This window comes from Mesoterricola sp. MK458, from assembly GCF_055384935.1.
In genome coordinates this window covers 2,626,813-2,682,114 of the sequence record NZ_AP045075.1, presented here as the reverse complement: position 1 = coordinate 2,682,114, position 55,302 = coordinate 2,626,813, and the positions used below count along the sequence as shown (strand labels likewise).

Genomic DNA, 55,302 nt, shown 5'->3' with positions numbered 1-55,302 from the left:
TCCCGCCCTTCCTGCGGGCTAGGTAATACCGGGTGCGGGAGGTCGTCCGATCAACGTCGGTCAAGTGCCCGAACAGTTCCACGAATAGCCCCGTTTCCTCGAACACCTCCTTGAGGGCCGTGCCGCGAAGACCACTACCATGGGTCTTCCCCTTCGGGAAAGTGGTCTTGTAGCCACCGAAAGCATTGGTCGGGGAGACCAGCCACAGTCGGCCGTCAGGCTCGACCACGACAGCCCCAGCGGCGGTCTCCAGTCCATTTGGCTCGAACGGAGGTTCATCAAACCGGGCCTCGGTGCTCATCTGCTCCCATTGGTCCCTGCCAGGCGGAAAGAGCCATGGCAGGCCAAAGGATGTCCCATTCACGGCCTTGGGGACGGGCCCGTCAGGGATCACGATGGCAATCCCTAGGGGGTCTCCCCAGGCCCCGAGTGGTGAGGGAAAGTGTGGTTTAAGGATGGGGACAGTCTGGCCTTGGTCGTTCTTACGAGGATGGATGACCATCGGGTGAGGCTCCGGGTTGGTTGGTGATTTATATATCCAACTGGAAATGCCCCCAAATTGCATTAGGAAAGTTACTAAAAATCGACATTTACTGTCGACAGTCGTGATTTTTACCGCTGATTGACTGTCGACAGTATTAGGGCCACCTTGCCCAATGCCAGGGCGGGGCCTTTAATGCCTATGGACCCTTCAGGGGCATGGGGGAGGGCCCGTGATTGAAGCTTTGAAGGTTCGAACGGAACGGTCTGACGTCCCCCAGGGGCTTCCTCAATTGGTTGCGGCAAGATAGAAGTCCGATACCTTCCGGGGTGTCATCGGGGAGGTGCACAGCCCGGCGGCGACGCGGCGGAAGACAGTCTCACTGAGAGGATCATGCCGGACCAGCGCCCCGCTCTGGATGCCGCGCTCAATGGCCGCAGCGGCCTCAATACGGCCCCTTCCGTAGTCAACCCAAGTCGGGTGCTTGATGAACCGGTGGTCCCCCTTATCCAGGAGGCAGGTCCGGTCAAAGGGCAGGGCAGGGTCCACGGACCGGAAGGAGACCATGGCCACTGATGGGACGCCTCCCGGCTGGCAATAGGGCGCGGTGAGCACCACAAATAGATGCTTGCGGTCAGGATCGTGCTCCGGGCCGGATGGCACCAGGACGGTGAGTCGGGGCAGGATCAGGAGCATCCGCTAGAGCGACGCGAAGAAGGCGTCGACGGCTCTGTCCTCGTCCAGGCGGGCCACCATGCCCTTGATAGCTTCGGCCTTCTTACCCAGCGCCTTGAAGATGTCCTGGGTCGCGATGGGGAGGGAGCTTCCTTGGGGGTCGGCCCACTCCGGGAGGGAGTGGCTGAAATCCCTGATCTGCCATTTGCCCATGTGGCCATACTTCGCATATACATGGTCGAGAATTTCGATTTCTGCGTCGCTCAGTTCCCCTAGCGAGGGCCGGTCCACGGCGCGATTGAGGGATAATTCATTATTCTCTTTGTCGGAAATCCAATAGCACCAGCCATCAGGAGCGGATTCCACATCCCCGTCCATCAGGTTGAGTGTTTGCGAGAGGACAGGACCATGGGGCATGGAAACGGCGCGGTCCCCGCTGATAGGGCGGCCCAGGCGGTCGAAGGCTTCTCGGTCCGAAAGGTACATGAGCTTCATAAGTTTCAAATGCGGCATGCGCCCACCCGGCTTGTCTAGCAGGTAGGCCGCCATCTGGGCCACTTTGTGCTCGTTGAAGGTCATGTATCGCATGGGTGGGGTCATAGGGGAGGGACCGTGCCTCTGAATTATGCCATTTTATCGAGCCATGCCAAGGCCCGGATGCAACTATTCCAGGCCCAAAGAAGGCGACGCTTTCCCATCCCGTGCGGAATCAGAATGTTTTGTCTCAAATTCTCCTATTCATGAATTAATTAAAATTGAGGTGGGGTGAAGCCGGAGGTTGGAGGCGTCCTGATTTAATCCCTGGGAAGCCACCATCAGGGGCGGATCCTTTCCGGGCAGCCAGGCAGCAGGTATGGTACTTGTCTATGCCCCCCTCCTTGGACGCCTTTCTAACCCTGTGGCGGGGTTCTGCTGGAAATGAGCGGGCCAATTTCCCACTGTTCCTGCGGGACTTCTGCGAGGCCCTGGAACTCCCTCCCCCGGAGCCCAAGGGGCCGGGGCCCACCTACTGTCTTGAAAAGGATCTGAAGATCACCCACCTGGATGGCTCCACCAGCACGGGCCGCATCGACCTCTACAGGGAAGGGTGCTTCGTTCTTGAAGCGAAACAGGGGCGCACGAAGGAAGTACCGGGCGCTGCCCCCATCAGGGGCACCCGCGCTTATGACCAATACCTGGAGAGGGCCTTCGGGCAGGCCGTCAACTACGCCAGGAACCTCCCCTCGCGGCCCCCCTTCGTCATCACCTGCGACATCGGGCACGGCTTCCACGTCTGGAACGGTTTTTCCGGCTCCTACGGAGGCTACGGGGCCCGGCGCAGCTTCACCATGGACGACCTCAAGGACGCCAAGGTACGCGACTACTTCCGAGCGATCTGGCTTGACCCTCAAAGTCTGGACCCCGCGCGGGCTCGGACGACGGTGACGCGGGAGGTCGCCGTGGCGCTGGGCGGTCTCGCGCGCAGCCTGGAAGGCCGATTCCAAGCTGACGTGGTGGCCCGTTTCCTCATGCGCGTCGTTTTTACATTTTTTGCCGAGGACGTGGGACTGCTTCCGGAGAAGCTGTTCCAGAACGCCTTGGAGGGTGCGTGGCGGGAACACCCCGACGCCTTCCCCCAGGGGCTTGAGACCCTGTGGGCGGCGATGAATACGGGCGGATTCTGGGGACCGCTCAAGGTGCTGAGGTTCAACGGCGGGCTGTTCCAGGAGAGCAAGGCCCTCGCCCTCACACCGGAGGAGATCGCACGCCTGGCTTCGGCTTCCGCATTTGACTGGTCCGAAGTGGACCCAAGCATATTCGGGACGCTTCTGGAAAGTGCCCTCGACGCTCGAGAACGCCACCGTCTCGGGGCCCACTACACGCCCCGCGCCTATGTGGAACGATTGCTGCGCCCCGCCCTGGAGGAGCCCTTGCGGGCGGAGTGGGAGCTGGCCCAGGCCGAAGCCCTGGCCCTCTTGGGGGTGGAGCCCACGGAGGCCGACCGCGCCAAGGCCCGGCAGACAATGCACGACTTCCAGCGCCACCTCGCGCATGTGACCGTCCTGGACCCCGCTTGCGGCAGCGGAAACTTCCTTGCCACGGCATATGACGTGCTCAAGCGCCTAGAAGGGGAAGTCCAACGACGCCTGGAGGACCTGGGCGAAACGGGCCGCTCCCTGGCCCTTGAAGGCGTCCTGGTGACGCCTGGGCAGTTCATTGGTCTGGAGGTCAAGCCCTGGGCCGCCGCAATCACGGACCTGGTTTTGTGGATCAGCCATCTGCAATGGTTCCACCGCATGCACCCCGACATGGCCCCGCCGGAACCTGTACTTCAGGCAAACGGCAATATTGAATGCCGCGATGCCGTGCTGACCTGGACAGGCAGACGGGACACCGGCCGGACCCGCTGGGATGGGCGGGCCACCAAGCTTCATCCGGTGACCGGCCTGGAGGTCCCCGACGAGACGGGTCGTGTGCCCATCTTCGAACTGGTCAACCCTATGGCCGCCGAGTGGCCCGAAGCCGACTTCATTGTGGGGAACCCCCCCTTCCTGGGGAACGCCCGAATGCGCGACGCCCTCGGCGATGGTTATACCGAGGCCCTGAGGGCCGCCTACCCCGATGTGCCCGACACCGTGGACTTCGTCCTTTACTGGTGGCACAAGGCAGCCCTGGCGGTCCGTTCCGGCCGCACACGGCGCTTTGGCCTCATCACTACCAATAGCCTGCGGCAGGTAAAGCAGCGTGGCGTCATCGTCCGCCATGTGAATGGGAAGCCACCCCTGAAGCTGTTGTGGGCCGTTCCCGATCACCCCTGGACCGATGAGGGTGCCGCTGTACGGATCGCCATGACCGTGGGTGGTCTGGAGGGCCAGTCCTGGCTTGGACGGGTGGTTAAGGAAGCGGGCGGAGAATCCCCGGAAGCAGAAGCCGCCGCCGTCCAGATCATGGGAAGCACAGTAGACCTCATCAATGAAGACTTGAGTGCTGGGGCCAATGTCGCCGAGGCCCGCGCTCTGAAATCCAACGACAGGTTGGCCTGGGCGGGGGTTCAGCTCTACGGTGCGGGGTTCATCGTCAGCCCTGAGAAATGGGAGGCATGGGGTAGGCCACCGGTTGTCCACCCCTATGTCAACGGGCGAGACCTGATGGATCGGCCTAGGGGAGTCATGGTCATCGACTTCTATGGCCTGACTGCCCTAGAGGCCCAACGCCGCTTTCCTGGGCCATACCAACATGTCTATGAACACGTGAAGCCAGAGCGTGACCAGAACCGCCGCGACCCCATCCGAAACAACTGGTGGCTCTTCGGCTGGGTCCGGGAGGGCCTTCGGGTTTCGACAAAGGGCATGCGGCGTTTCATTGTCACTGTTGAGACAGCCAAGCACCGGACCTTCCAGTTCCTCGAGGCGGAAGTTCGCCCGGACAACATGCTCATCGCGGTCGCTTCCGACGATGCCTTCCACTTGGGGGTGCTTAGCAGCAAAATTCATGTTTTCTGGACGTTGGCCTCGGGTGGTGTCCTAGAGGACCGCCCCCGCTACAACAAAACGCGTTGCTTCGACACCTTCCCCTTCCCGGATGTTACCGAACCACAGAAGGCTGTTATCCGAGACCTTGCCGAGCGCCTGGACGCCCACCGCAAATCGGCTCAGGGTCGGGGCGCTACACTCACGGGAATGTATAACCTATTGACCAAGTTGAGGTCGGGGGAGGTGTTCACTCTCCATGAGCGGGATCAGCACGACTTGGCCCAAACCGAAATTCTCCGCCAGCTCCACGACGATCTTGACGCTGCCGTGGCCGATGCCTATGGCTGGCCGGTGGACCTCGCCGAGGCCGACATCCTTGGGAACCTCGTGGCTTTGAACAAGGAGAGGGTCGCGGAGGAGGCTCGGGGGTTCGTACGCTGGCTTCGGCCTGAATACCAGGCCCCCGAGACCATCCAGCCCGTGGCCACCCGCGTCCTCGACCTGGAACCCGAGGATGAGGCCCCCGTCGCCATCGGGGGTCTGGAGCCCCGGCCCTGGCCCAAGGACCTCAAGCCCCAACTCGCGGCTCTCCGCGAGGTCGTGTTCTCGACAGGAAACCTCTGGTCCTTGGAGGCTATTGCCCAGGTATTTAAGAGCCGGGGCCGCTTCCGCGACAGAATCACCGCCCACCTGGACCTCCTCTCCGACCTCGGGATGGTCAGCCGCGTGGAAACCGCCAATGGCCCTCGTTGGCACCGGCCCCAGGCACTGGGGGCATAGAACGGGACCAATAAATTTCAATAAGGGAGTGGGGACATGCCAGAAGTGATTGTTCACATGAGTGGCGGGGACCCCCTGTGGTTGAAGTGGGTGGTCCCGTTCATCTCCACTCTCGGCGGTGCATTGTTTGCTTTGGCGGTCAATTGGTTCTTGATGTATGTCGCGGAAAGAAGGCGAAGAATTGCATCGGGTAATTATGCCTTAATGGTGCTTGTACAACATGTTAACGACCTGCTAAACACCGAACGGCAAATTGCCTCGTGGCGAACGCCGGGGATCAGGGATCACGGATGGTTCACACAGAGGGCCTTGGTCGGGTTCTCGGAGGTTCCCAGCCTTCACATTGAGGATTTGGGGTGGCTGCTCGCAACAAAACACAGGAACCTTGTTGGGGAAGTAATTGCGGCGCGGAACGGATATAGAACTGTCGAAGGACTGATCACCCTCCGGACCAAGGTCAAGGCAAGGGTCGATGACCACTTGGAGGCATTCTTTTCTGCCAATAAAATCCGGCCAGACACTTATATTAGCCATGACCTGCTGATGAACGTCCTCACCCCCCGCGAGATTGCCGAACTTCAGACTGTCTTTGACGAAATTTTGGAGACAAACCAAACCGTGGTGATTTCCCAGTTCGACCTTGTGCATCGGCTATCCACGACCCTTAAGGGTATTTGGCCCAGGCAGTCATTCATACATTTTGACTCCATGGAGGCCCAGTTATCACGATTTGATCTTGTTTTTGAGGGAGGGCGAATCCTTCCGAAGGGGTGGCGGAGGGAACCGGTCCCCGTCGCGGTCAAATTCTGGTTCACCGTCTCCCTCCCCATTTCTGGTCAGTAGCAACCTGACCAGAGTTCAGCGGACGGTCACTCTGAATTAGGGTCGACCCCCAGATTCGGTACTTTCATGGCCTAGTGGTCGGGAATGGGGATCGGGGACGAGTCTAAGAGTGTTCGCCAATGAACGATTCGGGACCCATTTGGATTAGGCTTCAAAGCAGGAATGCCGGAAATTTGCCGGAAGTGCAAAGAGAATTGAATAAAAACATTGATAAAAAAGAATTTAAGTTAATTTCTAACGCCCCCGCCTCGGGGCGTTTCACTGTACGGGGATGTTCCGGATGGTCCGGTCCGACCGTTCCCGTCGGAGAAGGGCTGGATGATCGAACCGAAGGCCTTTCGGATCGCGGCCCTGGAGCCTCTTCCGGGTTCGCACCTTTTCCACGTCGTTGGCCAGGAATTGTGCGACCTCTCCGGTCTTCTTGTGAGCTTTCGGTGGACGTGAGGGGGCCTGAACGCTCACGAATTTTCAAGCTATTCTGCTGTTTCTAGACCCTGGGAGTTCACATGTCATTCGCCTTCCTCCTCCGCCAGGCAGCCGTGCCGGTGTTGGTGGTGGGTATGCCGTTGACGGCTCAAGCACCCAGGCGGGAGGAGCAGGTCGCCTCCCCCCTCCCCGTCCATTCCGCAGTCCCGAGCGATACGGAAGTGCCAGGGGTCATCAACTTCGCCCGGGTGTCCGACGCCTTGTGGCGTGGGGCGCAGCCCACGGCAGTGGGCTTCAGGAATCTGGAGAAGCAGGGGGCCAGGACCGTCATCAGCTTCAGACATGACCACGACGACTTCAAACTCCTCAAGGGGACCGGGCTGAAGTACCTCCGCTTTCCGTCCTTTTCCTTCATCCCGGCCGAGGAAAACATCGCCAAATTCCTTCGGGTCGTTCAGGACAAGGCAAACTGGCCGGTGTTCATTCATTGCGCCCAGGGAAGGGACCGCACAGGGTATAACGTGGCGGCCTACCGGATCATGGTCCACGGGTGGACGCCGGAGCAGGCCATCGAGGAAATGCACGCCTTCCAATTCAACAAGGTCTGGGTCTTCAATCCGGCCTTCGTGAAAAGCCTGAAGGCCGATGATCTCAAGGCCCGCGTTGACAAGGAGCCCCAGCCGGTCTTCATGGCCTGGGTGAAATAGGTATTCAGACAATCCTGGCGCTTGGGGGAATGCCCCTGAGGACCATGCCGAAACCTGCACGGGATTGAATTCGGGATAGCAGCCGAACAACCAGGTATACAATCCGTCCTATCCATCCCATCGGAGGCCCCATGCTCCATCGATCCTGGGTCGTACTCCTTCTCATGCTCGGCGCCGTCGCCGTGGCGGCCCCGCCCGCAGCGGTGGTGTTCCGGAACGTGCGGATCTTCGACGGCCGCAGCGCCTCCCTTTCGGCGCCCTCCCAGGTCCTGGTGCGCGGCAACCTGATCGAAAAGATCACCACCGCTCCCCTGGGCGCAGAAGAGATGGCCGGCGCCCAGGTGATCCAGGGCGGCGGCCGCACCCTCATGCCGGGCCTCATCGACGCCCACTGGCACGCGTGCCTCGCGCCCGTGCCCATGGCCATGATGGGCGCGGATCCCGGTTTCCTCTTCTCGGTGATCGGCAAGGAGGCCCGCGCCACCCTCATGCGGGGCTTCACCAGTGTGCGCGATGTTGGGGGCCCTGCCTTCGGCATCAAGCAGGCCATCGACGCGGGCATCATCGACGGGCCCCGCATCTGGCCCGCCGGCGCCCTGATCTCCCAGACCGGCGGCCACGGCGACTTCCGCATGCCCTACGAGGTCCCCCGGGCCCCCGGGGCGCCCCTGTCCCAGAGCGAGGTGAGCGGCATTTCGGCCCTCGCCGACAGCCCCGACCAGGTGCGGATCCGCGCCCGGGAGCAGCTCATGCGCGGCGCGGTGCTGCTCAAGCTCTGCGCGGGCGGCGGCGTCTCCTCCAACTACGATCCCCTGGACGTGGCCGAGTACACCGAAGCGGAAATCCACGCCGCGGTGGAGGCCGCGGACAACTGGGGCACCTACGTCACCGTCCACGCCTACACGCCCAAAGCCATCCAGACCGCCGTGCGTGCCGGAGTGCGATGCATCGAGCACGGCCAGCTCATGGATGAAGCCACCGCGAAGCTCCTGGCCGAAAAGGGCATCTGGCTCTGCCTGCAGCCCTTCCTGGACGACGAGGACGCGGCCGTCTATCCCCCCGGATCCGACAACGAAGCCAAGGAGAAGGCCATGCACCGCGGCACCGACGCCGCCTACGCCCTGGCCCGGAAGTACAAGGTCAAGACCTCGTGGGGCACCGACGTGCTCTTCGATCCCAGGCAAGCCGCCCGCCAGGGCGCGCAACTGGCCAAGCTGGTTCGCTGGTACACCCCCGCCGAAACCCTCGCCATGGCCACCAGCACCAACGCCGAGGTGCTGGCCCTCTCCGGCCCGCGCAACCCCTACCCGGGCCGCCTCGGAGTGGTGGAGCCCGGGGCCCTGGCCGACCTGCTGCTGGTGGACGGAAATCCCTTGGCCGACATCAACCTGGTGGCGGATCCCGACCACAAGTTCATGGTCATCATGAAGGGCGGCCGCATCCACAAGAACACGCTGCCCTAGCCAGGGTCCATGCAGGTCACTCGGATCGAAGGGCCACTGCGGGCTGGGTCCGGGCGGCGCGCAGGGCGGGGGTGAGCCCCGCCACCAGGCCCGTGAGTCCCAGCGCCAGGATCGCGGACGCGAGGATGGCCGGGTCCGCGGCCTCGACGCCCAGGAACTGGTGCTGCAGGATGCGCGACAGCCCCCAGGTCAGGGCGCCGCCCAGGGCCAGGCCCGAACCCAGGAGCAAGGCGACCCGGCGGAACACCAGTCCGAACAGCTGGACCGGCGTGGCGCCAAGCGCCATGCGGATGCCCCATTCCCGTTTCTGCCTCGCCGCGGCCTGGGCCAGCGTGCCGGCCAGGCCTACGCCGGCCAGGAGGGCGGCCAGCAATCCCGCCGTCAGTGTCTGCCCGCCAACCCTCCGCGGCTCCTCGCCTTCCCGGGCCGCCCGGGCCGCGAGGTTCTGGAATTCCCGGAAACGGGCGTTGCCGTTCGCCTGGTGAACCACCCGTTTCACGATGTCCTGGAGCGCGGCTGCCGGGGCGGAGCTGCGCACATAGACCGTGAGGTAGCCGGCGCCCTGGAGGGCAAGGGGCGTGTAGACCGCCGGGAGGGGTTCCCGGACCAGGCGGCTCATGCGGGCTTCCCCCACGACCCCCACCACCTCGAGGGCGGGGCCGTTCGCACCGCCCAGGTGGAGGGTCCGGCCCAGGGCCGGCGCCTCGCCCCAGCAGCGCCGGGCGAATTGGAAGCTCACCACGCATGCGCCCGTCTCCCGCTCTCCCACATTCCTGCCGGCCAGGAGGGGGATTCCCAGGGCCTGGAAATACTCCGGACTGACGGCATGCTGGCCGGCCTCCAGGCACCCCTGGCCTCCATCCGGCCAGACGTTGCCGCTGTGGCCCTGGTCGACCAGGGGCCGGGTGTTGGACATGGCGGCCGCCTGGATGCCGGACGTCTCCTTCAGGGACTGGAGCACCTGGCGCTGGAAGGCCAGGCCCCGGTCCACCCCGTCGCCGCCGCCCCCCAGCGTCACGATGGCCACGCTCAAATCGGTGAGACGGTATCCGGGATCGATGTTCCGCAGCCGCTCCAGGGCCCGGAGGCTCATGCCGGCGCCCACCAGCAGGGCGAAGGCCAGCGCGAACTGGATCACCGCGAGCCACCCCCGCAGGAAGGTGCTGCCCCTGGATGCCGAGGCCGTGCCTCCCTCCCGCAGGGCCTCGTGGAGATCCAGGCGGGATGCCCAGCGGATGGGGAGGAAGGCCGTGAGGAGCACCGCGGCCGCCAGGGCCCCGGCCATGAGCCCCAGGACCGGTCCTCCCAGGGCTTCGCCGGGCAGGGCATCCAGGGCTCGGAGGCCCGCCAGGAACCACCAGGCCAGAAGGCCGCCGAATCCGCACAGCACCGCCGCCTCCACCAGGATGGGCCGGCCCATGCCGAAGGTCCCGGCCCCGAACGCGGAGCGCAGGCCCCATTCCCGGGTGCGGTCGAGGTTCCGGGCCAGCATGAGGTGGGCAACGTTGGCGCAGGCCAGCAGCAGGATCAGCAGCCCCGAAAGGACGGTCATGGCCAGGGCCGGCGCCTGGCGAGCCCGCCAGTACGGGAGCAGGCCGCGGGCCTTGATCCCCCAGGAGCGGTCACCCCCGGGCCGGGCCGGCCCCAGGGTGGGCGCCAGACGGTCCAGTTCCAGTTGCAACGCGGCCAGGGAGGCCCCCTTGGCCAGTCGTCCGTAGACCCAGCAGCTCGGAACGGTCCGCCCCTGCTCCCCCGGGCGGAAGGCCAGCGGCTGGAACGCGACGGCATCGCCCAGGAAGAAGGGAAGGCGGCGCTGGGGCGCCAGGACCCCGATGATCTGGTGCGGGACGCCGTCCAGGACGAGGCTTCGGCCCACGGCGCCCGGGTCGCCGCCGAAGGCTCGCCGCCAGAACCGGTCGGTCAGGATGAGGACGGGGGCCGCGCCCCGGTGCGAATCGTCCGCGGTGAAGTCCCGGCCTTGGCCCAGCGGCATGCCGAGCACCCCGAAGAATCCCGCGCTGACCAGGGCCGTGCGCACCTGCCGGCTCCCTTCGGGGGTGTCCAGGTCGAGGGTGCTGTCCCTGCAGGCGGCGAGGTCCGCCAGGGAACGGACCTCCCTGTGCAGGTCCCCGAAATCCGGCGCGCTCAGGGGACGCAGGAAGGCCGCGCCCTCCGGACCTTCCCCGGAAAGGCAGACCACCCGCCCCGGCTCCCGGAACTGGAAGGGATGCCCCAGCAGGTCCCAGGCCGGGGCCAGGGCCGCGAGGGCGCCCGCCAAGCCGATGGCCAAGGTGAACACCGCCGCCGCGGCATACCCCGGCGCGCGCCGGAGGGACCGGAGAACCTGCCCAAGCTGTCGGAAGAGTTCGGTCACCACGTGCCCCCCGGGTCGAACGATGCGTTTTGAGGTGAACCCGGGGCATCGCCAATCCCATGCCAACATGGGAATCGTCCTCATATTAACAACTACGGGCAGCCCGCCGGCCGCGGGACGGGTTCCGCGTCCCGGATCCGGGATGGGCCGTCCCAGAACCAGAACCCAGGACGGTGCAACCGGATCCAGGATCGCGACCGGCCATGGGGGGATCACTCGTACGCCCGTCCGTTACCTTCTCTCGCTATGATCAAGTCATCCCATAACTGGAGCCTGGCCGTGCAGAGCTTTTCCGAGTCCGTGATACGTTTCGCCAAATCCCTGTTCGCCACCTTCCTGGGCCTGGTCATGGCCCTGGGGCTGAACAACTGGAACCAGGCCCGCATACAACGGCAGGCCGCCCAGGCGGCACTGGCGTCCGTGCTCCGGGAAACCGAAAGCAACCGGCAGGCACTTCACAAGCTGGCCCTGGCGAACCAGGATCTGCCCCGGAACCTCGGGCTGACCATCGCCGCCCTGGAGAGCCTCCAGGAAGCCCGGAGCAGCCACCGGCCCTGGGTCATGCCCCAGGCGTTCGGAGACCTTTCGATCCACCACACCGCAGGCAACCTGAAGAGTTCCGCCTGGGGCATGGCGCTGGCCGACCAGTCGGTGCAGCTCTTTCCCAAGGCCCAGGCCGAGGACCTGGCCAACTTCTACCAGCAACTGGGCCGCCTGCAGGCCTTCCTGGACCAGCCCGTGGACTACACGCCCATCTCCGCCCTGGGGGGAATCACCACCGCCGAGGGCGCAAGGCGCCGGCTGGAGCGGTTCAGCCCCGCGGAACTGGAACGGATCCTCTGGAACCTTCGCGAGCTCAAGGTGCGCTTCGAGCTGGCCGCCATGTGGGCCGAAGGGGTGGGCGAGGTCTCGTTGCCGAAGGGCGCTTCGGCGAACCCCAGCAAGTCCTGATCAGGCCTCGCCTGTCCACCGCACCGCAACCAGTGTGAGGTCGTCCTGGCGGGGCGCCCCCTCCAGGAACCGGTCCAGGGCAGCCCGGCAGGCCGCAAGCAGCTCCGGCAGGGGCAGATGGAAGGATTGGCCCAGGGCAGCGGCGGCCCGGCCGACTCCGAACTCCTCCTCGTCCTTCGTCCCCTCGGTCCAGCCGTCGGTGTAGAGGAGAAGGGTCTGTCCGGGACCGAAGGCCAGGTCCTGGCGGGGAAAGACGGAATCGGGAAAGAGCCCGAGGGGGAGGCCGCCGCCCGCCACGGGCCGCACGCCCTGGGCGTCCGCCAACAGGGGCTGGGTGTGGCCGGCGTTGGCCAGTTCCGCCTCGCCATCGGAAGCGAGGCGGAGGGCGGCCAGGGTCGCATAGCTGGTGGTGAGGGTGGCCTGGGCGAAGAGCCCGTTGGCCTGGGCCAGCAGGTCCGGCAGCGGCTGGCCCGCGGGGGCCAGGGCCCGGAACAGGGCATGGAGGTGGGCCTGCAGGAGGGACGCGGCCACGCCCTTGCCGGCCACGTCGCCCAGGAGGAGGTGAAGCGGGTCCCCCGGCCGCAGCGGACGGATGAGGTCCACGTGGTCGCCCGAAACGGCGCCCTTGGGTTCCCAGAGGTGGGCCACCTCCCAGCCACCGCAGCGGGTGAAGGGGGCGGGGAGGAGGGCGCGCTGGACACGGCCGGCCGTCTCCAGGTCCCGCTCCAGGGCACGGCGGGCTTCGGGGGTGAGGCACTCCAGGCACACCTGCAGGAGCGGGTCCTGGGCCAGCTGGTCAGGGGCGACGGGTTGCCGGCACACGCAGCAGGTGCCCCACCGGCCGGTTTCCAGGGCGCCGATGGCGCCGTCCACCCGGCGGAGCAGGTCCGCCAGCCGCTCCTCGTGGGCCGCGGAGGCCAGGTTGGCCAGGTGGTCCCGGCCGGCGGTGAGGCGGTCCAGCAGCAGGGTCTCGGTGGGCGTCATGGTAACCTCCTCGCGCTTTCGTGGCGGTTAAGATAATTCCCGGACAATAACCTGTCAAGGGTCGTTTATGGGTTATATTGGGGGCATGGACGCCCTCCTGGAAACGCCCTCCTTTGCCCTGTCCGCCGGTTTCCTCTGCCTGGATTTCGCCAACACCTGGCCGGATCGGGGGCGGGAGGAGGGCGACCAGCTCCCGTCCATGGACCACGTGGCCGCCTTCGCGCGGCAGGCCGGCCTGGTGGACGATGCCTGGGAGGAGGCCCTGGCCCGGTGGGTAGGGGAGGATCCCGGGGCCGCCCGGGCGGCCCTGGCCCGGGTGCGGGAGGTGCGGGAGGCCATCTTCGGGCTCTGTTCGGAAAGCGCGGCGGGGCGGCCGGCACGGCCGGGCGACCTCCGGGTCTTCAACCGGGCCTTGGCGGAAGCCCTGGGCCACCTCCGGCTTGAACCCACGGTGGACGGATTCCGGTGGGGCTGGGAAGGGACCGCCCTGGACGCTCCGTTGTGGCCCATTGTTCGCTCGGCGGCAGACCTGCTGGCCTCGGAGGACCGGGGGCGGATCCGGGAATGCGCGGGCCCCACATGCACCTGGCTGTTCATGGACCGGAGCCGGGCGGGCACCCGGCGCTGGTGTTCCATGAGCAGCTGCGGCAACCGGGCCAAGGCCCGGCGCCACTACCACCGCAACGCGGGGGGCGGCGCCCTGCCGGAGGGGTGACGAAGGCGAAGGAGGCTTCGCGGTGCGAGACCGCCGTCAGTCGACGCCGACGATGACGTTCGAGGCCTTGATGATGGCGTGGGCCGTGTCGCCGGCCTTGAGCCCCATGCCCTCGGCCGAGGCCTTGGTGATGGTGGAGACGATCTCCACCCCGGGGCTGAGCTCGATGACGATCTCCGATTCCACGGCGCCGTGGTTCACCTTGGTGATGCGGCCGGTCAGGACGTTGCGGGCGCTGAGTTTCATGACCACCTCCGCGGGGCGGCCGCCCCGAGGGTCCGATTATGCACCGGGAGGGTCCTCGATGGGCACCACCTGGATGGCGCTGGCCTTGATGAGGGCATGCACCTTCTGGCCCGGGGCCAGGTCCAGGTCATGGGCGGCCCAGGTGGTGATGAGGGCGTGCAGGGGGAAGCCCGCGTCCAGGTCCACCCGTGTGAGGGCGCCCAGGGTCCCCAGGCCGGTGACGGTGGCGGCGAGGCGGTTGCGCTGGGTCATCAGGCCGTGGGGGCCGCGTTCCAGGGACACGCCCTCGCCCCGGATGCAGGCGTAGGCCTCCCGGGTGGCGCCGCCCGGGTCCGGGGCGAACAGTTCCACGGACCCCGCCGCCAGGCGCAGGAGGCCCTCCTGGGTGCCGGTCACCCGGGCCCGCACCACGGCTCCGACCTGGTCGCCCGGGACGCCGCCGGCGCTCGCGAGGACGGCGGCGGGGGCGCCGTCCCGCACGATGCGGCCCCCGTCCATGAGGAGTATGCGGTCGCCCAGGGCCAGGGCCTCCACCGGGTCATGGGTCACCAGGACGGCGGGAACGTCAAGGGCGCGCAGGATCTGCCGGAGGTTGTGGCGGAGGAGCTCCGCGGCGGGGCGGTCCAGGGAGGCGAAGGGTTCGTCCAGCAGGACCAGGCGGGGCCGGGGCGCCAGGGCGCGCGCCAGGGCAACGCGCTGCTTCTGCCCCCCGGAGAGTTCGCGGGAGCGCCGGCCCTCGAGGCCCTGGAGGCCCATGAGCTCCACCAGTTCCTCCACGCGCCGCCGGCATTCCTCCCGGGGGCGGCCCAGGAGCCCATAGGCGATGTTGCCCGCCACGGTGAGGTGGGGAAAGAGCACCGAGTCCTGGAAGACGTACCCGATGCCCCGTCGCGCAGGGGCGACGAAGGGGCCCGGGCCGAACCAGGTCTCGCCCCCGGCGCGGATGGAGCCGTCGTCGGGGGTCTCGAGCCCGGCCAGGCAGCGCAGGAGGGTGGTCTTGCCGCAGCCCGAAGGGCCGAAGAGCACGGTGAGGCTGAACCGGCCCAGCTCCAGTTCCAGGTCGCCATGGATGGCGGGGCCCTGGGGGAAGGCCCGGGTGAAGGACGCCGTCAGGCCCATGGGCGCTCCCGGGAGCGGAGCCAGGCGGTGCCCGAGAGCACCGCCAGGGCGAAGGCCAGGAGGAAGAGCGCGGTGCGGTTGGCGCCGGCCATGTCGAAGGCCTGCACCTGGTCGAAGAGGGCGATGGAGGCGGTGCGCGTCGTCCCGGGCAGGTTGCCGCCCACCATCAGCACGACCCCGAATTCCCCGATGGCGTGGGCGAAGCTGAGGATCAGGGCCGAGAGCAGCCCGCGCCAGGCCAGGGGCAGGGCCACCCGGAGGTAGACGCCCAGGGGGCGGGAGCCCAGGGTCGAGGCCACCTCCAGGAGCCGCCGGTCCACGCCCCCGAGGGAGGCCACCAGGGGCTGCAGGAAGAACGGCATGTTGGTGACGGCCTGGGCCAGGAGCAGCCCCTGGAAACTGAAGACCAGCCGCGCGCCGGTGAGGTGCTCCCAGGCCGCGCCGATGGGGCTGCGGGGTCCCAGGGCGACGATGATGTAGAAGCCCAGCACCGTGGGGGGGAGGATGAGGGGCAGGGAGGTGAGGGCCTCCAGGATCACCTTGCCCCGGAAGCGCCCCAGGGCCAGGGGCCACGCCAGCAGGATGCCGATGGGCAGCAGCAGCCCCACGGAGCAGGCCGCAAGTCGAAAGCTCAGGCGGATGGCTTCCCAGTCCATGTCAGGGGGTTCCGGTGGGGTTGGGCATCGCGGGGCGGCCGGACAAGGAGACTCCAGGGATCGATGTCTGTTATCGCATACATCGACCAGAAGGAGAACCCCCGGGCCTCAGGCGCGGATGGGCTCCAGCAGGCGGATCTCCGCGGTGGCCACCAGGGCCTTCTGGCGCCCGCGGGAGGCGGCGAACGCGGGCGTGCCCAGGTGGGACTCCAGGTCGCCTTGGCTTGCCCAGGTTTCCAGGAAGGCCAGGGTGGCGGGATCGGCGGGGTCCCGGTGCAGGTCGTAGCGCAGGCAGCCCACCTCCAGGCGCGTGGGGACCACCATGGACGCGAGTTCCTGGGCCAGCGCGGCCTCGCGGCCGGGGAGGGCGGTGACCAGGGCGAGGACAACCACGGGGCCGGCGCCATCGGGGCCGGGATCCCCCAGGGGTTCCAGGGTACGCACGTCGCGGTTGGCGACGAGTCCGGCCGAGGCCGCGCGCCAGGCCTGGATGTGGGGGCTTGCGCGGTGCGCCTCCAGGCCCGCGGGGCTTTCCCAGGTTTCCAGGAAGGCGATCCCGGCGGGATGGCGGAAGAGGTCGTAGCGCAGGCAGCCCGGCTCGGCGCGGGTGGGATCCACCATCCGCGCGGCTTCGGCCTCCAGGTCGGCCTGGCGGCCGGGATGCGCGGTGAATGTGGCGGCGATTACGACCTGGGGCATGGGATTCTCCAGGTTCAACGATACCCTTTCGAGGCTACTGGGCGGTGATCCCCGAGACGGCGATGGTAATGGGCGCCAGGGTGCCGTCGGCGAGCAGGACTTTGCAACGGGCGGCGTCGGGCGTGAGGGTGGCCGCTGCGCCGGGGGCGAGGCCGGGGTGGAGGTCCAGGGCCAGGCGCAGGAGGGCCTTGTCCAGGGCCTTGGGGGCCGACGTGCCCTTCTCGGCGACGGTGGCGGCGAGGACGGGGCCGGTGACCTTGGCCTTGAGGATGGGCGCGCCCGGGCCCAGGTCGAAGGCGGTGCCGTTGGCCACATAGGTGCCGGCGGCGTCCGCGGCGTTCACGTTGTGCCAGGAGGCCGCGGTGCCGCCCAGGGTGAAGGCCGCCGTGACCCCGCAGCCGGTGGCGCCGGCGGGGCCCCACAGCTCGAGCACCAGGTGGCCCGGGGTGCTGAGGGAGGCGTTCTTCTTCAGGAGGTAGGAGGTGGCGACGGGATCGGCGTAGGCCAGGGAGGTGGCGGTGGCGGGGGCCTTGGAGCCGCCGCCCCCCCCGCAGGCGAGGAGGGTGCCGAGAAGGACCGGAAGGAGGATGCGCGTGTTCATGGGTGCCTCGGCGTTCACTGCAACTGGGTGAGAAGGGTGTCCAGGTCGGTGCCGTCCACGGTGCCGCTGCCCTTGAAGTTGGCGGAACTGGCGGCGTCCTTGCCCCACTGGCCGGCGAAGACCAGCAGGTCGCACAGGCCCAGGGCGCCGTCGCCGTCCAGGTCCAGGCCCTTGACCGTGACCAGGGCGGTGGCCTTGGCGGTTGGGTCGAGCTTATGGGTGGCGGTGAGGGTGTAGGTGGTGGTGGCCAGGGGTACGGTGGCGGGCACGGTGACCGTGGAGGCCAGGCCCGCGTCGGCGTGGGAGGCGGGGGCCGTGAGGGTCCAGTCCACGCCCAGGCCCAGGTCGCCGGTGGCGGTGAAGGTGGCGGTGCCGCCCGGGCGCAGGGTGGCCGCGGGCGGCGCCACGGCCAGGGCGACCGAGGCCAGGTCCACCACCCGCACGGTGGCGGAGGCGGACCGGGAGGGTGCGCCGCTGCTGGTGGCGGTGACCGTGTAGGTGCCCGCCGCGGCCGAGGACCAGGTCGCGGAGGTGCCGTCGTGGGCGCTGAAGGCGCCGCCGGTGGCGGTCCAGGTCACCGACGCGTCCGTGAGGGGGGTGACGGTGGAGGTGAAGGTCACGCCCTGGCCAAGGCTCGCGGTGGGGGTCAGGGGCGCCAGGCCCACGGCGACGTCCCCGGGGGCCACCAGGGTCAGGGTCGTGCTGGCCGCGGTGCCGTCGGTCTCCACGGGGGTGGCGGTGACGGTGCAGGTGCCCGGGGCGGCGCCCGCGGTGAAGAGGGTGGCGGTGCCGTCCCCGGGGGTCCGGGCGACGCTGAAGGTGCCGAAGGCCGGGGTCACGGTCCAGTCCACCCGGTTGTCGGCGGAAAAGCCCGTGACCGAGGCGGAAAAGGTGGCCTGGCCGCCCGTGGCGAGGGTGCGGGGGCCCTGGGCCAGGGACGCCTTGGCGCCGGCGCCCAGGGTGAGGGTGACGTCGTCGACCGCGAAGATCGTGCCGGTGTCGGTGATGCCGGGCTGCGTGGATTCGATGCGCAGCCGCACGGTCTGACCCTTCCACGCGTCAAGGCTGAAGGGCCCGCAGGGAACCCACACGACCTTGCCCGTGCCGTCCACGGCGGCCGAACCGTTGTCCAGGGTCTTCAGGGTGGCCAGGGTGTTGCCCGCGGTGTCGAGGACCATCACCTTGAAGACGTTGGTTCCGGCCGCGGCCGGGGTTTTCGGCTTGTTGGCGATGCCCACCCAGAAGCCCAGCTCCATGGATCCGGTGGACGGGAGCGGGATGTCCTGCATGGCGAAGTCCGTGCAGGGCGTGGCCCAGTCCCCGATGCAGAGCCATTTGGAACCGCCGTGGGGAGCCACTTCCGCGTAATCGGTGGGGCCGAGCACGACGCCGTCGTTGAAGAGCGTCCAGCCGCTGTTGCCCGCCTCGAAGTCGCCGTTGAACAGGCGCAGGACGGTCAGCGTCGCGGGGGCGCTTTCGGCGGTGCCCCGGGAGCCGGTCACGCGCACCTTGATGCTGGACTGGTCATCGGCGAGGGAGGCGGGGGCGAGGGTGTAGGTGGGGCTGTCGGTGCCGACGGCCGTGCCGTTGCGGGTCCACTGGAAGCTCAGCGGCCCCATGCCCGTGGCTCCGGCCACGAAGGTGGCGGACCCGCCGATCTTGGCGGACCTGGAAGCGGGCTGGGGCGAGATGACCGGCGTGGCGCCGGCGTCCTGGACGAGGTCCACCCCCCAGACGTTTCCGGTGATGGCGCCGTCCCTGGAAACCCCCTCATGGACCAGCACCGCCTGGGGGAAGGCCAGGCCCGCCTTGGAGGCGGTAACGGTCGTGGCGCCCGGGGCGATCCCCTTCAGGGCGTAGATCCCCGTGGAGCCGGTGAGGCTCGTGAGGGCGCCGTCGGTGACCGTCACGCCGGCCACGGGTTTGCCGGAACCGTCCGTGATCCGCCCGCTGAGGATCTCGCCGGTGCCCGCGGGGAACACGTTGTAGGTCACGAGGTCGATCAGGTTGAAGGCGTAGGTGGTGCCGATGTCCGGAAGGTTGTACCAGGCGTCCTGGCTCCCGCCCCAGCCTAGGTTCAGGTGGTGGTAGGGGACGCCAGCCTCGAACCCGTACCCGTCGCAGACGATGCTGTGGCCGCCCTTGCCCTCGATGCCGAGGAGCACGGGGTAGCCCGCGTCCAGGTTGGGCTGGACCATCTGGGCCAGGCCGTTGCCGGTCATCTCCAGGAGGTCGGCGCCGTTCCAGCGGTAGCCGCTGATGGCGTTGGCGTACTTGAAGGTGTCACGCAGGGCGTTGTCGATGAGCAGGGCGTTGGCGCCGGACCCGTCGCTGGCGTAGGCCATGTTCACCGACAGTCCTGCGTCGTAGGTCAGGGAGCCGATCATCTGCCGTTCGGCGTCCGGGGTGGCGCTGGTGGGCTTCAGGGGCATGGAGGCCCAGCCGTAGGGGCCGCCCTTGCCGTCTCCGCCCCGGGTGGACAAGGTCTGGGAGACGGTATCCACGGTGACCTTGAAGGGGGTGACGCCGATGCCGGCGGTGGGCCACTGGTGGAAGCGCATGAGCTGGGCCATGGAGGTGGCCACGCATCCGCAGACGTAGGCCGACGGCGTGAAATAGTTGAAGGTGTTCTTGCCGCCGGCGGTGGATTGGTTCCAGGTGCTGGTCACCAGGGGCGCCACCCGCAGGTCGGAGACGCTGCCCACGGACGACATGAGGGCGTCGTCGGTGCCCAGGAGGGCCTTCCACCGGGCCTGGGCCTTGTGGGCGGCCGCCTCCACGGCGCCGGGTCCCTTGGCGTCGCGGGCCTTGACCATGACGTCCAGCCGCCTGCGGAGATCCTTCGACAGAAGGAGGTAGAGGTGGTTCTCGGGGTCGGGGTCCAGGCTGCCCTGGGCGGCGAAGGCGATGACCGGCTCCAGCGTGTCGTCCGGGGCCAGGACGAGGAATCCTCCGCCGTCCAGCTTCACCTGGTGGTAGAGGACCCGGCCGTCGGTGTCCGTCCGGCTTTCGATGGCGGTGAAACTCTGCTGCAGCGGGGTCTCCAGGGGCCTGCGGGTGCGCTGCAGCCAGGCTCCGGCGGCGATGCCGGCCTGGGTCGCGGTGACCGGGGCCGCCAGCGCCGCGGTGCCCGCCGCGAGGAGAAGTCCCAGGGCCGTGAACCGGGAACGGGGGGGCAGCAGTCGCATGGGTCCTCCAGGGCACTTCGCGTGGCGTCAGGGGGAATCCGGAAACCCGGGGGCTCCCGTCTTCGTTCGCGGGTGGATGCGGACGAAGACGATTCCGCCCACCCGGCGGGAACCATGGTCGCGCCTCCCGCGCGCCGCTCGAAGTTAATTTAAGTTAAGTGCTGAGGTGGGTTTCAGAACTCCAGCTCCACTTTTTCCTCCACCGCGGCTCCCGGTTCACCCAGGGTGCCGACCCGGAGGTGGAGGACGATGCCCGAAAGGGATTCGGGACGGATGCGGGCGTCCCGGCCGTTGAAGGCGGCCACGGTCCTCCCTGCGCGATCCTTGACGAGGTAGCGGATGGCCTTGAGGGTGCGGGGCCGCTCCATGGGGTCCAGGACGAGACCGCTCCTCCAGGTGCGGAGCAGGGGCCGGGCCGGGTCCTCCCAGGCCTCCTGGCCGTTGAAGGTGACCACCCGGAGCCCGGGGTTCTCCACGACGAAGGCCAGTTCCACCCGGAGGGGCAGGGCCAGGCCGGCGGCGACGGCCCGGGGCGCGTCCACCCGCAAGGTGACGTCCAGCGCGCGCCGGGCCGGGGCGGCCAGGACCGGGAGGGTGGCCAGGAGAATGGGGAGGAGGCGCACGGGGGGGGGATCCGGGAGCTACTTCTTCTTCCGGGGCGGAACGGCCTTCTGTCGCTCCGTGTCGGCCTTTTCCGTGGCGCTGGAGAGCACCACGATGGAGATGCGGCGGTTCTGGGGATCCTTGGGGTCCTTGTCCTCCAGGGGCTGGGTGGCCGCGTAGCCGGTGACGCGCTGCACCTGGCCCGGGCGCAGGCCCGAGGATTCCAGGACGCGCCGGGCGGAGTTGGCGCGGTCGGCGCTCAGCTCCCAGTTGGTGTAGGCCTGGTTGGGGTACTGCACGGCGTCGGTGTGGCCTCCGATGAGGATGTGGTTCGGGAGCTTGCCCAGCTCCTGGGCGATTTCCTTGAGGATGGCCAGGGTGTAGGGCTTGAGGGTGGCCGAGCCGGAATCGAAGAGCACCTGGGAGGCGCGGTCCTGCACCTGGATGCGCAGGCCCTCGGCGGTGAACTCGAAGGTGATCTGGTTGGAGAAGGCCTGGAGGAGCTTGTCCTCCCGGAAGGCCTTGTCGATGGTCTGGGCCGTCTCCTCCATGGTCTTGCGTTCCTTCTCCCCGTCGTCGTCCTCGAGGACCACGGTCTCGGGGCCGCTGCCCCCGTCCCCGGTGCCTTCCTTCATGCCGCGGCCGCCGGGAAGGATGCCGGACTTCTCCAGCTTGTACGCCTCCATGATGGCCTTGCCCTTCTCGGTGTTGAAGAAGTTGGGATCCTGGAAGCTGCCGGCGATGCCGGCCTTGGTGTTGGAGGAGGCGCTGGCCAGGAGCCACATGAGGAGGAAGAAGGCCATGAGGGCGGTGACCAGGTCGGCGTAGGCCACCTTCCAGGCGCCGCCGTGGGCGGCGGCGTGACCGCCCTTCTTCTTGACGAACTTGATTTTGACTTCGGGCTGCTGCTCGGCCATCTGGGGTTACCGGGGCTTGATCTGGCGGACCACTTCTTCCAGTTCCTGGGAGCCGGGGCGCTCGGGGGTGGGGATGTTGCGGCGGGCGAACTCCACGGCGGTCACGGGAGCCGCGCCGTTGCCGAAGGCCACCAGGCCCGCGCGCAGGGCGTTGAAGAAGGCGCCCTCGGAGGCAAGCACCTGGTCGATGTTCTTGGCAAGGGGCTGGAAGACGCCGTAGGCCAGGAAGATGCCCAGGAAGGTGCCCACCAGGGCCGAGCCGACCTTGCCGCCGATGACGTTGGGGGGCTGGTCCAGGAAGCCCATGGTGATCACCACGCCCATGACGCAGGCGCAGATGCCGAAGGCCGGGAACCCGTCGGCCATGACGCCCACGGCGGCGCCCGGGGCGGCGGACTCGGCGTGATGCACGTCAAGATCCATGTCCATGACCTGGTCGATCTCGTCGATCTTGGCTGAACCATTAATAAGGAGCTTCATGGAATCGCAGAAGAAATCCATGGCGTGGTGGTCGTGCATCACGGCGGGGTATTTCTTGAAGATGTTGGAACTGTGGGGGTCGTTCACGTCCTGCTCCAGGGCGAGCAGGCCGCCCTTCTTGATGTTCACGTAGACCTCGTACTGGAGCATCAGGGATTCCATGTATACGGCCTTGGTGTATTTGCTGCCTTTGATGGGTTTACTGAGGTTACCCACGACGGATTTGATGGTGTTCATGGTGTTGCCGGCCAGGAAGGCGCCCACCGCCGCCCCGAAGAGGATGGTGCCTTCGGCGGGCAGCGGCTCGAGGAGGACATGAATCTTTCCTCCTTCCATGAGATAGCCGGCCAGGACGGCCCCGATCACCACCACCAGACCAATTATGAAAAACATGTACAAAGCTCCCACTTCGTGTTTCGGAAACCCGAGCCGCGACCTTAAATCTAGCTTAGAAAGGTCCCCGCTCTGCCAAGATGAAATACATAATATCGGGCCCTGTGGATGCCCCTGGGTCCGACGGAGCAACCCAACATGACCAGACGCAGACCTTTCCAGTCCTTCGGGGAGGATTCCCCCGTGTTCTTCCAGGGTTGGCATCCCTTCTCCACCGATGCCCTCGCGGCCGCCTTCGCGGGCGCGGGAGGCGTGGGGGTGATCCGCATGCCGGCCTTCCCGGATACCGAGGCCCTGATCAAGCGCTTGAACGAATTGCGCCAGGGCGGGGAACTGGGCCTGGACTTCCGGGGCGTCCTGGGGGACGTCTCCACCCGCATGGAAACCGCCGCCCAGAACCTGGCCGCCTTCGTCATGCACGGATCCGAGCTCCTCCCCGAGCGCCTGGAGGCCCTGCGGGCCTGGGGGCTGCCGCGGGTGGTGGAAGTGCGGGACGAGGACGAGGCCGTGCGGGCCGAGGCGGAGGGGGCCGCCGCCCTTCTCGCGGCCGAAGGGGAAGGCCTTTCCGAACGCCTCCGCCGGATGATCCGTTCCACGAACCTCCCCTGCTTCGCCCCCGCGGGCGCCGAGGGGGAAGCCCGGGCCCTGCTCACCGAGGGCGCCGCCGGCCTGCAGTTGCGGACCCCCGCCCTCCTGCGGGAAGGGGCGGCCGATTTCCTGGCCTCCTTCCGCAAGCGCCTGGCCGAGGTCCTGGGCGAGCCCGCCCTGGAGAAGCTGGTGGACCACCCCGCCCCCGAACTGCCGCGCCTGCGCATCCGGAACCTGGACATCCCCTATCCGGTCATCCAGGGGGGCATGGGCATCGGCGTGAGCTGGGACCGCCTGGCGGGCAACGTGGCCCGCTGCGGCTGCGTGGGCATCGTCTCGGCCATCGGCACCGGCTACCGGTACCCCGAGACCGGGGCCCAGGTGCAGGGCCGGCCCCTGAAGGCGGAGAACCTCAACAGCACCCCCGCCCTCAAGCGGATCCTGCGCAGCGCCCTGGACATCGCCGGCGGCCACGGGGCCGTGGGTGTGAACATCCTTTGCGCCATCAACGAATATGAACGCGTGGTCCGGGACTCGGTGGAGGCCGGGGCCCAGCTCATCATCTCCGGGGCGGGCCTTCCCCTGGCCCTTCCCGAGTACGTGGGCGACGCGGACGTGGCCCTGGTGCCCATCGTGTCGTCGGCCCGGGCCCTGAAGCTCATCTGCAAGACCTGGCAGCGCAAGTTCAACCGGCTCCCCGACGCCGTCGTGCTGGAAGGCCCGGAATCCGGCGGCCACCAGGGCTTCTCGCTGGAACAGTGCGCCGATCCGGCCTACAGCCTCGATTCCCTCCTGGCCTCGGTCGTGGAGGAGCGGGACCAGTGGGGCGACTTCCCCGTCATCGCCGCCGGCGGCGTGTGGGACCGGGAGGACATCGACCGCCTCATGGCGCTGGGCGCCGGCGGGGTCCAGATGGCCACGCGGTTCATCGGCACCTTCGAGTGCGACGCCCATCTCAACTTCAAGGGCGTGATCCTCAAGGCCGACAAGGACACCATCGCGCTCCACGGTTCCCCCGTGGGCATGCCGGCCCGGGGCGTCAAGACCGCCCTCCACCGCCGCATCGCCGAGGGGGTGGCCCCCCGCATCCGGTGCATCAGCAACTGCGTGTCCCCCTGCGAACACGGCAAGGGCGCCGAGCGGGTGGGGTACTGCATCGCCGACAGCCTCGGGGACGCCTGGGGCGGCGACACGGAATCCGGGCTCTTCTTCACCGGGAGCAACGGCTGGAAGCTCAATGAGCTGGTCCACGTCCGGGACCTCATCGGCGAGATCACCCAGGACTACGGGCTCACGCGCCTCCAGGCATAGACTGTAGGCTCGGAGGCGGGCCATGGCAGCTGAAGTGGTCGTCGTGGGCAACGTCGGCATCGATACGAACGTGTACCTCCCGGGCCGGGACATCGACTTCAAGGTCGAGGCCAACTTCACCCTGGACCTGGACTACGTGGGGCAGGCGGGGGGCTACACCTCCCGCGGCTACGCCCGGCTGGGGCTGGCCACGGCCTTCATCGGGTGCGTGGGCGACGACTTCAGCGGGCGCTTCATCCGCGAGGAGCTGGCCGGGGACGGCATCGACCTGCGGGGGCTCTTCCTGGACCCCGAGGGCACCAGCCGCAGCGTGAACCTCATGGGCCTGGACGGCCGGCGCAAGAACTTCTACGACGGCAAGGGGCACATGCGCCTGCGCCCGGACCTGGCGCTGTGCCGCTCGATCCTCCGGGGGGCCCGTCTGGCCCACGTGCACCTTCCCAATTGGGCCCGGGAGCTGCTTCCCGTCGCCCGGGCCGAGGGGCTTACGGTGGCCTGCGACCTGCAGGACGTGGTGGACCTGGACGACCCCAACCGCCAGGACTTCATCGACGGGTCCGACATCCTCTTCCTGTCCGCGGCCAACCACCGGAGCCCCGGACCCCTCATGCGCAGGCTCCTGGCCCGGAACCCGCGGCAGATCGTCGTGGCCGGCATGGGGGCGCGGGGCTGCGCCCTGGGCGCGGCCGGGAAGGTGAGGTATTTCCCGCCGGTGGCCTCAGGCATTCCGGTGGTCGACACCAACGGCGCCGGGGACGGCCTGGCGGTGGGGTTCCTGGTGAGCCGCGTGCTGGAGGGGCGGTCCCTGGAGGAATCCATCGTCCGGGGCCAGATCGTGGCCCGCCACACCTGCGGCCAGAAGGCCTGCTCCAGTGCGCTCATCACGCGGGACGGGCTGGAGCGGGCCTTCCGGGCGCTTTGATCACCAGATGCGGATGCAGTCGGCCGGGGAGCGCCACATGGCCTGGCCTTCCTTCACCCCGAAGGCCTTGTGGAACTCCGGAATGTTGGAGAGGGGGCCGATCACCCGCCACTTGGCGGGGGAGTGCACGTCGCTGAGCAGCCGGGTCCGCAACACCTCTTCGTGCTGCTGGGTCATCCAGCCCAGGGCGTAGCCCAGGAAGTAGCGCTGCATGGGGGTCAGGCCGCCGATCTTCTCGCCCTTGCGGAACTGCTCGGTCTTCTTGAATGCGTCGATGCCCAGGAGGATCCCGCCGAAGTCGGCGATGTTCTCGCCCAGGCTGGCCTTGCCGTTGATGTGCAGGCCCGGCAGGGGCTCGTAGGCGTCGAACTGGCGGATCATGCCCGCGGCCCGGGCGTTGAACTTCTCCCCGTCCTCCTTCGTCCACCAGTCGGAGAGGTTGCCCTTGGCGTCGAACTGGCGGCCCTGGTCATCGAAGCCGTGGGTGATCTCGTGGCCGATGGTGGAGCCACCGGTGTAGCCGTACACCAGGGCGTCATCCAGGTCCGCGTCGGCCGCGCCGGGGACCATCATCTGGGCGGCGGGGAGCACGATCTCGTTGTTGGAGGGATTGTAGTAGGCGTTGTAGGTCTGGGGGGTCATGTGCCATTCGGTGCGGTCCACGGGCTTGCCGTACTTGGACAGCATGTCCGCGTAGCGCCAGCGGGAGGCGTTCATCATGTTGGTGCAGTAGGCGTCCCGGGCGACCGTCAGGGACGAGAAGTCCTTCCATTTGTCGGGATAGCCCACCTTGGGGGTGATGCCGGCCAGCTTGGCCTGGGCCTTGGCCTTGGTGGCCGGGCTCATCCAGTCCAGGCGGTCGATGCGTTCCTTGTAGGCCTCGCGGATCCGCTCGACCATGGTCTCGTAGCGCTGCTTGGCCGCCGGCGTGAAGTAGGCCTTCACGAACAGCTTGCCCAGGAGCATGCCCATGGCCCGCTCCTGGGCGTCCAGGACGCGCTTCCAGCGGTCCCGGGGCTGGCGCTGGCCGGAAAGGGCCTGACCGTAGAACTTGAAGTGCTCCTCCTGGAAGGCCTTGCCCAGGTAGTCGGAATACGTGTCCACGAGGCGCAGGCGCAGGTAGTCCTGGAGGACCTCCACGGGGGTGGCGGCCAGCAGGGTCTCCAGCGCCCCGAAGAACTCGGGCTGGCCGACGACGACGGTGGCCGGGCTGAGGTTCCAATCCTTGAAGCGGTCGGCCCAGATGATGGAGGGCGTGCGCGAGGCGGTGAGCTCGGCCGGGGTCATCTTGTTGTAGTTCTTCTCGGGGTCCCGGAGGTCCTCGAGCTTGCGGGAGGTCTTGGCCAGCGCGGTCTCGAAGGCCATGACGCGGATGGCGGCGTCTCCGGACTTCTCGCGGCCCAGGAGGTGGAGGGTGCGGTCCAGGTGGGTGAGGTAGGCCTCCCGGATCTTCGCGACGCCCTTCTCGGGGTTGAAGTAGAAGTCCCGCTCGGGCAGCCCGAGGCCGTCCTGGTAGAGATGGAGGGTCATCTCCTCGCTGTTCTTCTCGTCCTGGTCCACGGAAACGGCGAAGAGGGCGCCGGTGCGCAGCGGGCTCCAGGCGAAGGCCAGGTTCGCGGCGTCCCGGGCGGTGCGGATGGCGTCCACCTTGGCCAGCTCGGCCTGGAGCGGCTGGAGGCCCTGGCGCTCGATGCGGGCCTCATCCATGGCCGCCGCCCAGAAATCCCCGACCTTCCGTCCATCGGCGTCGGCGGGATGGGCCGCGGCCTCCTGGTTGATCCGGCGGAGGTTGGCGTAGGTCTGCTCCCGCAGGACCTTGCCGATGCCCCAGGCGGATTCCGAGGGGGGGATGGGGTTGCGCTTGAGCCAGCCGCCCACGGCGTAGGTGAAGAAGTCCGCGCCCGGGTTCACGGTGGTGTCCATGACCCCGGCCAGATAGTCGGCCTTGGGGGCGGGGGGCGGCGCCGCCACGGCGCAGGCGGTGAACGCGCAAAGCGCGGCCAGATGTCGGGGGAAGGTCATGGGCAGCTCCATGTCTATGGGTCGATCCTACCGGGTTCCGGGCCGGATGGGGGCCCTTCCATGCGGTACGCCAGCAGGCAGGCATCCTTGCGGCCCGGAAGGGGGATCCGGAAGGTGGGCGCCCGGCCGGGCACCTCGAAGGTGTTGCTCACGAACAGGGTTCCCGGCCGCATTTCGCCCCGGGCCTTCTCCCACAGTCCGGGCATGGGGGCCGGGCTGAGGAAGGCGTAGACCACCTCGAAGCCCGAGAGGTCCTGGTTCCAGAGGCTGCCCCAGTGCACCCGGCAGTTGCCGCGCACGGGCAGGGTGCGGAGCCAGGCCACGGCGAAGGTGAGGGGCGAGGCCTCCACCCCCAGGAAGAAGCCGTCGGGGCGCCTCCGGGCCAGGAAGGCCAGGGGCCCGCCCAGGCCCGCGCCGAGGTCGGCCAGGCGCGTGAGCCCCGGAGGGCACAGGGAGAGGAGCGCCTCCCAAGCCGCCCGGTTGGAGTTGTACAGGGGGACCCGGGTGAGGATCCCTCCGCCATAGACCAGGAGAAGCGCGGCCAGGGCCGCCGGCCACACCCAGGTGGGCGGCATGTGGCGGAGCAGCAGGTCCAGGAGGTAGGGGAAGAACAGGAGCCCCGGCACCCACCGGGCCCCCAGGCCCAACCCCAGGCCGGAACCCGCGGCCAGGATGCCCATGAGCAGGACCGCCGGCCGCCCCTGGAGGGCGGCCGGCAGCAGGCCCGCGCGGGCCACCGCCAGGAGCAGCACATAGGCTGCCGCCAGGGCAAGGACCGCCCTGAGGATGGGGGACCGGGAACGCATCCCTGGATTATGGCTCAGGCCGTCAGAAAGCGTATCCGGCCGGTGACGCCCGCTTCCCATTCACGGCCGTCCGTCCTGGCGAAACCGCCCAGGTTAACCTTCGGCGAGGGGGTCAGCGTGGTCTGGAAGCCGCCGACCCAGGTGCGGCCGTCGGTGGAGAGGGTTCCCCCCACCGAACCGCGGGGACCGGTGTGGGTCAGCCCCACCTGGCCCCGGAAGGGGGGGGTGGTGAAGGAGAAGTCGAGGGCACCGCCGGAGCCGCGCACGGTGGCGAGCTCCTCGGGGGTCAGAACGGGCAGGGGAGTACTGGGGCCGTAGGCCATGGATAGTCCTCTCTAAAAGGGTTTGAAAGCCTCCCGGATGCGGGAGTGCCTTCATTGAACCGGGAATCCGGGGGGCTGCCAAGTGGGAAAATTCATAAAATCGATATGGTTTTTTCCCAATCCTTTCATGGCCTCACAGGTATCCTGGAACTATGGCATGCACCGGCCGCTTCGCTCCGTCCCCCACCGGGGAACTCCACCTCGGCAACCTCCGCACGGCCCTGGCCTCGTGGCTGTCCGCCCGGGCCGGGGGCGGGCGTTGGCTCATCCGCATGGAGGACGTGGACACCGCGCGGTGCCGGTCCACCCTGGGGGAGGCGCAGCTGCGGGACCTGGCGGCCCTCGGCCTGGAGAGTGACGGGCCCGTCCTCTGGCAGTCCCGGCGCGGGGGCGCCTACCAGGACGCCCTGAGGCGGCTCTTCGGGGCGGGGCTGCTCTATCCCTGCGTCTGCACCCGGAAGGACCTGGCCGCCATGGCCTCGGCGCCCCACCTGGACGAGGGCCTCCGGCCCTACCCGGGCACCTGCCGCCACCGGCCCCTGCCGTTCCTGAGACCCGACGCCCTGCGCTTCCGGGCGCCGGCGGGGGCCGTGGCCTGGGACGACCTCCTGCTGGGGCCGCAGCGGGACGACCCCGCCTCCCTCACCGGGGATCCCCTCCTTCATCGGCGTGACGGGTGCTACGCGTACCACCTGGCGGTGGTGGTGGACGACGGCGGCCAGGGCGTGACCGAGATCGTCCGCGGGCAGGACCTGCGCGGGGTCACCGCCACCCACATCCGGCTCCAGGAGGCCCTGGGGCTCCCGCGCCCCGCGTACGGACACCTGGGCCTGGTGACCGCCCCCGACGGGTCCCGGCTGGGCAAGCGCGACGGGGCCCTGGGCCTGGCGCTGCTGGCCCACCGGGGGGTGGACGCCTCGGGGGTGCTGGGGTGGCTGGGGTGGAGCCTGGGATGCCTGGAGCGGCCGGAGCCGGCGCGGCTGGAGGACCTGCTGCCGGGGTTCAGCTGGGCCAAGGTGCCCGCGGGGCCGGTGGCCGTGCCGGCCGAATGGGTCTAGGGTACGCGCAAAAGCCCGGCCGAAGCCGGGCTGTTGCGGAACCGGGCCCGAAGGCCTAGGCCAGCGCGTTGACCTTGAGGGTCAGGCGGCTCTTGTAGCGGTTGGCGGCGTTCTTGTGCAGCACGCCCTTGCGGCAGGCCTTGTCGACCACGCCCAGGGTCTTGGGCAGGAGCGTGGTGGCTTCGGCCTTGTTGCCGGTCGCGACCGCCGTGAGGAACCGCTTGATGGCGGACTTCATGGTGGAACGGTTGGCGCGGTTGCGCAGACGAGCTTCCACGTCGTGGGCGGCTTTCTTGGCGGCGGACTTGTGATTGGCCATGAATCCTGACTCCTGGATACCTGATAATTCGACCCGCAGGGCGTACGAACGAACTTGATGTCGCCCATGGAGGCGAAGAATCATCATACCTCCACCAGCCCTCAATTCAAGGGGAAAGACCTGCACAAAGGGCAAAGTTGGGGCTTCCCGCCAGCCCCGGGTTCCTTCATCCTGGTTGGAGGCCCCTGGCTTCCGGTTGGTGGATTGTCATGGAGCGGGCATGGAGCAGGTGAAGAAGGCGTTCAGTGGGGCCCTGGCGGCGGCGTTGCCCGGGCAGGAGATCATCCTGGAGCGGCCGCGCTCCGGGGAGATGGGCGACCTCGCCTATCCGTGCTTCAAGGCGGCCAAGGCCCTGGGAAAGAATCCCGCCCAGGTCGCCAAGGAGCTGGCGGCCTCCATCAGCCTGGAGGGCGCCGAGGTGCTGGCCGCGGGCCCCTACCTCAACCTCCGGCTGGAGCCCGCCACCCGGGCCCGGATCCTGCTGGAGGCCCTCCTGGGCGGCCGGCCCTACGGGTCCGCGGAGCCCACCGGGGAGACGGTGATCGTGGAGTACAGCTCCCCCAATATTGCCAAGCTGTTTACCATCGGGCACTTGCGTTCGACCATGATCGGCCACGCCCAGGCCCAGGTGAACAAGTACCTGGGCTGCGACGTGGTCCGGCTCAACCACCTGGGCGACTGGGGCACCCAGTTCGGGACCCTGCTGGCCGCCTACAAGCACTGGGCCGAGGCGGAGAATCCGGACCTGGAGCTGGACTTCCCCTGGGCCGAGGAGATCCCGGAGAAGATGCGGAGCCCGCTGTACCGGCTCTTCCAGCTCTACGTGCGCTTCCACGGGGCCGAGGAGGAGGATCCGGCGCTCCGGGAGGAGGCCCGGGACTGGTTCCGGCGCCTGGAGGAGGGGGACCCCGAGGCCCGGCGCCTGTGGTCCTGGTTCCGCGAGATCAGCCTGCGGACCTTCAACCGCATCTACCTGCGCCTGGGGGTGGCCTTCGACCACCTGGAGATGGGCGAGGCTTTCTACCAGGACCAGCTGGTGCCGGCCATGCGGCGCCTGGAGGACGCGGGCCTGCTGGTGGAGGGGCAGAACGGCGCGCGCATCGTGGACCTGGAGGATGTGGGGATCTCCACCCCCTGCCTGGTCCAGAAGGCGGACGGCGCGAGCATCTACGCCACCCGGGACATCGCGGCGGCCATGTACCGCAAGGCCACCTTCAACTTCGACCGCTGCATCTACGTGGTGGGCGCGGACCAGATCCTTCACTTCCAGCAGATCTTCGCGGTCATGACCAAGCTGGACCCCTGGTACCGGGGCCGCATGCTCCACACGCCCTTCGGCATGATCAACCTGCCCGAGGGCAAGATGTCCACCCGCAAGGGCAACGTCATCTTCCTGGAGGACGTGCTGGACGAGGCCGTCGCGCGCGTCACGGCCATCATCGACGAGAAGAACCCCGACCTGCCCGCCAAGGCCGAGGTGGCCGAGATGCTGGGCCTGGGCGCCGTGGTCTTCTTCAACGCCCTCAACGACCGGGTCAAGGCCATCACCTTCACCTGGGACCGGGTGATCGCCCTGGACGGGGACACGGGTCCCTACGTCCAGTACGCCCACGCCCGCATCTGCTCCGTGCTGCGCAAGGCCGGGGGGGGCTGGGCGGACCTGGCCCGGCCCACCGGGCCCCTGACGCCGGACTCGGCGGTGGTGCCCTACGGGGACGCGCCGGTGCCCGGGGACCTCGCGGGCCTCGCGGACGCCCCGGCCCAGGCGCTGCTCTTCGAACTGGCGGGGCTGCCCGACGCCCTGCGCACCATGGCGCGGGAGAACATGGCCACGGCCCTGGCGCGCCAGCTGCTTTCGGTGGCCAAGGCCTTCTCGGGCTTCTACACCAACTGCCCGATCCTCTGGGCTGAAAACACGGCGGAAGTCCGGGACGCGCGGCTCGCGCTTTGCGTGGCCACGGCCCGGGCGCTGCGGCAGGGGCTCTTCCTCATGGGCATCCAGGCCCCCGAGGAGATGTAGTGACGACTGGAATTTTGCCACCGGGGGGGGTGCGACGATGACGAAATGGGTGTTCGTGACCGGCGGGGTGCTTTCGAGCCTCGGCAAGGGGATCGCCGCGGCGTCCCTGGGGGCGCTCCTGGAGGCCAGGGGCCTCAAGGTGACCCTCATGAAGATGGATCCCTACCTCAACGTGGACCCCGGCACCATGAGCCCCTTCCAGCACGGGGAGGTGTTCGTCACCGACGACGGCGCCGAGACGGACCTGGACCTGGGCCACTACGAGCGCTTCACCTCGGTGCCCGCCACCCGGAACCACACGATCACCACCGGGCGCATCTACAACACCGTCATCCAGAAGGAGCGGCGCGGCGACTACCTTGGCAAGACCGTCCAGGTGATCCCCCACATCACCGACGAGATCAAGGCCACCATGCGCAAGGTGGCCAAGGAGGTGGACGTCGTGCTGGTGGAGATCGGGGGCACGGTGGGCGACATCGAGAGCCAGCCGTTCCTGGAGGCCATCCGGCAGTTCAAGCTGGAGGCGGGCCACGGCAACGCCATCAACATGCACCTCACCTACGTGCCCTACATCAAGGCCGCCGGCGAGCTGAAGTCCAAGCCCACCCAGCACAGCGTCAAGGAGCTCAGGGCCCTGGGCATCCAGCCCGAGGTGCTGGTGTGCCGCGCGGACGTGGAGATCCCGCGCTCCCTCAAGGACAAGATCGCCATGTTCTGCTCGGTGGCCCCCGATGCGGTGTTCAGCTGCAAGGACGCCAGCACCATCTACGAGGTGCCCCTCAACCTGCACCTGGAGGGCCTGGACGCCAAGGTGGCCACCCTCCTGGGCCTCCCGGACCGCCGCCCCGACCTCACCCCCTGGCACGACCTGCTCCAGCGCATCCGGAATCCCAAGGGGTCGGTGCGCATCGGCATCGTGGGCAAGTACGTGGAGTTCAAGGAGAGCTACAAGTCCCTGATCGAGGCCCTCCACCACGCCGGCTACGGCCTGGAGACGCAGGTGGACCTGAAGTGGATCGAGGGCGAGGAGCTCGAGCACGGCAACCTGGACGAGTTCCTCGGGGACTGCCACGGGATCCTGGTCCCCGGCGGCTTCGGCGTGCGCGGAACCACCGGGATGATCAAGGCCATCCAGTACGCCCGCGAGCGCAAGGTGCCCTTCTTCGGCATCTGCCTGGGCATGCAGATGGCCTCCGTGGAGTTCGCCCGGAACGTCGCGGGCCTGGAAGGGGCCGATTCCACGGAGTTCGAGGACAACCCCAGGCACCGTGTCATCTTCAAGCTGCGCGAGCTGGTGGACGTGGAGGAGCTGGGCGGCACCATGCGCCTGGGGGCCTACCCCTGCGTGCTGGTGGAGGGCAGCCAGGCCGCGAAGGCCTACGGCTCGACCCAGATCAGCGAACGCCACCGCCACCGGTACGAGTTCAACCAGGCCGAGTTCCGCGGGCCCCTCGAGCGCAACGGGCTGGCCTTCACCGGGCTGAGCCCCGACGGAACCTTCGTGGAGATCGTGGAGATCCACGACCATCCCTACTTCCTGGGGTGCCAGTTCCACCCGGAGTTCAAGTCCAAGCCCCTCGCGCCGCACCCCCTCTTCACGGCCTTCGTGAAGGCGAGCCATTCCAACCGCCCCTGAATCGAGCCCGCCTTTCCAGGCGTGAGACAATCTGATCATTCCATGAGGTACATCTTGACCTTTGCGGCCACGAACATCGACAAACTCTGCATCGACACCATCCGCTGCCTGGCCATGGACGGCGTCCAGAAGGCCAACAGCGGCCATCCCGGGACCCCCATGGCCCAGGCCCCCGCGGCCTACGTGCTCTGGACGAAGTTCCTGAAGCACCACCCGGCCAACCCCCTCTGGGCGGACCGGGACCGCTTCGTGCTCTCCTGCGGCCACGTGTCCATGCTCATGTACTCCCTCCTGCACCTGGCGGGCTACGGCCTGCCCCTGGACGAGCTCAAGGCCTTCCGGCAGTGGGGCTCCAAGACCCCCGGACACCCCGAGTTCGGCCACACCGCCGGCGTCGAGACGACCACGGGCCCCCTGGGCCAGGGCATCGGCAACGCCGTGGGCATGGCCATCGCGGAGCGCTGGCTCGCGGACCGCTTCAACCGGCCCGGCTTCAAGGTGGTGGATCACCACACCTTCGTATTCGCCGGGGACGGGGACGTCATGGAGGGCATCGCCCAGGAGGCCGCCAGCCTCGCCGGGCACCTGGCCCTGGACAAGCTGATCCTGCTCTACGACAACAACAGCATCACCATCGAGGGCCGCACCGACCTGGCCTTCACCGAGGACGTGGGCCGCCGCTTCGAGGCCTACGGCTGGCGCGTGCTCCAGGTGGCCGACGGCGAGAACATCGAGGCCCTGGCCCGGGCCTACGACGAGGCCCGGACGCCCTGCGGCAAGCCGACCCTCATCGACTGCAAGACCGTCATCGGCTTCCCCGCCCCCACCAAGAAGGACACCCACGGCGCCCACGGCGCCCCCCTGGGCGAGCCCGAGATCCGGGCCACCAAGGAGATCCTGGGTTGGGATCCCGACGGCCACTTCGTCGTGCCCGCCGAGGCCCAGGCCCACTGGAGCGAGTGCGGCACCCGCGGCGCCGCGCAGGAGGCCGCCTGGAACGAGCTGTTCGCTTCGTACCGCAAGGCCTTCCCCGAGCTGGCCGCGGAGTTCGAGGCCTTCATGAAGGGCGAGCTGGCCCCGGACTGGCAGGAGGCCCTGCCGGTCTTCCAGCCCGGGCAGGACCAGGCCACGCGGGAAGCCGGCGGAAAGGTGCTCAACGCCCTGGCGCAGAAGCTCCCCAACCTCATCGGCGGCTCCGCCGACCTGGCCCCCTCCAACAACACCCACCTCAAGGACGGCGGCGATTTCGGCGCCACCACCAGCGGACGGAACTTCCACTGGGGCATCCGCGAGCACGGCATGGGCGCGATCCTGAACGGCATGGCGCTCCACGGCGGCCTGCGGGTCTTCGGGGCGACCTTCCTGATCTTCTCCGACTACATGCGCCCCAGCGTTCGCCTTGCGGCCCTCATGGGCCTGCCGGTGGACTACGTGTGGACGCACGACTCCATCGGCGTGGGCGAGGACGGCCCCACCCACCAGCCCGTGGAACAGGTCATGACCCTGCGCATGATCCCGAACATGACCCTCATCCGCCCCGCGGACGCCAACGAGACCGTGGAGGCCTGGCGCGAGGCCATCCGCCACACCTCGGGCCCCGTGGGCCTGGCCCTGACCCGCCAGAAGCTCCCGGTGCTGGATCCCGCCAAGGCCCGGGGCGCCGCCAAGGGCGCCTACGTCCTGGAGGAGGCCAGCGCCGCGCCCCGGCTGATCCTCATGGCCACCGGCAGCGAGGTGCACCTGGCCCTGGCCGCCCGCAAGGAGCTGGAGGCCCAGGGCGTGCCCACCCGCGTGGTGTCCATGCCCAGCTGGGAGCTGTTCGAGAAGCAGTCCGCCGCCTACCGCGAGGAGGTCCTCCCCAGGGCCATCACCGCCCGCGTCTCCATCGAGGCCGGCGTCACCTTCGGCTGGGAGAAGTGGGTGGGCTTCCAGGGCGCCTCGGTGGGCCTGGACCGCTTCGGGGCCTCGGCGCCCGCGGAGGTGCTGTTCGAGAAGTTCGGCTTCACGGTGGAGAACGTCGTGAAGACCGCCAAGGCCGTGCTTTAGAGCTCCTTCATGATCTCCGCCTTCTTGGCCTTGTAGTCCTCGGCGGAGATCAGGCCCTTCTTCCGGAGGGCCTCCAGCCGTTCGAGGCGGTCCTCCACCGAGGCGCCGCTCCGGGCGGCCACCGGCTCCGGGGCCCGCGCGGGCTCGGCCCTGGGCGCGTCCAGCTCCACCTTGGCGCTGCGGGCGTCCACCCTGCTCATCTCGTCCATCAGGCCCACGGCGCGGAGGCACTCGGTCTCAGCGTTCGCGAAGATCTTGTGGGTGGGGTCGGTCTCGCGGGCGGCCTTCAGGTAGGGGATGGCGGCGGCGTAGTCGCCGAGGATGAACTGGCACATGCCGACGTTGTAGTTGGTGCGGCCCAGGTATTTCGGCTTGCACTTGGGGTCCGACCGGGCGGCTTCCAGGGCCTCCAGGGACTTGGCGAGGGCGCCGCGGCCGTCCTGCAGCTGCAGACGCTTGTAGGCGTCCTTCATGCCGTAGTCCTTGTCGTCGTAGAAGATCAGCTTGCGCCGCTCGGTCCAGGACAGGAGCATCTTGTGCACCTGGTCCCGGGCCAGGTTCACGGCCATCTCCCGCACCTCGGTGTCGGAGGGGTACTCGGGCCTGCCCTGGGTGGAGGACGCCTCCAGGCTGGGGGAGACGGCGATGCGCTGCTGGCTGTAGATGCGGCCCGTGGCCAGGTCCACGGCCTGGATGGACCCGTTGAACTCCACCTGGGTCTTGGAGGTGTACGTGGTGACGGCGGGGTGGTACTCGCCCTTCTTGTCCGTCCAGGACGGATCGGTCTTCTGCAGGGGGATGTGCTTGACGTCGGACCGCTGCACCTTCACGAACAGCAGCACCGGGGATCCCAGGAGCTTCCCCAGCTCCACCGCGGTCTTCTCGTCCACGAGGCCCGAGTTGCTGAATTTCTGTTCGCCCAGGACCCGCTCGATGTTGCCCCGGTCCAGGACCTCCAGCTGCCCCGAGGACGTGAGGTCGGCGATGCAGGCCGAGAGCAGGTCCTCGGCCGCGGGGCTGGCCACCGGAGCGAAGGCCACGCGCTGGACCTTGATGCCCAGGCCCGGGGGATGGGTCAGGGTCACCTGGACGTCGGGGTTGATGAGGGCGTCCCAGAACTGGGCATGGGCGGGGAGGGCGAAGGCGCCCGCGGCGAGGACGATGGCGACGGGGCGGAGCTGCATGGCGGTTCCTTTTGCGGGGCTGGACAAGGGCAGTTTATCCCAGGAGGCCTCAGAAGAGTCCAGGCTGGTTCGTCTGGGCGACGGTGGGCCGGCTGCCGTCGATCCACCGGGTCACCACCTGGTTCGCGGGATCGTCCAACCCCGCCGGGGCGGAATCCGAGCGGATGTCTTTGCCGCCGGACAAGGCGAAGATGCCGAGAAGGGAGAGGAGAAAACGGACGTGCACGGGCGGGCCTCAAAAGGTGCTCTTCAAACCCAGTAAGATAAATAAACAATAAAATAGCCTCCCCGTCAAGATAGATTTTATTTGTTGTTATCAAGGACTGGGATCACATTTTGATAAAAAATAAATCAATTCAGCGAAGGCCTCAGCCCCGGTGGACCACGTGGATCGCGTCCAGCCGGAGCCGGGCTTCCCGCAGGTGAGTGTCCAGGGCCGTCTTCTGCTCGAGGAGACGGGCCAGGTCCTCCTCGCCGACGCCGGCGTTCACCCGGCGCAGGGCCTGCAACCGCCCATATTCGCCGTCCAACTGGGCTGCCATGTTCTCCCGGGCCTTGGCCAGGAGGCCTGGCGCCCGGCTTTCGACCCATCGGCCGGCCTGGGCCAGCATGCGCGGGAGCAGGTCCTGGCGCACCTCGGGCCGGGACAGGAGGCCATGCCCGGGGACGGACTTCGCGCTGCGGGCCAGCAGGGCACGGGGGAGGGTCCGGGTGAGGTCGCGGCCCTGGGCGTCCACCACCACGCGCAAGGGTGTGGGGGGCAGGAAGCGGTCCACGTGGAGGTGGGGCGGGGCGGCGCAGGCCAGGACGTAGACGGCTTCCAGGTAGAGGCCCTGGCCCTTGGGATCCGGCCACCGGCTGAAGCAGGTGGAGCCCCGGGCGCCACCCAGCAGGAGGTCCAGGGCCCCGCGCGCCAGGGGGTGGTCCCAGGTGAGGAACTGCAGGTCCTCCCGCGCCAGGGCCCGCGCCCGGTCGAAGGTGACGGTGAGGCCGTCGGCGTCGAGGCCGGGCAGGGTCTCGGCCAGGACGCCCATGGAGCCCAGCTGGTAGGTGCGGGGACCCAGGTCCTCCACGTCCACGGGGAGGTGCTCGAACACCGTGAGCAGGAAGTCTTCCAGGGTGCGGTCCTCGTCCTGGCGCCGGAGTTCGGCCACCAGGTCCGCGCAGGCCGCGGGGCGGAACGAGTTCAGCTCCAGCAGCCGGTCCCGGCCCCGCTCCAGGCGGTCCCTGAGTTCCTCCCGGGCGGCGCGGGCGGCCTCCACCAGCGCCTCCACATCGCCGGGCCGGGCCAGGCGGTCCCGGAAGCGTTCCAGGAGCTCCCGTCCGCCGTGGAGGTGCGAGCGGAAGGCGTCCAGGCCCTCGTGGTACCAGCGCGCCAGCACCTCGTGGGCGCCGCCCGTGGGGTAGGGGACGTGGATCTCCACGTCCCGGGTCTGGCCGATGCGGTCCAGGCGCCCGATGCGCTGTTCCAGCAGGTCGGGGTCCAGGGGGAGGTCGTAGAGGACGAGGTGATGGGCGAACTGGAAGTTCCGGCCCTCGCTGCCGATCTCGGAGCACAGGAGGAGCCGCGCCCCCTGGGGCTCGGCGAACCAGGCGGCGTTGCGGTCCCGCTGCACCAGGGTGAGGCCCTCGTGGAAGACGGCCATCTTCACCTGCACGCGGAGCTTCAGGGCCTGGTGGACGGCCTCGGCCTGGGCCCGGGTTGAGCAGATGAGCAGGATCTTGTCGGGGAGGGTGCGCAGGAGGTCCGCCAGCCAGTCCAGGCGAGGATCGCGGGGGGCGGGGGCCAGGGGGGCCATGTGCACGACGCGGCCCGGGAAGCCCTCCACGGCGGCGCGGGTGTTGCGGAACATCACGCGGCCGGTGCCGTGGCGGTCCAGGAGGGCATCCAGGGCCTCGGCGCGGGCGTGCTCCAGGCGCGAGCCCAGGTCCGCTCCCAGAAGGGCGGTGAGGTCCGTCGCCAGGGCCGGGGGCAGGGGGCCGGGGGCCAGGAGGCCCGCGGCCAGGTCGGCGATGGCGCGGTAGTCCGCGGCCTCGCGCAGGTAGGCGTCCAGGTCGTGGAAGCGGTCCGGGTCCAGGAGCCGCAGCCGCGCGAAGTGGCCCGGGACGCCCAGCTGCTCCGGGGTGGCGGTGAGGAGCAGGAGCCCCGGGACGGCGGCCCCCAGGGCTTCCACGACCCCGTAGGAGGCGCCCTCGAGGTGGTGCGCCTCGTCCACCACCAGCAGGTCCCAGCCCGCCTCCAGGGCCTGCCGGGCCCGGTCCGGGCTGCCGGTGAGCAGCCCCAGGCCGCACAGCACCAGCTGGTCGTCCAGGAAGGGGTTGGCGCCCCCGGCCTCCAGGGCCACGCAGCGCGCCTCGTCGTAGATGTGGAACCAGAGGTTGAAGCGCCGGTACAGCTCCAGGAACCACTGGTGGACCAGCGAGTCCGGCAGGAGGATCAGGACCCGCGCGGCGCGGCCCGTGAGCAGCAGGCGGTGAAGGATCAGGCAGGCCTCGATGGTCTTGCCCAGGCCCACCTCGTCGGCCAGGAGCACCCGCGGCGAAAGGCGCGCCGTCACTTCGGAGGCGATGTGGAGCTGGTGGGGGATCAGCTGGATGCGCCCCCCGGCGAACCCGCGCGACGGGGACCGGCGCATGCGGTGCTGGTGCCCCAGGGCGGCGACCCGCAGGGCGAAGGCTTCGGGACCTTCCAGGCTTCCGGCCAGGAGGCGCTGGAGGGGGTCGCTGAAGGCCAGGCGGTCCTCCAGGTCGGCCTCGGGCAGCTCCCGGCCTCCGCCCAGGTACACCAGGAGGCCGGCCCTCTCGGCCACGGCTTCCACCTTCAGGGTCCGGTCCAGGCGGTCGCGCACCGTGTCCCCGGGCTGGAACGCCACCCGGCGCAGGGGGGCGTGTTCGCGGGCGTACTCCCGTGTCTCGTCCGAGGCGCCGAAGTGCACCGTGACCGTGCGGCCCGAGGCCTGGCGCACGGTGCCCAGGCCCAGGTCGGGCTCGGTCTGGCTGATCCAGCGCTGGCCGGGGAGGAAGGCCGGCGTCATGGGGTGGGCCCGCTGCGCATGCGAAGGGGTTCCGGCGGCTCGGCCCGGAGGTCCAGGGCCAGGCCCGTGACGGGGTGCGCGAAGGCGAGGCGCTCGGCGTGCAGGAGGTAGCCCAGGTCCCCCGGCACGGCCACCAGGTCCTCCCGGGGCAGGCCCCCGGGGCCGTAGAGGGGGTCGCCCTCCAGCGGGTGGCCCACGGAGGCCAGGTGGATGCGGATCTGGTGGGGGCGCCCGGTGTGGAGGTCCACCTCCACGAGGGTGGCGTCCTCGCGCCGTTCCAGGACCCGGGCGACGCTTCGCGACGCCTTGCCTGCGGGGCTGGCGGCGAAGATCGTCCCCAGCCAGGGGTGGGGCACGGGGCCGATGGGGGTGCGGATGTCCAGCTCATCCCAGCCCGGGTCCCCCGCGGCCAGGGCGCGGTACCGCTTCTCGACGCGGTGCTCCCGCCAGGCGGCCTGCAGCGCCGCGCCGGCCTCCGGGGTGCGGGCGAAGAGCACGAGTCCCGAGGTGCCCCGGCCCAGGCGGTGCATGGGGCTGCACCCGGGGCAGCGGGCCCGCGCCAGGGCCAGGAGCGTGTTCTCCAGGAACCCGCCTCCTGGCAGGGTGGGAAGGCCGGAGGGCTTCGCCACGACGAGGAGGGCGGCGTCCTCGTGGATCACGCGCAGGGTGGTGTCCACCTCCGGCTCCTCCCAGGGGGGGCGGTGCCAGGCCAGCTCCTGGCCCGGGGCGAGGGGGGCGGCGGGATCGGGAAGGTGGCCGTCCAGTTCCACCTCCCCCGCCTCGATGCGTGCGCGCCAGCATTCGGGGGTGGAGTGGGGGTGGTTCCGCACGTAGTGCTCCAGGACCGTGAGGCCGCCCTGACGCACCCGCTCCCGGTAGCAGAATCCGGCGTTCACCGTCACGGGCCCACCATGCGGTGCATGAGGATGGCCCCGGCGGCGGCGACGTTGAGGCTGTCGACGCCCGGGGCCATGGCGATGCCCACCCGGCGCCCGCACCGGGCCAGATCCGCGGCCGACAGGCCCGGACCCTCGGGGCCCAGGACCAGGGCGGTGCGGTCCGCGGGGCGCCAGGCCCGCACGTCCTCGCCCCCCAGGGCCGCGGCGACCACCTCGCCGCCTTCGGCCTTCCAGCCCTCCAGGGCCTCCCAGACGTCGTCCCGGCGCCAGACGGGGAGCTTCCAGGCCGTTCCCATGGACACCCGGATGACGCGGCGGCTGAAGGGGTCGGGGCCGGGTCCCAGGAGGACCCCGTCCAGGCCCAGGGCCGCCGCGGTGCGAAGCACCTGGCCCAGGTTCTCGGCGTCGGAGAGTGCGGGCAGGACCAGCAGGCGCCGGCAGGCCCGCAGGCGGTCCTCCCCGGGGGGATCGGGCACCCGGGCCGCGGCCATGAGGCCCCGGTGGAAGGGGAACCCCGCCAGGGCCTCCACCTCCGCGGGGGTGGCCACGATGAGTTCGGCGCCCATGGGCAGCAGCGGGCGCACCGCGTCGGCCGACGCGGTCTCGGCCAGCACGGCCACCACCTCCACCCGGCCGGCGCGGCCCCAGGCCAGGAGGTCCTCCACGAGGATGCGGCCCTCGGCCACGAAGCAGGCGCCACGGGGGTGGTTGCGCTGGCCGGCGAAGCGGAGGTCCTGGAAAAGGGGCCAGGGGTCGGGAAGGCTCATGGCTTCATCATAGCGGTTCCCCGGGAGGGCCCGTCCTGGTCCAGAATCTAGGGATGACCGAGGCCCCTCCCCCGAGAAGACGACGCGTCCGCTACAAGGGCACCCACCCCAGGCGGTTCGAGGAGAAGTACAAGGAATTGAACCCGGACCTCCATGCCGAGGAACTCCGCAAGGTCATGGACCGCGGCCAGACGCCGGCCGGCACCCACCGGCCCATCTGCGTCGCGGAGATCCTGGAGTGCCTCGCCCCGCGGCCCGGCGAGGTGGGCCTGGACGCCACCCTGGGCTACGGCGGGCACGCCCGGGAGCTCCTGGCCCGCATCAGCCCCGGGGGCCGGCTCTTCGGGGTGGACGTGGACCCGCTGGAACTGCCCCGCACCGAGGCCCGCCTGCGGGCCCTGGGCTTCGGGGAGGACCAGCTGGTGGTCCGGCGCATGAACTTCGCCGGGCTCCCTTCGCTCCTGCCGGAAACCGGCGGGGGCCTGGATTTCGTCCTGGCGGACCTGGGCGTCTCCAGCATGCAGATCGACAACCCCGCCCGGGGTTTCACCTACAAGAGCGACGGGCCCCTGGACCTGCGGCTCAACCCCCACAAGGGCCGGTCCGCCGCGGCCCTGCTCAAGGCCCTCGCCCGGGAGGACCTGGAGGCCCTGCTGGTGGAGAATTCCGACGAGCCCCACGCCGGGGCCATCGCCGCGGCCCTGCACGGACAGGAGGTGGCCACCACCACGCAGCTGGCGCGCCTGGTGCGGGGCGTCCTGCCCGAGGACGAGGCCCGGGCCAGCCTCCAGCGCACCTTCCAGGCCCTGCGCATCGCCGTGAACGACGAGCTCAAGGTGCTGGACCAGTTCCTGGCGCTCCTGCCCATGGCCCTCAAGCCCGGCGGGCGCGTGGCCATCCTCACCTTCCATTCGGGCGAGGACCGCCGCGTGAAGAAGGCCTTCCTGGAAGGCCACAGGACCGGCGTCTACCGGGACGTCGCCCCGGAACCCATCCGGCCCTCGTTCCAGGAGCGCCACGACAATCCCCGGTCCACGTCGGCCAAGCTGCGTTGGGCGGTCCGGGCGTAGTACCCTGGGTGGACCTCCTTCGGAGCCCGCCATGGCCATTCCTTTCCACCGGATCCTACCGGCGCTGATCCTCGCCCTCCCCCTGGCCGCCCAGGCGGACATCGACCGCGCCGTGGAGCGCACCCGCGCGGCCTTCCACGTGCCCGGCATCGCGGTCGCGGTGGTGAAGGACGGCAAGGTGGTGATGGCCAAGGGCTACGGCGTGCGCAAGCTGGGCGACCCGGCCCCCGTGACCCCGGGCACCCGCTTCGCCATCGCCTCCAACACGAAGGTCTTCACCGCGGCGGCCCTGGCCATGCTGGTGGACGAGGGCCGGCTCGCCTGGGACGACCGGGTCGTGGACCGCCTGCCGGGATTCCAGATGAGCGACCCGTACGTCACGCGGGAGATGCGCATCCGGGACCTGCTCTGCCACCGCAGCGGGCTGGGCCTGGGCGCCGGGGACCTGATGTTCTTCCCCCCGTCGGACCTCACCTCCGCCGAGATCGTGCACCGCCTCCGCCACGTTCCCCTGGCCACGAGCTTCCGCAGCGCCTACGCCTACGACAACATCCTCTACACGGTGGCGGGCGAAGTGCTTCGCGCCGTCTCCGGCAAGCCCTGGGCGGAGTTCATCCGGGAGCGGTTCTTCGGGCCCCTGGGCATGGCCTCCAGCCGCACCAGCATCCGGGACGTGGCCCTGGGGGAGGACGTTGCCGCCGCGCACGCCATGGACGGCGACCGGCTCGTGCCGGTGGCCGGCGAGGTCATGGACAACAGCGCCCCCGCCGGCGCCATCGTGGCCTCCGCCGAGGACATGGCGCGCTGGGTGCGCGTGCTGCTGGCCAAGGGGGACCTGGGCGGCGGCAAGCGCCTGTTCAGCGAGAAGCGCGCCCGGGACCTCTTCACGCCCTTGACCTTGATTCCCCACCGGGAGCCCCCCGCGGCCCTCGCCGAGAGCCGGTCGGACTTCGTGGCCTACGCCATGGGCGAGGAGGTGCGGAACTACCGCGGGCACCTGCTGGTGTCCCACACCGGAGGGCTCCAGGGCATGGTCACCGAAGTGAGCATGGTCCCGGAACGCAACCTGGGGATCATCGTCCTCACCAACCAGGAGGAGGGCGCCGCCTTCCGGTCCATCACGAACACGGTGCTGGACCACTACCTGGGGGCGCCGCCCAAGGACTGGGTGGGGGCCTACCAGGAGGTGCGGGCCTCCCAGAAGGCCAAGGCCGATGAAGAAGTCGCCAAGGCCGCCGGGAGCCGCAACGCCGCCTCCCGGCCCTCCCTGCCCCTGGAGGCCTACGCGGGCCGCTACCGGGACCCCTGGTACGGCGACGTCCTGGTGGAGGCCGCCGGCGGGAAGCTGGCCATCCGGTTCACCCACACGCCGGGGCTGGCGGGCACGCTGGAGCACTGGCAGTACGACACCTTCGTGGCGAGGTGGCGGGACCGCACCTTGAATGCCGACGCCTACGTGACCTTCTCGCTGGACCCCGCCGGCAAGGTGGCCCGGGTGGCCATGAAGGCCGTCTCGCAGTCCACGGATTTCAGCTTCGACTTCCACGACCTGGCCCTGGCCCCCGTGGCGCCGGGGGCTCCGGAGCGCTGGTAGGTTCAGGGGGCGAGGCAGACCTCGCCGTCCCGGTAATGGAGCACCCGCTCCCCGGGGTCGGGGGGCAGGACGAAGGACAGGTCCTCCAGTTCGGTGATGCCGGCGGCCAACTGCTCCAGGAGGAGGGCGGGGTCGTGGGTGAAGAACCCGGTGCATGGCCCGGCCAGAGGCTCCCGGCGCGCCTCGGCGTCCGCGAGCCGGGCCGAGAGTCCGAACCAGGTGATGAGGTCGGCGGCCACCGCCCCCTGGGCCTCCAGGCCCAGGGCCTGGAACTGGGCGGTGACGAAGTCCCGTTGAAGGGTGATGACGTCGCCTGAGCCGGGATGGTCGGCGAAGCGGCGGTACAGCTCCGAGGGTTCCAGCCCCAGGGCGCCCTGGACGATGGCGAACCACGGCACGGCCTTCCCGTCGTTGTAGAAGAGGTCGCAGGCGCGGGCGATGCGCTCGGCCTGGGCGAGGTCCTCCGGCGGAAAGCCCGGGGAGGCGGTGACCAGGTAGGGGTTGGCGGCCTGGTGCTCCAGGCCGAAGGAGGCCGCCGTGTCGAAGAGCCGGGTGCCGGGGAGCACCGCCAGCCGGAAGATGTCCAGGTGGTTGGGCGCCATGCCCAGGGCATAGTCGAGGCTGGCCTTGAAGCCCTCCAGGTCGTCGCCGGGCAGGCCGTAGATGAGGTCGAAGCCGTAGGTGGCGCCGGCGCGGTGCAGCAGGAGGACGCGGCTCTCGAACGCATCGGGATCGATGTGGCGGTTGATGTTGCGCAGCACGGCGTCGTGGGCGCTCTGCAGTCCGATCTGGAGGGTGCAGCGGATGGACGCGAAGAGTCCGGCCAGCTCGCGGTCGATGAACTCGGACCGGATCTCGAAGAAGAAGTGGATGGCCGGCGCCTGGGCGGCGATGAGGCGCAGGACCTCCTTGGCCCGGGCGCGGTCGAAGTTGAAGGTGGGGTCCAGCACGAAGACCTGGCTGACGCCCTTGGCCTCGAACAGGCGCAGCTCGGCCTCCACCCGGTCCATGGGGATGCGCCGGATGCCCGAGCCGCCCCGGGACTCGAAACAGAAATCGCACTTGAAGGGGCACCCGCGGCTCAGCTCCCACAGCTGCCCCGGGTAGGCCGACGGGTCCAGGGTCCCGTCCAGGTAGGGGCTGGGCAGCGCGGCGAGGTCGGCCACCGGGGCGGGGCGGAGGGTGGCCTGGAGGGCGCGGGGGTCCAGGCCCCGGAGCAGGTGCTTGACGGCAGCCAGGATGAGGTCCTCGCCCTCGCCCGGGAGCACCAGGTCGATGGCGGGGTCGGCCAGGACGCCCCCGGGGTCCGCGGTGGCCTCCGAACCGCCCGCGAAGATCACCAGGTCCGGCCGGCGCGCCCGGAGGATCCGGGCCACGGCCAGCGACAGATCGCGGTTCCAGAGGTACATCGAGAACCCCACCCACCGGGGGACGTCCGCCAGGATCCGGTCGGCGCAGGCTTCGGGAGCCTGCTCGAGGTACAGGTCCTGCACGCGCACGGCCACCTCGGCCCCGAAGGAACGCCGCACCACGGAGGCGAGCATGGCCGGACCCAGGGGCACCGCCCGGGCCGAGGCTTCCAGATGTATGGCCACCAGAACCAGATCCATACGTGCGCGCCCCCTATCTGCATCATAGGCGGGTGGCGCGGGAATGGGGCAAAGCGGGTATGCTTGCTGGGCATTCATTGGAGGCCACATGGGCTTGGGCGCAAAGATCGCTTTGGGGTGCGGGGGAATCCTGGTGCTGTTCATCGTGATCCTCGGGCTGGGCGCCGTGGGATCCTACAACTCGCTCAACGGCCTGAGCCAGGGCGTGGACGCCCAGTGGGGGCAGGTGGAGAACGTCTACCAGCGCCGCGCCGACCTGGTCCCCAACCTCGTGGCCACGGTGAAGGGCGCCGCCGCCTTCGAGAAGGACACCTTCACGGCCGTCACCGAGGCCCGCGCGAAGGTGGGCCAGATCAACCTGGGCGGCAAGGCCCCGGCCACCCCCGAGGCCATGGCCTCGTTCCAGAAGGCCCAGGAGGGCCTGGGCTCGGCGCTCTCGCGGCTCATGGTCGTCGTGGAGAAGTACCCCGACCTCAAGGCCACCCAGAACTTCAGGGAGCTCCAGGCCCAGCTCGAGGGCACCGAGAACCGCATCGCGGTCGAGCGCATGCGCTTCAACCAGGCCGCCCAGGCCTTCAACACCCGGCGCAACAGCTTCCCCACCGTGCTCATCGCCGGGTTCTTCGGCGACCGGTTCCGGGACCGGGCCTACTTCAAGGCCCAGGCCGGCTCCGACACGGCGCCCAAGGTCGCCTTCTAGTTCATGCGGCGGCTCCTGGTCCTGCTCTGCCTCCTGGCGGGGATCCTCGGGGCCGCGCCCCCGCCGGCCCCCACCCGCTGGGTGACCGACGGCCCCGGCCTCCTTTCGCCGGCGGCGCGCACAACCCTGGACCGGCGGCTGGAAGCCTATGAGCGGGGCACGGGCCACCAGGTGCTGGTGTGGATCGGCGACACCACCGGCGGGGATCCCCTGGAGGACTGGACCGTCAAGGCCTTCGCGGCCTGGAAGGTGGGCCGCAAGGGCCTGGACGACGGCCTCGTGCTGTTCGTGCTGGTGGCCGACCGCAAGGTGCGCATGGAGGTGGGCTACGGGCTGGAGGGCCAGGTGCCCGACGCGGTGGCCTTCCGAATCATCCAGGAGACCATCCTCCCGGCGCTGAAGGCCGGAGATCCCGACAAGGCCCTCACGGCGGGGGTGGACCGCACCCTAAAGGTCGTCGGGGGTGACAAGGCGGCGGCCCGACCCACCCGGGGCCAGGGGGCCGGCTTCGACTTCGCCTCGCTGGGCCTGGGCACGAAGATCCTGCTCGGGCTCGTGGCGCTGGCCTTCCTGGGGCTGCTTGTCACCCACCCGTCCATGGCCATCTACCTCCTGCTGGACATCCTCACCTCGGGCCGGGGCGGCGGAGGCGGCGGCGGGGGCGGCGGGTTCTCCGGCGGCGGAGGGCGTTCCGGCGGCGGGGGGGCGTCGGGGTCATGGTGAAACGCGGAGGTCCGTCATGTGGGGCATGAGCCGCAGGCGCCTGAGGCAGTGCGTGGACGCGGGGAAGGTCATGGAGGCCATCCGGGAGGCGGAGCGCGCCTCCTCCGGCGAGATCCGGGTGTCGGTGTCCCGGTTCTTCTGGGGCGACGCGGAAAAGGCCGCCGCCAGGGCCTTCGACCGGCTCCGCATGGCCGCCACCGCCGACCGGAACGGCGTGCTCATCTTCGTGGTGCCCAGCCGCAGGCGGTTCGTGGTGCTGGGGGACGCCGGCATTCATGCCCGGGTGGGGCAGGCCTTCTGGGACGACGTGGCCGCGTGCATGGCCACGCGGTTCGCCCGGGGCGCCTTCACCGAAGGGCTGGTGGACGCCATCCACCTGGTGGGGGAGCGCCTGGCCGAGCACTTCCCCTGGGCGGGCGACGCGGACTCGAACGAGTTGCCGGACGACGTGGACTTCCGGTAGGACCCGTACACGGTATATTTTTCCCATGGTGGTCGCCATCCTCGTCGGGTTCGCCTTCGGATTCATCGGCTCGATGCCGGTGGCGGGACCCATCGCCCTGCTGGTGCTGCGGCTGGGGCTCAACCACGACGCGCGCCATGCCCGCTACGTGGCCATCGGCGGGGCCGCGGCGGAGGGGTTCTATTCCCTGGCCGCCTTCTGGGGGCTCAGCACCGTGCTGGACCGCTTCCCCCACGTCCTCCCCGCCAGCCGGATCGTGGGCGCGGTGCTGTGCCTGGCCCTGGGCATCGTCCTGCTGCTGCACAAGCCCAAGCCCGGGCTCCCGCCGGGCCAGCCCGAACGGCGGAAGGGCACCAAGCGCAGCCTCCTGGGGGGCTTCCTGCTCACCGCCCTGAATCCCACGCTGCTGGTCACCTGGACCGCCGCCCTGGCGGCCCTCCACACCACGGGCCTGGTCACCCTCTCCCCGGAACGGGCGGTGCCCTTCGCCCTGTCGGTGTTCCTGGGCATCGTGGCCTGGTTCTCCACGCTGCTCTGGCTGGTGCGCAGGTTCAAGGGCCGGTGGAGCCCCGCGACGGTGGAATGGTTCATCAAGGCCATGGGCGCGCTGCTGGTGATCGCCGCGGCCGTGGTCCTGTTCAGGGCCGTCCTCGGTTGAGCCGGTCCCGCCAGGAGCGCAGGCCCCAGGCGACGTAGGCGAGGATGGAGTTGCCGCGGCGGTCGCCCTTGCGGCGCTCCACGGCCACGGGGAGGTCCTCCTTCCGCCGGTCGTCCTTGCGGCGTTCCTCCCGGTGGATGGCGTGGAGCACGAGCCCGAAGAAGGCGATGACGACGAGGATCAGGTAGAGGGTGTCCATCACGGCCGCCTCCCGGGGAGGTATCTTGGCACGGGTCGCCGCGGCGGGGCCACGAAAGGAGACGGACTATACTGGGGGCTTGACCCCGAGGCCCCCATGGCGTTCCTGATCCTGCTGCCCCCCTGGCCCCACAAGGTGGATGGCGGCGTCCTCCTCCTGGTGGCCGCCCTCTTCCTGGCCACGGTGCTCGCCCACCGCTACTGGAGGGCCAAGATCCGCCTGGAGGACGAGATGGAGGCCCGGGACCTGGACGCCCGGCGCGCCTTCGAGCGGTACCGGGAGGCCTTCCGGGGCCTGGCGGCGCCCGCGGCCTTCGCGGACCGGGTGTCGGGACTGGTGATGGAGGCCACCCCCGGCTGGTCCCGGCAGGACCTGCCCGGACCCGGTGAACCGGTCTTCGGGGGGGATCCGTCGCTGGAGGCGGCCTGGAGGGGAATCCCCGCCCCGGGGCCCGACCACCGGCCCGCCGCTCCCGGGACCCTGACCCTCCGGGGGCGGGCCTTCACGGCCACCTGCCTGGGCGGGGCCAGCCTGGGGGTGGTGCTCCTGGTGCCAACGGAAGGCTGAAAAGGGACCGGGCCGCGATAAACTGGTTTTTTGCCCGGAAGGAATGGAGACCGCATGCAGCTAAGCCAGTACCGCCAAGTCCGCATCGAGAAGCTGGAAAAGCTCAAGGCCCTGGGGCTGGACGTGTGGCCCCGCAAGGCCGAGCGCACCCACGGCATCGGGGAGCTCCTGGAGGCCCACGACCGGGATGGGGCCAAGACCTCCGGCGAGGAACTGGAGGCCCTGGCCAAGGTGGTCAGCGTCATGGGGCGCGTGGTCGCCATCCGGGAGATGGGCAAGAGCGTCTTCGCCACCATCACCGAGATGGGCGTGAAGCTCCAGGTGTACTTCCGCATGAACGAACTGGCCGAGCCCGGGTGGGAGGTGGTAAAGCTGCTCGACCTGGGCGACTTCATCTCCGTCACCGGCCCGGTCATGCGCACGCGCATGGGCGAGCTCTCCGTGCGCGCCCAGCGGATCCAGTTCCTCACCAAGGCCCACAAGCCCCTGCCCGAGAAGTGGCACGGGCTGCAGGACAAGGAGGTGCGCTACCGCCGGCGCTACCTGGACCTGGTGGCCAACCCCGACGTGCTCCTCACCTTCCAGACCCGCAGCCGGATCATCGCCAAGGTGCGGAGCTACATGGAGGGCCAGCGGTTCCTGGAGGTGGAGACCCCCATGATGCAGCCCATCCCGGGCGGCGCCACGGCCCGGCCCTTCGTCACGCACCACAACGCCCTGGACATCCCCCTCTACCTGCGCATCGCCCCCGAACTCTACCTCAAGCGCCTGATCGTCGGCGGCTTCGAGCGGGTGTTCGAGATCAACCGGAGCTTCCGCAACGAGGGCGTGTCCATGCGCCACAACCCTGAGTTCACCATGATGGAGAGCTACGCGGCGGGCGAGGATCTGCGGGACGTGATGGTGCTCACCGAGAACCTGTTCGAGACCGTGGCCCGACACCTGGGCGCCGTGGAGCGCCCCTTCGGCGTGGACGCCGAGGGCAATCCGCGCCTCATCAGCTACCAGACGCCCTTCCGCCGCATGACCCTCAAGGACGCCACCGCCCACTTCGGCGGCTTTGACCGCGCCCTCCTGGAGGACCCGGCCCAGATCCTGCGCCTGGCCCAGGAAGCCCACGTGGAGGACGCCGAGAAGCAGACCCCGGGCGCCCTGCTGGGCGCGCTCTTCGAGCACCACGCCGAGAAGGAGCTCATCCAGCCCACCTTCATCACGGACTACCCCGTGGAGCTCAGCCCGCTCACCAAGAACCTCCCGGGCGACGCGCAGTTCGTGGACCGCTTCGAGCTCTTCATCGGGGGCATGGAACTGGCCAACGCCTACTCGGAGCTCAACGACCCGGTCGTCCAGCTGGAGCGCTTCCAGGCCCAGCTCGCCGAGCGCGAGGCCGGCAACGACGAGGCCATGCTCCTGGACGACGACTTCATCGAGGCCCTGGAGCACGGGTTCCCCCCCTGCGGCGGCCTGGGCGTGGGCATGGACCGGCTCGTCATGCTCATGACCGACAGCTCCAGCATCCGCGACGTGCTGCTGTTTCCCCTCATGCGACCGATGGCCAAGGGTGCCGAGGACGAGGACGAGGCCTAGCTCGCTAGCCCGATCAAAATAGTGGACACTCCCTAGCCCGATTTGAGGCTTCGGTAGCTTCGGGTAAAGGACACGTACGGTGCGCCAGGCAAAGCTTGGGCGAGGAGGACGGATGACCTAATCACCTGAAACCTCGCAATGGGACCCGATGGGTAGCCAACCCCATCTGGCAAAGCTGGCCAGCAGCCAGAAGCGAGTCTTGCGTGGTGGTGGGGTGACCCACCCTTCGAAGCGTAGACAGCGAGCGTATAGGCCGTGTGATCGAGCCTCGAAAGTCTTATTACCGTGGGAGCCGACGTTTTCGTACGAACGGAAGGCCGCACCTGAGAGCCGCAACGGCCTGGCTCAAAGGTCCCGCCGGGGTCGCAGAGCAGGGCATGTCCGCAGGGGGTCCCCCAGGAACCTGGGAGGCCCTGTCGTTTCCGCCTGGACCCGTGGTTGGGGACGCCACGATCCAAACAACCCTGGCCTGGACGGGGGGCACCGACCCGATCAGGAGCGAACAACCGGATGCGAAGGCGGTACCGCCAGCCGGAACCAAATGACGGCGGCGGGAAGGGCGGCAGGGAGTCGGAGCAGCTCGTAGTAGCGATGAAGGTGGGGAACCGTTCCGAGGGACCCGCTGGAGCCAAGGGGCTGCCAGATCACGGAATCGTTGGAGGGAAAGACCATGGGAATATCGACTCCCAGCTCGGTCTGCACGAAACAACAACGGATAGCGGAACTGTCCCGGCAAATGCCGGAGGCGGCAATTCGCAGCTTGTCCCACCACATGGACATCGAATGGCTTCAGGAAGCCTACCGGCAAACCCGTAAGGACGGGGCAGTAGGGGTGGATGGCCAAACAGCCCAGGAATACGCGGAGAATCTGGAGGCAAATCTCCAATCCCTGCTGAACCGAGCCAAAGCCGGCGACCCCTACAAGGCCCCTCCGGTGCGAAGGGTATACATCCCCAAAGCGGATGGAACCCAGCGTCCTCTGGGCATCCCCACCTTCGAGGACAAGGTCCTCCAGAGGGCGGTGGTCATGCTCCTGGAACCCCTCTATGAGCAGGACTTTCTGGACTGCTCGTATGGATTCCGGCCCGGGAGGTCGGCGCACCAGGCACTGCAGGCGATCTGGCAGCAGACGATGAACCTGAGCGGTGGGTGGCTGCTAGACGTGGATATCCGGCAGTATTTCGACACGCTGGACCACGGCTGCCTGCGGGAAATCCTGGACAAGCGGATGCGGGACGGAGTGGTAAAGCGTCTGATCGGCAAATGGCTGAAGGCGGGGGTTCTCGACCAAGGATGCATCACGCACCCGGAAACGGGCACTCCCCAGGGGGGTGTGATCTCCCCGACCCTGGCCAACATCTACCTCCACGAAGTGCTGGACGTATGGTTCGAGCGGGAAGTGAAGCCCCGTCTGCGGGGTCAAGCCTTTCTGGTCCGCTACGCGGACGACTTCGTGATGGGCTTTGCCCTTGAGGAAGATGCCCGGCGAGTCCTGGAGGTGCTGCCGAAGCGCTTCGAAAGGTTCGGACTGAGGATCCACCCGGACAAGACCCGGCTGGTGGAGTTCCGGAAACCGAAGGAACCGCGGGACCCCGGAGGGGGACCCGGCAACTTCGACTTCCTGGGATTCACCCATTACTGGGGCAAGTCCCTCAAGGGGGCTTGGGTGGTGAAGCGGAAGACCTCGAAGAAACGGTTCAGCCGCGCCATCAAGGCCACAGGGGACTGGCTGAAGAAGAACCGGCATAACCGGCTCTCGGACCAGCACAAGACCCTGCGCCAGAAGCTAATCGGACACTACAACTACTACGGGATTACGGGGAACTTCAGATCCATCAGGAACTTCGCTCGGGAGGTGAGTCACCTCTGGAAGAAGTGGCTGGGCCGGAGATCCCAAAGGGCAGTCCTGACCTGGGAGGCCATGGAGAAGGTGTTGAAGCGGTTCCCGCTCCCGCCCCCAAGGCTGAAGCGGACAGTGACGCTCATGCCCGCAGCTACTCACGTGATCTGAGGAGCCGGATGCCTTAATCGGGCACGTCCGGATCTGAGGGGGGTCTGGGGCGGCAACGCCCCGGGCCTACCCGACCCGAGCACGCCGAGGCGCAGAGTTGCGCAGAGGTGGCTTCGCATCCTCGGCGCCGACCCATGCCGCCCAGGCCCTGCCCGCTATCGCGGGCCGCGCCGTTACCGGCGCGCGGCAGGGGGCGCTGGCCCTTCCGCATGCGAGCCTGCGGCGGGCCAGCGCCCCCCGCCTTGGACGGGCCTGGGCTTGATGCGCCGAATGCCGGAATCCGGTGAGGCAAGCGCATCCCGCCAGGAATGGCCAGAGCTTATTCGAATACCCCGAACGATCAGACTCCCGAGGCATCTCGGGTTCTGGAGAAGGTCATGCAGAAAGGCGATGCCCTGAAGATGACGTTTGAGGACGCAAGGTCGCTCTTGTGCGTGCCAGACCCCCTTCCGGGAGGGTCCCTCTCCCCCCAGGAAGGTCCCCCGCCTGACATCTGAACCGGTTGCTGAGCCCAGGCCCGTTCAAGGCAGGGGGCGCTGGCCCGCCACAGGCTCGCATGCGGAAGGGCCAGCGCCCCCTGCCGCGCGCCGGTCACGGCGCGGCCCGCGAAAGCGGGCAGGGCCTGGGCGGCATGGGTCGGCGCCAAAGGTGCGAAGCCGCCTCAGCGTAACTCTGCGCCTCGGCGTGCTCGGCGTACGTGTTTTTTACTCGAACATTTCTCAACAATCCATTTGAGCGAAAGGGTTCCGCTAATCCAAATGGGCTACGCTAGCGGCTGAACCCCGCTACCGCCCCATCCAGGGAGGCCAGGAAGGCCCCGGCCACCTCCGGGTCCAGGCTCAGCTCCCGCGCCGCCGCCGCCACGGGGGCCGCCTGGGCGCGCACCAGGAGGCAGGCCGTGGCCCCCGTGAGCTCCCGCCAGCGTACGAAGCCTTCCGCGTCCCGGCTGGCCAGGAGATGGCAGGCCCCCGGGGCGGGCGCGGGGGCTTCCCAGGTGGCCTCGTGCACCCGGTACGAGTAGGCCAGCACCAGGGTGGAGGGCGCGAGCACGAGCCGGTCCCCGGGCCGGGGCTCGGCCCGGAGGTCCGGGGGGGCGGGTTCGTCCGGGAGGTGCTCCACGCGCTCGCGCACCAGCTCGAAGTGGGCCAGTTCCAGGAGGAACGGCCACCGGTCCCGGCCCCAGCCCGAGGTGGCCAGCCAGCCCAGGAAGGTGGGGGCGATGTCCCGGTAGAAGGGGCTGCGGAAGATGCGTGTGGCCAGGAAGGCGGCGCGGCACGCCTCCCAGGCGCCGGCCTCCTCCAGGAGCGTCCGGGTGAGGGGGAAGTCCAGGTCGATGGGTTCCCAGATGTCGTCCCGCACCGCGTTCCGGTAGTGGAGGAGCCGGTCGCGGTGGCGCCGGAAGGCGGCCTGGTCCCCCTCCGGCAGGCCGCGGGCCGCGGCGAAGGCGCAGGGATCGGCCTCGAAGGCGGCGGCGTCCGGGTCCAGGGCCAGGGCGGCGAGGGTGCGCTGCAGGGCCAGGACGGCCTCACACATGGGCGGCCAGGGCCTGGTCGTAGGCTTCCTGGAGCGCGGCGCGCTCGGCCAGGAGCTCGTCCAGGGGCGGAATGCCGTTGTCCCGTTCCAGCAGCACGGGCACGGGCCGGCCGATGCGGGGCAGCACGAAGCGCATGAGGTCCACCACGGGATCGGCCACCGGGGCCCCGTGGGTGTCCACCACCAGGTCACCGTAGCGCTCGTGGCCGGCGATGTGGATCTGGGCGACCCGGTGGAGGGGCATCCCCTCGAACCAGGCGTAGGGATCGAAGCCGAAATTCAGGGAGTTCACGTAGACGTTGTTGATGTCCAGGAGCCAGCCCGCGTCGCCGCCCTCGAGCACCTCGGTGATGTAGGCCGCCTCGTCCATCTCCGATTCGCCCAGTTCGGCGTAGTAGGTGACGTTCTCCAGCAGGAACGGCACCGGGAGCCGCGGCTTGAGCTCGCGCACCCGGGCCGCGGCGTGGCGCGCCGAGGCCCGGGTGAAGGGCATGGGCAGGAGTTCGTGGGTGGTGGCCCCATCCACCGAGGTGAAACACAGGTGCTCGGAGTGCCAGGGGCTGCCCGTCTCCAGGAGGAAGGTGGCCAGGTCCGCGAGGTAGGCATCGTCGAAGGGGTCGAACCCGCCCACCGAGAGGCTGAGCCCGTGGGAGACCACGGGATCCCGGGCGAGGATGGTCCGCGTGAGGGCGGCGAACCTGCCGCCGTCCCCGATGACGTTCTCCGGGGCGATCTCCCAGAAGGGGACCCCCGGCGCCCTGCGGGCCACCTCCTCCAGGTGGGGCGGGCGCAAGCCCAGGCCGACGCCGGAGATCATGCTAGTGGCCCCAGCCGCAGCGGGGCACGGTGGCGCAGCGGTGTCCGCAGCGGGGTATGCCCGCGCAGCGGCGTCCGCACC

49 protein-coding genes (2 of these 49 cut by a window edge) are annotated in these 55,302 nt (G+C 69.1%); 21 read left to right on the top strand and 28 right to left on the bottom strand.

The features are described 5' to 3' along the window. From ACZ5LB_RS11680 to ACZ5LB_RS11670, 3 genes are all read right to left on the bottom strand, one after another. Positions 1–301, bottom strand: the start of a protein-coding gene (locus ACZ5LB_RS11680; RefSeq protein ID WP_464602397.1) for an NUDIX domain-containing protein. Its footprint begins 1,409 nt before the window's first position; 301 of the gene's 1,710 nt are visible here — the first part of the coding sequence; its start codon is at positions 299–301; its stop codon lies off the left edge, out of view. Positions 302–769: 468 nt separating this feature from the next. Beyond that, on the bottom strand, positions 770–1,177 hold the full coding sequence (locus ACZ5LB_RS11675; RefSeq protein WP_464602396.1) for a hypothetical protein: 408 nt from the start codon (positions 1,175–1,177) through the stop codon (positions 770–772). 3 nt (positions 1,178–1,180) lie between these two features. Beyond that, on the bottom strand, positions 1,181–1,735 hold the full coding sequence (locus ACZ5LB_RS11670) for a Panacea domain-containing protein (protein ID WP_464602395.1): 555 nt from the start codon (positions 1,733–1,735) through the stop codon (positions 1,181–1,183). A gap of 287 nt (positions 1,736–2,022) precedes the next feature. Here ACZ5LB_RS11670 and ACZ5LB_RS11665 point away from each other — a divergent pair, with 287 nt between their 5' ends. The 4 genes from ACZ5LB_RS11665 (at position 2,023) to ACZ5LB_RS11650 (ending at position 8,827) form a co-directional block, all read left to right on the top strand. Next, positions 2,023–5,388, top strand: a complete 3,366-nt coding sequence (locus tag ACZ5LB_RS11665) for a class I SAM-dependent DNA methyltransferase (RefSeq protein WP_464602394.1) — start codon at positions 2,023–2,025, stop codon at positions 5,386–5,388. Positions 5,389–5,424: 36 nt separating this feature from the next. Continuing rightward, positions 5,425–6,231 (top strand): hypothetical protein, encoded by an 807-nt coding sequence (locus ACZ5LB_RS11660; protein ID WP_464602393.1) that lies wholly within the window; start codon positions 5,425–5,427, stop codon positions 6,229–6,231. A 506-nt stretch (positions 6,232–6,737) separates the two neighbouring features. After that, positions 6,738–7,364 (top strand): fused DSP-PTPase phosphatase/NAD kinase-like protein, encoded by a 627-nt coding sequence (locus ACZ5LB_RS11655; protein ID WP_464602392.1) that lies wholly within the window; start codon positions 6,738–6,740, stop codon positions 7,362–7,364. Between the two features lie 131 nt (positions 7,365–7,495). Further along, positions 7,496–8,827: a metal-dependent hydrolase family protein gene (locus ACZ5LB_RS11650; RefSeq protein ID WP_464602391.1), complete on the top strand. Its 1,332-nt coding sequence runs from the start codon at positions 7,496–7,498 to the stop codon at positions 8,825–8,827. A 16-nt stretch (positions 8,828–8,843) separates the two neighbouring features. Here ACZ5LB_RS11650 and ACZ5LB_RS11645 read toward each other — a convergent pair whose 3' ends face one another. Further along, positions 8,844–11,201, bottom strand: a complete 2,358-nt coding sequence (locus ACZ5LB_RS11645; protein ID WP_464602390.1) for an ABC transporter permease — start codon at positions 11,199–11,201, stop codon at positions 8,844–8,846. A 279-nt stretch (positions 11,202–11,480) separates the two neighbouring features. Between ACZ5LB_RS11645 and ACZ5LB_RS11640 the strand changes: the two genes are divergently transcribed. Continuing rightward, on the top strand, positions 11,481–12,152 hold the full coding sequence (locus ACZ5LB_RS11640) for a hypothetical protein (protein ID WP_464602389.1): 672 nt from the start codon (positions 11,481–11,483) through the stop codon (positions 12,150–12,152). Here ACZ5LB_RS11640 and ACZ5LB_RS11635 read toward each other — a convergent pair whose 3' ends face one another. Further along, positions 12,153–13,136, bottom strand: a complete 984-nt coding sequence (locus ACZ5LB_RS11635) for a PP2C family protein-serine/threonine phosphatase (RefSeq protein WP_464602388.1) — start codon at positions 13,134–13,136, stop codon at positions 12,153–12,155. Between the two features lie 85 nt (positions 13,137–13,221). Between ACZ5LB_RS11635 and ACZ5LB_RS11630 the strand changes: the two genes are divergently transcribed. Beyond that, the gene (locus ACZ5LB_RS11630; protein ID WP_464602387.1) at positions 13,222–13,851 is read left to right on the top strand and encodes a CGNR zinc finger domain-containing protein; all 630 of its coding nucleotides are present in this window, start codon (positions 13,222–13,224) and stop codon (positions 13,849–13,851) included. 36 nt (positions 13,852–13,887) lie between these two features. On the opposite strand, the gene ACZ5LB_RS11625 is transcribed toward ACZ5LB_RS11630, so the two are convergent. From ACZ5LB_RS11625 to motA, 9 genes are all read right to left on the bottom strand, one after another. Continuing rightward, complete coding sequence (locus tag ACZ5LB_RS11625) at positions 13,888–14,097, bottom strand: TOBE domain-containing protein (RefSeq protein ID WP_464602386.1); 210 nt, start codon at positions 14,095–14,097, stop codon at positions 13,888–13,890. Between the two features lie 36 nt (positions 14,098–14,133). Then, entirely contained in the window at positions 14,134–15,216 is a 1,083-nt protein-coding gene (locus tag ACZ5LB_RS11620) for a molybdenum ABC transporter ATP-binding protein (RefSeq protein WP_464602385.1), read from the bottom strand. Continuing rightward, on the bottom strand, positions 15,207–15,872 hold the full coding sequence (modB, locus tag ACZ5LB_RS11615; protein WP_464602384.1) for a molybdate ABC transporter permease subunit: 666 nt from the start codon (positions 15,870–15,872) through the stop codon (positions 15,207–15,209). The genes ACZ5LB_RS11620 and modB overlap by 10 nt, the downstream gene beginning before the upstream one ends. Before the next feature lie 108 nt (positions 15,873–15,980). Further along, positions 15,981–16,571: a putative quinol monooxygenase gene (locus tag ACZ5LB_RS11610; protein ID WP_464602383.1), complete on the bottom strand. Its 591-nt coding sequence runs from the start codon at positions 16,569–16,571 to the stop codon at positions 15,981–15,983. Positions 16,572–16,605: 34 nt separating this feature from the next. Then, complete coding sequence (locus ACZ5LB_RS11605; RefSeq protein WP_464602382.1) at positions 16,606–17,172, bottom strand: hypothetical protein; 567 nt, start codon at positions 17,170–17,172, stop codon at positions 16,606–16,608. Between the two features lie 14 nt (positions 17,173–17,186). After that, a complete protein-coding gene (locus ACZ5LB_RS11600) occupies positions 17,187–20,360 on the bottom strand; it encodes a C10 family peptidase (RefSeq protein WP_464602381.1) in 3,174 nt (1,057 codons plus the stop codon). A 173-nt stretch (positions 20,361–20,533) separates the two neighbouring features. Beyond that, complete coding sequence (locus ACZ5LB_RS11595; protein ID WP_464602380.1) at positions 20,534–20,983, bottom strand: hypothetical protein; 450 nt, start codon at positions 20,981–20,983, stop codon at positions 20,534–20,536. An 18-nt stretch (positions 20,984–21,001) separates the two neighbouring features. Continuing rightward, the gene (locus ACZ5LB_RS11590) at positions 21,002–21,880 is read right to left on the bottom strand and encodes a flagellar motor protein MotB (protein ID WP_464602379.1); all 879 of its coding nucleotides are present in this window, start codon (positions 21,878–21,880) and stop codon (positions 21,002–21,004) included. Positions 21,881–21,886: 6 nt separating this feature from the next. Next, a complete protein-coding gene (gene motA, locus ACZ5LB_RS11585) occupies positions 21,887–22,753 on the bottom strand; it encodes a flagellar motor stator protein MotA (RefSeq protein ID WP_464602378.1) in 867 nt (288 codons plus the stop codon). 138 nt (positions 22,754–22,891) lie between these two features. Between motA and ACZ5LB_RS11580 the strand changes: the two genes are divergently transcribed. Together ACZ5LB_RS11580 and ACZ5LB_RS11575 are read left to right on the top strand one after the other, a co-directional pair. After that, the gene (locus ACZ5LB_RS11580) at positions 22,892–24,652 is read left to right on the top strand and encodes an NAD(P)H-dependent flavin oxidoreductase (protein WP_464602377.1); all 1,761 of its coding nucleotides are present in this window, start codon (positions 22,892–22,894) and stop codon (positions 24,650–24,652) included. A 22-nt stretch (positions 24,653–24,674) separates the two neighbouring features. Next, positions 24,675–25,574 (top strand): carbohydrate kinase family protein, encoded by a 900-nt coding sequence (locus tag ACZ5LB_RS11575; RefSeq protein ID WP_464602376.1) that lies wholly within the window; start codon positions 24,675–24,677, stop codon positions 25,572–25,574. Here the strand turns inward: ACZ5LB_RS11575 and ACZ5LB_RS11570 are convergent, their stop codons facing one another. Genes ACZ5LB_RS11570 through ACZ5LB_RS11560 form a run of 3 tightly spaced genes read right to left on the bottom strand, consistent with a single transcriptional unit; the run spans position 25,575 to position 28,725 of the window. Then, the gene (locus tag ACZ5LB_RS11570; protein WP_464602375.1) at positions 25,575–27,596 is read right to left on the bottom strand and encodes a M13 family metallopeptidase; all 2,022 of its coding nucleotides are present in this window, start codon (positions 27,594–27,596) and stop codon (positions 25,575–25,577) included. It abuts the gene before it with no gap. Between the two features lie 14 nt (positions 27,597–27,610). Further along, positions 27,611–28,402, bottom strand: coding sequence for a class I SAM-dependent methyltransferase (locus tag ACZ5LB_RS11565; protein WP_464602374.1), 792 nt, complete (start codon positions 28,400–28,402; stop codon positions 27,611–27,613). A gap of 14 nt (positions 28,403–28,416) precedes the next feature. Then, positions 28,417–28,725 carry a hypothetical protein gene (locus ACZ5LB_RS11560; RefSeq protein WP_464602373.1) on the bottom strand — a complete coding sequence of 103 codons (309 nt, stop codon included), beginning with the start codon at positions 28,723–28,725 and terminating at the stop codon, positions 28,417–28,419. Between the two features lie 152 nt (positions 28,726–28,877). Between ACZ5LB_RS11560 and gluQRS the strand changes: the two genes are divergently transcribed. Continuing rightward, the gene (gene gluQRS, locus ACZ5LB_RS11555; RefSeq protein ID WP_464602372.1) at positions 28,878–29,783 is read left to right on the top strand and encodes a tRNA glutamyl-Q(34) synthetase GluQRS; all 906 of its coding nucleotides are present in this window, start codon (positions 28,878–28,880) and stop codon (positions 29,781–29,783) included. Between the two features lie 55 nt (positions 29,784–29,838). Here the strand turns inward: gluQRS and rpsT are convergent, their stop codons facing one another. Next, entirely contained in the window at positions 29,839–30,102 is a 264-nt protein-coding gene (gene rpsT, locus ACZ5LB_RS11550; RefSeq protein WP_464602371.1) for a 30S ribosomal protein S20, read from the bottom strand. A gap of 220 nt (positions 30,103–30,322) precedes the next feature. Here rpsT and argS point away from each other — a divergent pair, with 220 nt between their 5' ends. From argS to tkt, 3 genes are read left to right on the top strand one after another with little or no spacing between them, the layout of a single operon-like run. Continuing rightward, the gene (argS, locus tag ACZ5LB_RS11545) at positions 30,323–32,122 is read left to right on the top strand and encodes an arginine--tRNA ligase (protein WP_464602370.1); all 1,800 of its coding nucleotides are present in this window, start codon (positions 30,323–30,325) and stop codon (positions 32,120–32,122) included. A gap of 37 nt (positions 32,123–32,159) precedes the next feature. Then, complete coding sequence (locus ACZ5LB_RS11540) at positions 32,160–33,758, top strand: CTP synthase (RefSeq protein ID WP_464602369.1); 1,599 nt, start codon at positions 32,160–32,162, stop codon at positions 33,756–33,758. A gap of 42 nt (positions 33,759–33,800) precedes the next feature. Continuing rightward, the gene (gene tkt, locus ACZ5LB_RS11535; protein WP_464602368.1) at positions 33,801–35,804 is read left to right on the top strand and encodes a transketolase; all 2,004 of its coding nucleotides are present in this window, start codon (positions 33,801–33,803) and stop codon (positions 35,802–35,804) included. On the opposite strand, the gene ACZ5LB_RS11530 is transcribed toward tkt, so the two are convergent. The 5 genes from ACZ5LB_RS11530 to ACZ5LB_RS11510 form a co-directional block, all read right to left on the bottom strand. Next, positions 35,801–36,988: a CsgG/HfaB family protein gene (locus ACZ5LB_RS11530; RefSeq protein WP_464602367.1), complete on the bottom strand. Its 1,188-nt coding sequence runs from the start codon at positions 36,986–36,988 to the stop codon at positions 35,801–35,803. The two genes, tkt and ACZ5LB_RS11530, sit on opposite strands and share 4 nt — an antisense overlap. Positions 36,989–37,037: 49 nt before the next feature. Beyond that, positions 37,038–37,214 carry a hypothetical protein gene (locus tag ACZ5LB_RS11525; protein WP_464602366.1) on the bottom strand — a complete coding sequence of 59 codons (177 nt, stop codon included), beginning with the start codon at positions 37,212–37,214 and terminating at the stop codon, positions 37,038–37,040. Between the two features lie 142 nt (positions 37,215–37,356). Next, positions 37,357–40,023 (bottom strand): helicase-related protein, encoded by a 2,667-nt coding sequence (locus tag ACZ5LB_RS11520; protein WP_464602365.1) that lies wholly within the window; start codon positions 40,021–40,023, stop codon positions 37,357–37,359. Continuing rightward, positions 40,020–40,925 (bottom strand): RluA family pseudouridine synthase, encoded by a 906-nt coding sequence (locus ACZ5LB_RS11515; RefSeq protein ID WP_464602364.1) that lies wholly within the window; start codon positions 40,923–40,925, stop codon positions 40,020–40,022. Before ACZ5LB_RS11515 ends, ACZ5LB_RS11520 begins: the two co-directional genes overlap by 4 nt. Then, positions 40,922–41,689, bottom strand: a complete 768-nt coding sequence (locus tag ACZ5LB_RS11510) for a TrmH family RNA methyltransferase (RefSeq protein WP_464602363.1) — start codon at positions 41,687–41,689, stop codon at positions 40,922–40,924. Before ACZ5LB_RS11510 ends, ACZ5LB_RS11515 begins: the two co-directional genes overlap by 4 nt. Positions 41,690–41,742: 53 nt before the next feature. On the opposite strand from ACZ5LB_RS11510, the gene rsmH reads away from it, so the two are divergent. Continuing rightward, the gene (rsmH, locus tag ACZ5LB_RS11505) at positions 41,743–42,759 is read left to right on the top strand and encodes a 16S rRNA (cytosine(1402)-N(4))-methyltransferase RsmH (protein ID WP_464602362.1); all 1,017 of its coding nucleotides are present in this window, start codon (positions 41,743–41,745) and stop codon (positions 42,757–42,759) included. A gap of 31 nt (positions 42,760–42,790) precedes the next feature. Continuing rightward, positions 42,791–44,353 carry a serine hydrolase gene (locus ACZ5LB_RS11500; protein WP_464602361.1) on the top strand — a complete coding sequence of 521 codons (1,563 nt, stop codon included), beginning with the start codon at positions 42,791–42,793 and terminating at the stop codon, positions 44,351–44,353. A gap of 2 nt (positions 44,354–44,355) precedes the next feature. Here ACZ5LB_RS11500 and ACZ5LB_RS11495 read toward each other — a convergent pair whose 3' ends face one another. Continuing rightward, the gene (locus ACZ5LB_RS11495) at positions 44,356–45,948 is read right to left on the bottom strand and encodes a B12-binding domain-containing radical SAM protein (protein WP_464602360.1); all 1,593 of its coding nucleotides are present in this window, start codon (positions 45,946–45,948) and stop codon (positions 44,356–44,358) included. Between the two features lie 103 nt (positions 45,949–46,051). Between ACZ5LB_RS11495 and ACZ5LB_RS11490 the strand changes: the two genes are divergently transcribed. Genes ACZ5LB_RS11490 through ACZ5LB_RS11475 form a run of 4 tightly spaced genes read left to right on the top strand, consistent with a single transcriptional unit; the run spans position 46,052 to position 48,507 of the window. Beyond that, positions 46,052–46,663: a LemA family protein gene (locus ACZ5LB_RS11490; RefSeq protein WP_464602359.1), complete on the top strand. Its 612-nt coding sequence runs from the start codon at positions 46,052–46,054 to the stop codon at positions 46,661–46,663. Between the two features lie 3 nt (positions 46,664–46,666). Beyond that, entirely contained in the window at positions 46,667–47,386 is a 720-nt protein-coding gene (locus ACZ5LB_RS11485) for a TPM domain-containing protein (protein WP_464602358.1), read from the top strand. A gap of 16 nt (positions 47,387–47,402) precedes the next feature. Continuing rightward, a complete protein-coding gene (locus ACZ5LB_RS11480) occupies positions 47,403–47,849 on the top strand; it encodes a TPM domain-containing protein (RefSeq protein WP_464602357.1) in 447 nt (148 codons plus the stop codon). A 25-nt stretch (positions 47,850–47,874) separates the two neighbouring features. Continuing rightward, a complete protein-coding gene (locus ACZ5LB_RS11475; RefSeq protein WP_464602356.1) occupies positions 47,875–48,507 on the top strand; it encodes a LysE family translocator in 633 nt (210 codons plus the stop codon). Here the strand turns inward: ACZ5LB_RS11475 and ACZ5LB_RS11470 are convergent. Further along, positions 48,488–48,706, bottom strand: coding sequence for a hypothetical protein (locus ACZ5LB_RS11470; protein WP_464602355.1), 219 nt, complete (start codon positions 48,704–48,706; stop codon positions 48,488–48,490). The genes ACZ5LB_RS11475 and ACZ5LB_RS11470 overlap by 20 nt on opposite strands. A gap of 96 nt (positions 48,707–48,802) precedes the next feature. Here ACZ5LB_RS11470 and ACZ5LB_RS11465 point away from each other — a divergent pair, with 96 nt between their 5' ends. From ACZ5LB_RS11465 to ltrA, 3 genes are all read left to right on the top strand, one after another. Beyond that, on the top strand, positions 48,803–49,273 hold the full coding sequence (locus ACZ5LB_RS11465; protein ID WP_464602354.1) for a hypothetical protein: 471 nt from the start codon (positions 48,803–48,805) through the stop codon (positions 49,271–49,273). A gap of 54 nt (positions 49,274–49,327) precedes the next feature. Continuing rightward, positions 49,328–50,860 carry a lysine--tRNA ligase gene (gene lysS, locus ACZ5LB_RS11460; protein ID WP_464602353.1) on the top strand — a complete coding sequence of 511 codons (1,533 nt, stop codon included), beginning with the start codon at positions 49,328–49,330 and terminating at the stop codon, positions 50,858–50,860. Between the two features lie 760 nt (positions 50,861–51,620). Further along, positions 51,621–52,871 carry a group II intron reverse transcriptase/maturase gene (ltrA, locus tag ACZ5LB_RS11455; RefSeq protein ID WP_464602178.1) on the top strand — a complete coding sequence of 417 codons (1,251 nt, stop codon included), beginning with the start codon at positions 51,621–51,623 and terminating at the stop codon, positions 52,869–52,871. A gap of 768 nt (positions 52,872–53,639) precedes the next feature. On the opposite strand, the gene ACZ5LB_RS11450 is transcribed toward ltrA, so the two are convergent. The 3 genes in view from ACZ5LB_RS11450 to ACZ5LB_RS11440 are tightly spaced (at most 1 nt apart) and all read right to left on the bottom strand, a layout consistent with a single transcriptional unit that may run on beyond the window. Beyond that, positions 53,640–54,404: an HvfC family peptide modification chaperone gene (locus tag ACZ5LB_RS11450; RefSeq protein WP_464602352.1), complete on the bottom strand. Its 765-nt coding sequence runs from the start codon at positions 54,402–54,404 to the stop codon at positions 53,640–53,642. Then, a complete protein-coding gene (locus tag ACZ5LB_RS11445) occupies positions 54,397–55,221 on the bottom strand; it encodes an MbnB/TglH/ChrH family RiPP precursor modification enzyme (RefSeq protein WP_464602351.1) in 825 nt (274 codons plus the stop codon). Before ACZ5LB_RS11445 ends, ACZ5LB_RS11450 begins: the two co-directional genes overlap by 8 nt. Position 55,222: 1 nt before the next feature. After that, a protein-coding gene (locus ACZ5LB_RS11440; RefSeq protein ID WP_464602350.1) for a hypothetical protein crosses the window boundary here: on the bottom strand, positions 55,223–55,302 show its final stretch. 199 nt of this gene lie beyond the right edge of the window; the window shows 80 of its 279 coding nt (coding positions 200–279); the start codon falls outside the window, past its right edge — the gene reads right to left on this strand; its stop codon occupies positions 55,223–55,225.

What these genes read in the sequence shown, in the direction of transcription:
- ACZ5LB_RS11675 (WP_464602396.1), bottom strand. Translation starts at nt 1,177, where the DNA reads ATGCTCCTGATCCTGCCCCGACTCACCGTCCTGGTGCCATCCGGCCCG.
- ACZ5LB_RS11670 (WP_464602395.1), bottom strand. Translation starts at nt 1,735, where the DNA reads ATGACCTTCAACGAGCACAAAGTGGCCCAGATGGCGGCCTACCTGCTA.
- ACZ5LB_RS11665 (WP_464602394.1), top strand. Translation starts at nt 2,023, where the DNA reads ATGCCCCCCTCCTTGGACGCCTTTCTAACCCTGTGGCGGGGTTCTGCT.
- ACZ5LB_RS11660 (WP_464602393.1), top strand. Translation starts at nt 5,425, where the DNA reads ATGCCAGAAGTGATTGTTCACATGAGTGGCGGGGACCCCCTGTGGTTG.
- ACZ5LB_RS11655 (WP_464602392.1), top strand. Translation starts at nt 6,738, where the DNA reads ATGTCATTCGCCTTCCTCCTCCGCCAGGCAGCCGTGCCGGTGTTGGTG.
- ACZ5LB_RS11650 (WP_464602391.1), top strand. Translation starts at nt 7,496, where the DNA reads ATGCTCCATCGATCCTGGGTCGTACTCCTTCTCATGCTCGGCGCCGTC.
- ACZ5LB_RS11635 (WP_464602388.1), bottom strand. Translation starts at nt 13,136, where the DNA reads ATGACGCCCACCGAGACCCTGCTGCTGGACCGCCTCACCGCCGGCCGG.
- ACZ5LB_RS11630 (WP_464602387.1), top strand. Translation starts at nt 13,222, where the DNA reads ATGGACGCCCTCCTGGAAACGCCCTCCTTTGCCCTGTCCGCCGGTTTC.
- ACZ5LB_RS11625 (WP_464602386.1), bottom strand. Translation starts at nt 14,097, where the DNA reads ATGAAACTCAGCGCCCGCAACGTCCTGACCGGCCGCATCACCAAGGTG.
- ACZ5LB_RS11620 (WP_464602385.1), bottom strand. Translation starts at nt 15,216, where the DNA reads ATGGGCCTGACGGCGTCCTTCACCCGGGCCTTCCCCCAGGGCCCCGCC.
- modB (WP_464602384.1), bottom strand. Translation starts at nt 15,872, where the DNA reads ATGGACTGGGAAGCCATCCGCCTGAGCTTTCGACTTGCGGCCTGCTCC.
- ACZ5LB_RS11610 (WP_464602383.1), bottom strand. Translation starts at nt 16,571, where the DNA reads ATGCCCCAGGTCGTAATCGCCGCCACATTCACCGCGCATCCCGGCCGC.
- ACZ5LB_RS11605 (WP_464602382.1), bottom strand. Translation starts at nt 17,172, where the DNA reads ATGAACACGCGCATCCTCCTTCCGGTCCTTCTCGGCACCCTCCTCGCC.
- ACZ5LB_RS11600 (WP_464602381.1), bottom strand. Translation starts at nt 20,360, where the DNA reads ATGCGACTGCTGCCCCCCCGTTCCCGGTTCACGGCCCTGGGACTTCTC.
- ACZ5LB_RS11590 (WP_464602379.1), bottom strand. Translation starts at nt 21,880, where the DNA reads ATGGCCGAGCAGCAGCCCGAAGTCAAAATCAAGTTCGTCAAGAAGAAG.
- motA (WP_464602378.1), bottom strand. Translation starts at nt 22,753, where the DNA reads ATGTTTTTCATAATTGGTCTGGTGGTGGTGATCGGGGCCGTCCTGGCC.
- ACZ5LB_RS11580 (WP_464602377.1), top strand. Translation starts at nt 22,892, where the DNA reads ATGACCAGACGCAGACCTTTCCAGTCCTTCGGGGAGGATTCCCCCGTG.
- ACZ5LB_RS11575 (WP_464602376.1), top strand. Translation starts at nt 24,675, where the DNA reads ATGGCAGCTGAAGTGGTCGTCGTGGGCAACGTCGGCATCGATACGAAC.
- ACZ5LB_RS11570 (WP_464602375.1), bottom strand. Translation starts at nt 27,596, where the DNA reads ATGACCTTCCCCCGACATCTGGCCGCGCTTTGCGCGTTCACCGCCTGC.
- ACZ5LB_RS11565 (WP_464602374.1), bottom strand. Translation starts at nt 28,402, where the DNA reads ATGCGTTCCCGGTCCCCCATCCTCAGGGCGGTCCTTGCCCTGGCGGCA.
- ACZ5LB_RS11560 (WP_464602373.1), bottom strand. Translation starts at nt 28,725, where the DNA reads ATGGCCTACGGCCCCAGTACTCCCCTGCCCGTTCTGACCCCCGAGGAG.
- gluQRS (WP_464602372.1), top strand. Translation starts at nt 28,878, where the DNA reads ATGGCATGCACCGGCCGCTTCGCTCCGTCCCCCACCGGGGAACTCCAC.
- rpsT (WP_464602371.1), bottom strand. Translation starts at nt 30,102, where the DNA reads ATGGCCAATCACAAGTCCGCCGCCAAGAAAGCCGCCCACGACGTGGAA.
- argS (WP_464602370.1), top strand. Translation starts at nt 30,323, where the DNA reads ATGGAGCAGGTGAAGAAGGCGTTCAGTGGGGCCCTGGCGGCGGCGTTG.
- ACZ5LB_RS11540 (WP_464602369.1), top strand. Translation starts at nt 32,160, where the DNA reads ATGACGAAATGGGTGTTCGTGACCGGCGGGGTGCTTTCGAGCCTCGGC.
- tkt (WP_464602368.1), top strand. Translation starts at nt 33,801, where the DNA reads ATGAGGTACATCTTGACCTTTGCGGCCACGAACATCGACAAACTCTGC.
- ACZ5LB_RS11530 (WP_464602367.1), bottom strand. Translation starts at nt 36,988, where the DNA reads ATGCAGCTCCGCCCCGTCGCCATCGTCCTCGCCGCGGGCGCCTTCGCC.
- ACZ5LB_RS11520 (WP_464602365.1), bottom strand. Translation starts at nt 40,023, where the DNA reads ATGACGCCGGCCTTCCTCCCCGGCCAGCGCTGGATCAGCCAGACCGAG.
- ACZ5LB_RS11510 (WP_464602363.1), bottom strand. Translation starts at nt 41,689, where the DNA reads ATGAGCCTTCCCGACCCCTGGCCCCTTTTCCAGGACCTCCGCTTCGCC.
- rsmH (WP_464602362.1), top strand. Translation starts at nt 41,743, where the DNA reads ATGACCGAGGCCCCTCCCCCGAGAAGACGACGCGTCCGCTACAAGGGC.
- ACZ5LB_RS11500 (WP_464602361.1), top strand. Translation starts at nt 42,791, where the DNA reads ATGGCCATTCCTTTCCACCGGATCCTACCGGCGCTGATCCTCGCCCTC.
- ACZ5LB_RS11490 (WP_464602359.1), top strand. Translation starts at nt 46,052, where the DNA reads ATGGGCTTGGGCGCAAAGATCGCTTTGGGGTGCGGGGGAATCCTGGTG.
- ACZ5LB_RS11485 (WP_464602358.1), top strand. Translation starts at nt 46,667, where the DNA reads ATGCGGCGGCTCCTGGTCCTGCTCTGCCTCCTGGCGGGGATCCTCGGG.
- ACZ5LB_RS11480 (WP_464602357.1), top strand. Translation starts at nt 47,403, where the DNA reads ATGTGGGGCATGAGCCGCAGGCGCCTGAGGCAGTGCGTGGACGCGGGG.
- ACZ5LB_RS11475 (WP_464602356.1), top strand. Translation starts at nt 47,875, where the DNA reads ATGGTGGTCGCCATCCTCGTCGGGTTCGCCTTCGGATTCATCGGCTCG.
- ACZ5LB_RS11470 (WP_464602355.1), bottom strand. Translation starts at nt 48,706, where the DNA reads ATGGACACCCTCTACCTGATCCTCGTCGTCATCGCCTTCTTCGGGCTC.
- ACZ5LB_RS11465 (WP_464602354.1), top strand. Translation starts at nt 48,803, where the DNA reads ATGGCGTTCCTGATCCTGCTGCCCCCCTGGCCCCACAAGGTGGATGGC.
- lysS (WP_464602353.1), top strand. Translation starts at nt 49,328, where the DNA reads ATGCAGCTAAGCCAGTACCGCCAAGTCCGCATCGAGAAGCTGGAAAAG.
- ACZ5LB_RS11450 (WP_464602352.1), bottom strand. Translation starts at nt 54,404, where the DNA reads ATGTGTGAGGCCGTCCTGGCCCTGCAGCGCACCCTCGCCGCCCTGGCC.
- ACZ5LB_RS11445 (WP_464602351.1), bottom strand. Translation starts at nt 55,221, where the DNA reads ATGATCTCCGGCGTCGGCCTGGGCTTGCGCCCGCCCCACCTGGAGGAG.